The sequence below is a fragment of the Myroides sp. NP-2 genome (assembly GCF_014145665.1).
GTDB lineage: Bacteria > Bacteroidota > Bacteroidia > Flavobacteriales > Flavobacteriaceae > Flavobacterium.
In genome coordinates this window covers 1-57,671 of record NZ_JACHTD010000010.1, presented here as the reverse complement: position 1 = coordinate 57,671, position 57,671 = coordinate 1, and the positions used below count along the sequence as shown (strand labels likewise).

Annotated in this window: 46 protein-coding genes and 5 tRNA genes (1 of these 51 running past the window's edge); 37 read left to right on the top strand and 14 right to left on the bottom strand. The window is 38.4% G+C overall.

Annotated features, from left to right (window positions below; all coding sequences use genetic code 11):
• Nucleotides 1-2,393, bottom strand: partial view of a DNA polymerase I gene (gene polA / locus H4K35_RS10795; protein WP_182627838.1) — the 5' portion only. It extends 409 nt beyond the left edge of the window; 2,393 of the gene's 2,802 nt are visible here — the first part of the coding sequence; the start codon lies at nt 2,391-2,393; the stop codon falls past the left edge of the window.
• A 455-nt stretch (nt 2,394-2,848) separates the two neighbouring features.
• On the opposite strand from polA, the gene H4K35_RS10790 reads away from it, so the two are divergent.
• Nucleotides 2,849-4,084, top strand: coding sequence for a metallophosphoesterase (locus H4K35_RS10790; protein WP_182627836.1), 1,236 nt, complete (start codon nt 2,849-2,851; stop codon nt 4,082-4,084).
• Nucleotides 4,085-4,160: 76 nt separating this feature from the next.
• The gene (locus H4K35_RS10785) at nt 4,161-4,454 is read left to right on the top strand and encodes a co-chaperone YbbN (RefSeq protein ID WP_182627834.1); all 294 of its coding nucleotides are present in this window, start codon (nt 4,161-4,163) and stop codon (nt 4,452-4,454) included.
• Here the strand turns inward: H4K35_RS10785 and H4K35_RS10780 are convergent.
• The 5 genes from H4K35_RS10780 to H4K35_RS10760 all read right to left on the bottom strand — a co-directional run bounded on the left by H4K35_RS10780 (nt 4,449) and on the right by H4K35_RS10760 (nt 11,390).
• Nucleotides 4,449-5,063 (bottom strand): polysaccharide deacetylase family protein, encoded by a 615-nt coding sequence (locus tag H4K35_RS10780; RefSeq protein ID WP_182627832.1) that lies wholly within the window; start codon nt 5,061-5,063, stop codon nt 4,449-4,451. The two genes, H4K35_RS10785 and H4K35_RS10780, sit on opposite strands and share 6 nt — an antisense overlap.
• A 135-nt stretch (nt 5,064-5,198) precedes the next feature.
• Complete coding sequence (locus tag H4K35_RS10775) at nt 5,199-6,605, bottom strand: efflux transporter outer membrane subunit (RefSeq protein WP_182627830.1); 1,407 nt, start codon at nt 6,603-6,605, stop codon at nt 5,199-5,201.
• Between the two features lies 1 nt (nt 6,606).
• The gene (locus H4K35_RS10770; protein ID WP_182627828.1) at nt 6,607-9,750 is read right to left on the bottom strand and encodes an efflux RND transporter permease subunit; all 3,144 of its coding nucleotides are present in this window, start codon (nt 9,748-9,750) and stop codon (nt 6,607-6,609) included.
• A gap of 3 nt (nt 9,751-9,753) precedes the next feature.
• A complete protein-coding gene (locus H4K35_RS10765) occupies nt 9,754-10,908 on the bottom strand; it encodes an efflux RND transporter periplasmic adaptor subunit (RefSeq protein ID WP_182627826.1) in 1,155 nt (384 codons plus the stop codon).
• 5 nt (nt 10,909-10,913) lie between these two features.
• Nucleotides 10,914-11,390: a GbsR/MarR family transcriptional regulator gene (locus H4K35_RS10760; RefSeq protein ID WP_182627824.1), complete on the bottom strand. Its 477-nt coding sequence runs from the start codon at nt 11,388-11,390 to the stop codon at nt 10,914-10,916.
• Nucleotides 11,391-11,950: 560 nt separating this feature from the next.
• Between H4K35_RS10760 and H4K35_RS10755 the strand changes: the two genes are divergently transcribed.
• The 5 genes from H4K35_RS10755 to H4K35_RS10735 all read left to right on the top strand — a co-directional run bounded on the left by H4K35_RS10755 (nt 11,951) and on the right by H4K35_RS10735 (nt 12,463).
• Nucleotides 11,951-12,023: transfer RNA gene (locus H4K35_RS10755), tRNA-Gly, on the top strand.
• Nucleotides 12,024-12,060: 37 nt separating this feature from the next.
• A tRNA-Gly gene (locus H4K35_RS10750) sits at nt 12,061-12,136 on the top strand.
• Between the two features lie 34 nt (nt 12,137-12,170).
• Nucleotides 12,171-12,246, top strand: a tRNA-Gly gene (locus tag H4K35_RS10745).
• Nucleotides 12,247-12,280: 34 nt separating this feature from the next.
• Nucleotides 12,281-12,356 (top strand) — tRNA-Gly (locus H4K35_RS10740).
• Nucleotides 12,357-12,390: 34 nt separating this feature from the next.
• Nucleotides 12,391-12,463, top strand: a tRNA-Gly gene (locus H4K35_RS10735).
• Between the two features lie 98 nt (nt 12,464-12,561).
• Here the strand turns inward: H4K35_RS10735 and pepE are convergent.
• The gene (gene pepE / locus H4K35_RS10730; RefSeq protein ID WP_182627822.1) at nt 12,562-13,269 is read right to left on the bottom strand and encodes a dipeptidase PepE; all 708 of its coding nucleotides are present in this window, start codon (nt 13,267-13,269) and stop codon (nt 12,562-12,564) included.
• A gap of 159 nt (nt 13,270-13,428) precedes the next feature.
• On the opposite strand from pepE, the gene H4K35_RS10725 reads away from it, so the two are divergent.
• The 3 genes from H4K35_RS10725 (at nt 13,429) to H4K35_RS10715 (ending at nt 15,143) form a co-directional block, all read left to right on the top strand.
• Nucleotides 13,429-14,193, top strand: coding sequence for a hypothetical protein (locus H4K35_RS10725; RefSeq protein ID WP_182627820.1), 765 nt, complete (start codon nt 13,429-13,431; stop codon nt 14,191-14,193).
• Nucleotides 14,194-14,268: 75 nt separating this feature from the next.
• Nucleotides 14,269-14,574, top strand: coding sequence for a twin-arginine translocase TatA/TatE family subunit (locus tag H4K35_RS10720; RefSeq protein ID WP_182627818.1), 306 nt, complete (start codon nt 14,269-14,271; stop codon nt 14,572-14,574).
• Nucleotides 14,574-15,143, top strand: a complete 570-nt coding sequence (locus tag H4K35_RS10715) for a phosphatase PAP2 family protein (RefSeq protein ID WP_182627816.1) — start codon at nt 14,574-14,576, stop codon at nt 15,141-15,143. The genes H4K35_RS10720 and H4K35_RS10715 overlap by 1 nt, the downstream gene beginning before the upstream one ends.
• A 40-nt stretch (nt 15,144-15,183) precedes the next feature.
• Here the strand turns inward: H4K35_RS10715 and H4K35_RS10710 are convergent, their stop codons facing one another.
• Complete coding sequence (locus H4K35_RS10710; protein ID WP_182627814.1) at nt 15,184-15,825, bottom strand: O-methyltransferase; 642 nt, start codon at nt 15,823-15,825, stop codon at nt 15,184-15,186.
• Between the two features lie 156 nt (nt 15,826-15,981).
• Here H4K35_RS10710 and H4K35_RS10705 point away from each other — a divergent pair, with 156 nt between their 5' ends.
• The 5 genes from H4K35_RS10705 to H4K35_RS10685 all read left to right on the top strand — a co-directional run bounded on the left by H4K35_RS10705 (nt 15,982) and on the right by H4K35_RS10685 (nt 21,358).
• Nucleotides 15,982-17,142 carry a serine hydrolase gene (locus tag H4K35_RS10705; RefSeq protein WP_182627812.1) on the top strand — a complete coding sequence of 387 codons (1,161 nt, stop codon included), beginning with the start codon at nt 15,982-15,984 and terminating at the stop codon, nt 17,140-17,142.
• A 2-nt stretch (nt 17,143-17,144) separates the two neighbouring features.
• Complete coding sequence (locus H4K35_RS10700; RefSeq protein ID WP_182627810.1) at nt 17,145-17,858, top strand: 3'-5' exonuclease; 714 nt, start codon at nt 17,145-17,147, stop codon at nt 17,856-17,858.
• Nucleotides 17,859-18,323: 465 nt separating this feature from the next.
• Nucleotides 18,324-18,776 carry an OsmC family protein gene (locus H4K35_RS10695; RefSeq protein WP_182627808.1) on the top strand — a complete coding sequence of 151 codons (453 nt, stop codon included), beginning with the start codon at nt 18,324-18,326 and terminating at the stop codon, nt 18,774-18,776.
• A gap of 124 nt (nt 18,777-18,900) precedes the next feature.
• The gene (locus H4K35_RS10690) at nt 18,901-20,583 is read left to right on the top strand and encodes an ABC transporter ATP-binding protein (RefSeq protein ID WP_182627806.1); all 1,683 of its coding nucleotides are present in this window, start codon (nt 18,901-18,903) and stop codon (nt 20,581-20,583) included.
• Nucleotides 20,584-20,824: 241 nt separating this feature from the next.
• On the top strand, nt 20,825-21,358 hold the full coding sequence (locus H4K35_RS10685) for a hypothetical protein (RefSeq protein WP_182627804.1): 534 nt from the start codon (nt 20,825-20,827) through the stop codon (nt 21,356-21,358).
• 39 nt (nt 21,359-21,397) lie between these two features.
• Here H4K35_RS10685 and H4K35_RS10680 read toward each other — a convergent pair whose 3' ends face one another.
• A complete protein-coding gene (locus H4K35_RS10680; RefSeq protein WP_182627802.1) occupies nt 21,398-22,747 on the bottom strand; it encodes a saccharopine dehydrogenase family protein in 1,350 nt (449 codons plus the stop codon).
• A 453-nt stretch (nt 22,748-23,200) separates the two neighbouring features.
• On the opposite strand from H4K35_RS10680, the gene H4K35_RS10675 reads away from it, so the two are divergent.
• Nucleotides 23,201-23,599, top strand: a complete 399-nt coding sequence (locus H4K35_RS10675; RefSeq protein WP_182627800.1) for a DUF423 domain-containing protein — start codon at nt 23,201-23,203, stop codon at nt 23,597-23,599.
• Between the two features lie 73 nt (nt 23,600-23,672).
• Nucleotides 23,673-25,286 carry a phosphoenolpyruvate carboxykinase (ATP) gene (gene pckA, locus H4K35_RS10670; RefSeq protein ID WP_182627798.1) on the top strand — a complete coding sequence of 538 codons (1,614 nt, stop codon included), beginning with the start codon at nt 23,673-23,675 and terminating at the stop codon, nt 25,284-25,286.
• A gap of 228 nt (nt 25,287-25,514) precedes the next feature.
• Here pckA and H4K35_RS10665 read toward each other — a convergent pair whose 3' ends face one another.
• Both H4K35_RS10665 and H4K35_RS10660 read right to left on the bottom strand, forming a co-directional pair.
• A complete protein-coding gene (locus tag H4K35_RS10665) occupies nt 25,515-26,258 on the bottom strand; it encodes a uroporphyrinogen-III synthase (protein ID WP_182627796.1) in 744 nt (247 codons plus the stop codon).
• Between the two features lie 14 nt (nt 26,259-26,272).
• Entirely contained in the window at nt 26,273-26,944 is a 672-nt protein-coding gene (locus H4K35_RS10660; RefSeq protein ID WP_182627794.1) for a DUF4271 domain-containing protein, read from the bottom strand.
• A gap of 103 nt (nt 26,945-27,047) precedes the next feature.
• On the opposite strand from H4K35_RS10660, the gene H4K35_RS10655 reads away from it, so the two are divergent.
• From H4K35_RS10655 to H4K35_RS10645, 3 genes are read left to right on the top strand one after another with little or no spacing between them, the layout of a single operon-like run.
• A complete protein-coding gene (locus tag H4K35_RS10655) occupies nt 27,048-27,767 on the top strand; it encodes a polyprenol monophosphomannose synthase (protein WP_182627792.1) in 720 nt (239 codons plus the stop codon).
• Entirely contained in the window at nt 27,767-29,104 is a 1,338-nt protein-coding gene (locus tag H4K35_RS10650; protein ID WP_182627790.1) for a dihydroorotase, read from the top strand. Before H4K35_RS10655 ends, H4K35_RS10650 begins: the two co-directional genes overlap by 1 nt.
• 10 nt (nt 29,105-29,114) lie before the next feature.
• Nucleotides 29,115-29,651: a DUF4296 domain-containing protein gene (locus tag H4K35_RS10645; protein ID WP_182627789.1), complete on the top strand. Its 537-nt coding sequence runs from the start codon at nt 29,115-29,117 to the stop codon at nt 29,649-29,651.
• A 19-nt stretch (nt 29,652-29,670) separates the two neighbouring features.
• Here H4K35_RS10645 and H4K35_RS10640 read toward each other — a convergent pair whose 3' ends face one another.
• A complete protein-coding gene (locus H4K35_RS10640; protein ID WP_182627787.1) occupies nt 29,671-30,669 on the bottom strand; it encodes an NAD-dependent epimerase/dehydratase family protein in 999 nt (332 codons plus the stop codon).
• A 182-nt stretch (nt 30,670-30,851) separates the two neighbouring features.
• On the opposite strand from H4K35_RS10640, the gene tyrS reads away from it, so the two are divergent.
• The 4 genes from tyrS to H4K35_RS10620 all read left to right on the top strand — a co-directional run bounded on the left by tyrS (nt 30,852) and on the right by H4K35_RS10620 (nt 38,577).
• On the top strand, nt 30,852-32,144 hold the full coding sequence (gene tyrS, locus H4K35_RS10635) for a tyrosine--tRNA ligase (RefSeq protein WP_182627785.1): 1,293 nt from the start codon (nt 30,852-30,854) through the stop codon (nt 32,142-32,144).
• Nucleotides 32,145-32,565: 421 nt separating this feature from the next.
• Nucleotides 32,566-35,661 carry a TonB-dependent receptor gene (locus H4K35_RS10630; RefSeq protein ID WP_182627782.1) on the top strand — a complete coding sequence of 1,032 codons (3,096 nt, stop codon included), beginning with the start codon at nt 32,566-32,568 and terminating at the stop codon, nt 35,659-35,661.
• Nucleotides 35,662-35,665: 4 nt separating this feature from the next.
• On the top strand, nt 35,666-37,183 hold the full coding sequence (locus H4K35_RS10625; protein WP_182627780.1) for a RagB/SusD family nutrient uptake outer membrane protein: 1,518 nt from the start codon (nt 35,666-35,668) through the stop codon (nt 37,181-37,183).
• A gap of 734 nt (nt 37,184-37,917) precedes the next feature.
• Nucleotides 37,918-38,577: a response regulator transcription factor gene (locus H4K35_RS10620; protein ID WP_182627778.1), complete on the top strand. Its 660-nt coding sequence runs from the start codon at nt 37,918-37,920 to the stop codon at nt 38,575-38,577.
• A gap of 30 nt (nt 38,578-38,607) precedes the next feature.
• On the opposite strand, the gene yihA is transcribed toward H4K35_RS10620, so the two are convergent.
• Both yihA and H4K35_RS10610 read right to left on the bottom strand, forming a co-directional pair.
• Nucleotides 38,608-39,228, bottom strand: a complete 621-nt coding sequence (gene yihA, locus H4K35_RS10615; RefSeq protein ID WP_182627776.1) for a ribosome biogenesis GTP-binding protein YihA/YsxC — start codon at nt 39,226-39,228, stop codon at nt 38,608-38,610.
• Between the two features lie 4 nt (nt 39,229-39,232).
• Nucleotides 39,233-39,997, bottom strand: a complete 765-nt coding sequence (locus H4K35_RS10610; protein ID WP_182627774.1) for an alpha/beta fold hydrolase — start codon at nt 39,995-39,997, stop codon at nt 39,233-39,235.
• A gap of 1,569 nt (nt 39,998-41,566) precedes the next feature.
• Here H4K35_RS10610 and mraZ point away from each other — a divergent pair.
• Genes mraZ through ftsZ form a run of 13 tightly spaced genes read left to right on the top strand, consistent with a single transcriptional unit; the run spans nt 41,567 to nt 57,278 of the window.
• On the top strand, nt 41,567-42,025 hold the full coding sequence (mraZ, locus tag H4K35_RS10605; protein WP_182627772.1) for a division/cell wall cluster transcriptional repressor MraZ: 459 nt from the start codon (nt 41,567-41,569) through the stop codon (nt 42,023-42,025).
• Nucleotides 42,018-42,929 carry a 16S rRNA (cytosine(1402)-N(4))-methyltransferase RsmH gene (gene rsmH / locus H4K35_RS10600; RefSeq protein ID WP_182627770.1) on the top strand — a complete coding sequence of 304 codons (912 nt, stop codon included), beginning with the start codon at nt 42,018-42,020 and terminating at the stop codon, nt 42,927-42,929. The genes mraZ and rsmH overlap by 8 nt, the downstream gene beginning before the upstream one ends.
• On the top strand, nt 42,926-43,285 hold the full coding sequence (locus H4K35_RS10595) for an FtsL-like putative cell division protein (RefSeq protein ID WP_182627768.1): 360 nt from the start codon (nt 42,926-42,928) through the stop codon (nt 43,283-43,285). Before rsmH ends, H4K35_RS10595 begins: the two co-directional genes overlap by 4 nt.
• Nucleotides 43,276-45,288 (top strand): penicillin-binding protein, encoded by a 2,013-nt coding sequence (locus tag H4K35_RS10590; RefSeq protein ID WP_182627767.1) that lies wholly within the window; start codon nt 43,276-43,278, stop codon nt 45,286-45,288. Before H4K35_RS10595 ends, H4K35_RS10590 begins: the two co-directional genes overlap by 10 nt.
• Nucleotides 45,285-46,739, top strand: a complete 1,455-nt coding sequence (locus H4K35_RS10585; protein WP_182627765.1) for a UDP-N-acetylmuramoyl-L-alanyl-D-glutamate--2,6-diaminopimelate ligase — start codon at nt 45,285-45,287, stop codon at nt 46,737-46,739. The genes H4K35_RS10590 and H4K35_RS10585 overlap by 4 nt, the downstream gene beginning before the upstream one ends.
• A gap of 16 nt (nt 46,740-46,755) precedes the next feature.
• The gene (gene mraY, locus H4K35_RS10580; RefSeq protein ID WP_182627763.1) at nt 46,756-47,967 is read left to right on the top strand and encodes a phospho-N-acetylmuramoyl-pentapeptide-transferase; all 1,212 of its coding nucleotides are present in this window, start codon (nt 46,756-46,758) and stop codon (nt 47,965-47,967) included.
• 4 nt (nt 47,968-47,971) lie between these two features.
• On the top strand, nt 47,972-49,303 hold the full coding sequence (murD, locus tag H4K35_RS10575; RefSeq protein ID WP_182627761.1) for a UDP-N-acetylmuramoyl-L-alanine--D-glutamate ligase: 1,332 nt from the start codon (nt 47,972-47,974) through the stop codon (nt 49,301-49,303).
• A gap of 24 nt (nt 49,304-49,327) precedes the next feature.
• Nucleotides 49,328-50,569 carry an FtsW/RodA/SpoVE family cell cycle protein gene (locus tag H4K35_RS10570; protein ID WP_182628003.1) on the top strand — a complete coding sequence of 414 codons (1,242 nt, stop codon included), beginning with the start codon at nt 49,328-49,330 and terminating at the stop codon, nt 50,567-50,569.
• A 6-nt stretch (nt 50,570-50,575) separates the two neighbouring features.
• On the top strand, nt 50,576-51,670 hold the full coding sequence (gene murG, locus H4K35_RS10565) for an undecaprenyldiphospho-muramoylpentapeptide beta-N-acetylglucosaminyltransferase (RefSeq protein ID WP_182627759.1): 1,095 nt from the start codon (nt 50,576-50,578) through the stop codon (nt 51,668-51,670).
• A gap of 3 nt (nt 51,671-51,673) precedes the next feature.
• The gene (gene murC / locus H4K35_RS10560; RefSeq protein ID WP_182627757.1) at nt 51,674-53,023 is read left to right on the top strand and encodes a UDP-N-acetylmuramate--L-alanine ligase; all 1,350 of its coding nucleotides are present in this window, start codon (nt 51,674-51,676) and stop codon (nt 53,021-53,023) included.
• 3 nt (nt 53,024-53,026) lie between these two features.
• Nucleotides 53,027-53,764, top strand: coding sequence for a cell division protein FtsQ/DivIB (locus tag H4K35_RS10555; RefSeq protein ID WP_182627755.1), 738 nt, complete (start codon nt 53,027-53,029; stop codon nt 53,762-53,764).
• A gap of 7 nt (nt 53,765-53,771) precedes the next feature.
• Entirely contained in the window at nt 53,772-55,217 is a 1,446-nt protein-coding gene (gene ftsA / locus H4K35_RS10550) for a cell division protein FtsA (RefSeq protein ID WP_182627753.1), read from the top strand.
• 15 nt (nt 55,218-55,232) lie between these two features.
• Nucleotides 55,233-57,278 (top strand): cell division protein FtsZ, encoded by a 2,046-nt coding sequence (gene ftsZ / locus H4K35_RS10545; protein WP_182627751.1) that lies wholly within the window; start codon nt 55,233-55,235, stop codon nt 57,276-57,278.
• Nucleotides 57,279-57,671 lie beyond the last annotated feature (393 nt).

Genomic DNA, 57,671 nt, shown 5'->3' with positions numbered 1-57,671 from the left:
TCATAATAGGTGTCAATCAGCTCTTTGCTTTCCGCACGTGATAAATTCGTCTGATTGCTCAATCCAAAGGCAGACACACCATAGATAATACCAAAGTTTACTGTTTTGGCGTGACTTCTTTGTTCCTTTGTTACTTCTTCTAAAGGGACGTTGAAAACACGTGCCGCTGTAGAGCGGTGAATGTCTTCTCCTTTTTTGAAGGATTCAATCATGTTGGGTTCTTCACTCAGTGCTGCGATAATGCGCAATTCAATTTGAGAGTAATCCGCGGCCAGTAAGACGTAATTCTCATCACGAGCGACAAAGGCTTTGCGCACTAAACGGCCGCGTTCTGTGCGGATAGGGATATTCTGTAAGTTGGGGTTATTCGAACTCAGACGCCCTGTAGCAGCTACCGCTTGCATGTATTCGGTGTGAATGCGGTTAGTTGACGAATTGATTTGTTTCGGCAATGCATCTACATAGGTATTCTGAAGCTTAATCAATTGACGCCAATTTAAAATATCGGCTACAATCTGATGCTTAGGGGCTAATTCACTTAAAATTTCTTCTCCTGTAGCATATTGACCTGTTTTGGTCTTTTTGGGTTTAGCGCCTCCTATTTGCAATTTCTCAAATAAGATATCCCCTAACTGTTTGGGAGAAGCCAAATTAAAAGTCTCTCCCGCTGTTTCGTATATCGCTTGCTCTAATTGTTTGATATCGCTGTCTAAGGTGCTCGATAGTGACTGTAAGAATTCCACGTCTAAGCGAATTCCCTCATTTTCCATATCTGCAAGGACAGACACGAGGGGAATCTCGATGTTTTTAAATAAGTCAAGTGTAGCGGTTGCTTCTAGTTGTGGAAGAAACTCTTGTTTGAGTTGGAAGGTGATATCTGCATCTTCTCCTGCGTATTCCTTAACGAGTTCTACCTCAATTTCGCGCATGGTTTTTTGATTCTTCCCTTTTTTACCCAACAGGGCTTCAATAGGTTGTGGCGTGTATTTCAAATACGTTTCCGCCAATACATCCATGTTGTGACGCATATCAGGGTTGATCAAATAATGCGCAATCATAGTGTCAAACAACGGATGGTTGACTTGAATACCGTATTGTTTTAAAACTTTGATGTCGTATTTTAAATTCTGACCGATTTTCTCAATGGTTTCCGATTCAAAGAAAGGTTTGAAGTGAGCGAGTGTTTCTAGCACTTCGTCTTTATTGGCTGAAAGGGGAACGTAAAAAGCAGTACCTTTTTCAAAGGAGAAGGAAATACCTACTAATTCGGCAGTTAGCGGATCTAATCCTGTTGTTTCTGTATCAAAACACACGCTTTTTTGTTGCATTAATTGCTGAGCCAACAAGCGAATAGCCATAGGCGATTGTGCTAGTTGATACATGTGTTTCTTCGTTTCTAAGGTTTCAAAAGGCAAGGCTGTGGATGAACCGCCAGCAGTGCCAAATAAGTCCAACTGCTCTTCTGAATTGGCTGCTACTGTCGAAGTAGGAGCTTCTGAGGCGCTTTTTGAAGCGAAAATCTTATCGAATTGTTCTTTCATTCTTCTGAATTCCAACTCTATAAAAAGAGCATCCGTCTTTTCAACATCGGGTTGCTCTAAAATGTAGTTATCCGCGTTAAACTCAACCGGACAATCGAGTATAATTGTGGCTAATTGCTTCGAAAGAAGCCCTTTCTCTTTGTTCGCCTCAATGTTTTCTTTCATTTTTCCTTTTAGCTCATGGGTATTCGCCAAAAGATTTTCCATCGAACCGTATTCTTTGATGAATTTTTTTGCCGTTTTCTCACCTACTCCAGGTAATCCCGGAATATTGTCTACTGCATCTCCCATCATCCCCAAAAAGTCAATGACTTGTTCTGGGTGGTCCACTTCAAATTTCTCTTTTACCTTCTCAACATCCCAAATTTCAATACCATTGCCCATACGAGCAGGACGGTACATCACAATATTGTCGGAAACTAATTGGGCGTAGTCCTTATCAGGTGTTACCATGAATACTTTGAAGTCTTCCTTCTCCGCTTGTTTGGAAATGGTTCCAATTAGGTCATCAGCCTCAAATCCTGCTACCTCAATGATTGGGATATGCATAGCTTTTAGAATTTCCTTGATATAGGGAACCGCAATTTTAATCGCTTCGGGTGTTACATCTCGATTGGCTTTGTATTCAGGAAATATCGCCAAACGATCTTTACTTCCACCATTGTCAAAGGCAACTGCTAAATGATCGGGATTTTCTCTTTTAATGACATCTAAAAGTGAATTCATGAACCCCAATATCGCTGAAGTATCTAATCCTTTTGAGTTTACTCTTGGGTTTTTAATAAGTGCATAGTATCCCCTAAAGATTAAGGCATAGGCATCTAGTAAAAAAAGACGTTTTTGTTGAGCCATTGAATGATGGTTTTTATTTTAGTATTGAATTAATTTCAAAGATAGTGATTTTGTTTTTCTAAGCGAGAAGAACTCCAAATCCAACCAAATTTTCACAACAAGAGCAGCTTTTTTTCTTATGCTTTTTTTGTAGGTACGTTTATATGAGAAGAAAAAAGGTTTCATTTGAGTGGATGAATCAGAATAAGCCTAATAAACTAATATAACGTATACAGTAAAACAAGGACGATTGCCTATAAGGGGTACCGATAAAGTAGGTCGTGAAAATGTTGCGATATTATAGTTTTTTGCCAATAGTGATAGATAATGATCTAGGTGTTTATTTGTTGTTGCTCGTGTTTTGTTATCCTACACCACCTAAAATTGTCCATTTCACCTAGGAAGCTATTAATCTTTGTTAAAGATATTTTGATACGTTAGACAAAAAACTAACTTTGTTACTTATAGCTTTTACTATGTTGAATTTAGCCTTCTTATTACCTGTATTACTCCTTGTTGAATTTTATACCTTCCAAGCTGTAAAGCAGGTAACTGACCGTCGATTTTTTCGCTGGCTTTACCTTATTTGCTCTGCTTTAATTATTGCGTATATCGCGTATGGATTTTCTCGTTTTGATCGATCTTCGGGTCAAAATCATCAATCCATGTTGGCTGCCGCTATGGTTATCCTATTTTATCTTCCTAAAGTATTGATTTCGATTTTGTTGCTTTTGGAAGATTTTGTTCGCGTACTTCGCGGTATGGCTCACTATTTTAAAAGAGAAAAAATCAAACAAAAAGATAGATTCCTTCCAGAGAGGAGAAAGTTTGTTACGCAATTGGCGCTGGGTATTGCCGCTCTTCCATTCCTGTCTGTTCTGCACGGAATTACCTTAGGGCGATATAAATTTCAGGTGCACAAACACATTTTGACTTTTGAAGATTTGCCAGAGGCCTTTGATGGATTTACCATTACTCAACTTTCCGATATTCATTCGGGTAGTTTTGACAACCGAGAACAATTAGAATATGCCATTGATTTAGTGAATCAACAGCAATCGGATTTGTTGTTATTCACAGGAGATTTGGTCAATAGTTTGGCCAGCGAAATGATGCCTTGGTTGGATGTTTTCAAAAAGATTGAGCAGCATCCTTATGGCAATTTTTCTATTTTAGGGAATCACGATTATGGCGAGTATATCAAATGGGAGACAGACGAGGAGCGCATTCGCAATTTTGAAGCAATTTGCGATTTGAGTCCTGCCATTGGTTTTAAGCTGTTGCGCAATGAACATGTTCGCTTGCAAAAAGGAGAGGATAGTTTGGTTGTAGTTGGCGTAGAAAATTGGGGAGCACGTGCGCATTTTATGAAATATGGCGATTTGGATCTAGCGACGAAAGGGGTTCGTCCTGAAGATTTTAAAGTGTTGATGACGCATGATCCATCGCATTGGGAGGCAAAGGTGTTAGATCATCCACAGCAGTTTCAGCTAACCTTGTCTGGGCATACACATGGTAGTCAGTTCGGTATTGAAATACCGGGATTTATCAAATGGAGCCCCATCCAATACGTCTATAAGCAATGGGCAGGAGTATATGAAAAGTTAGGTAAAATGATTTACGTAAACCGCGGTTTTGGCTATCACGCCTATCAAGGACGTACTGGTATTTGGCCAGAAATTACCGTTCTTGAATTGAGGAAGAAAAAATAGTTTATTCTACTAAAATGTAATATTTTTGTAATAATAAGTTGTTAAAGAAGAAGTAAAATCATTAATTGAGAGGTTTATGTCAAAATTCGGAGATTTAGTAACAGCAGATGTGCCGGTATTAGTTTTTTTCTATGCGCAGTGGAATGATGCTTGTACAACCATGGATGCTGTTATCTATGAAATTGCAGCTGCTATGGGGGATAAGTTGCGTATTGTTAAGATTGATGTAGCTAAGAATAGTGAATTAATAGAAGCATTGCGTATCAAAAAGGTACCTACCATGTTGTTGTACAAAAATGGAGCAATGATTTGGAGACAAAGTGGACTAATGGAAGCCGAAGCTTTACTTAGTGTCACGACCACCTTATAAAAGAGCAAAAGAGTATCCCTTTTCTTTTAGGTGTTTAATCAATAAGGGAAGGGTGTACTTCATGTTTTTTTCTGCTTTTATACTATCGTGAAAGACAATAATACTACCTGGTTTAACTCGCTTAAGGGTGCGGTTTAGACAAGCTTGTGGACTTATTTTCGCTTCGTAATCTTTTGTGATAAGCGACCACATAATTACTTCATACCCTTGATCTACAATATATTTTCCTTGTTCTTTTTTGATTTTCCCATAGGGAGGACGGAATAACTGAGCCAATGGTTTTTGGTGCTTTTCGATTTCTTGTTGACATTGGTGAAAATTGGCAATATACTCCTTCAAAGGGGTTTTCCATCCCTTGAGGTGATTAAAGGTGTGATTGCCTACTTGATGTTTTTCTGCTAGAAGGCGCTGAAAAACATGAGGGTGTTTGCGTATATTATCCCCAATGCAGAAAAATGTTGCTTTGATCTGCTGTTCCTTCAATAGATCCAAGACCCATTCGGTTACACCGGGAATAGGCCCATCATCAAATGTCAGATAAACTACCTTTTCACTAGTAGTTCTCTTCCAAGTGTATTGTGGAAATAAAAAAGATAGGAATCGACTCATAATTCAAAGATAAGAAAAAAGGTCTAACCCCTGTCGAGGGGTTGCCGTTGACTAAAAAAATACGTTTTCGATAAAAGCAAAAGAGGATGTCCCTTTTAGGGACACCCTCTTTTTAACTATGGATGTGTTGGTGTACTATTCTATTCCACCACCTAGAGAACGGTACAACTGTACTAAAGTAGTAAGTTGAGTTAACTCGGTGTTGATGTAGCTTAATTCAGCGGCAAGAGCATTTTCTCTCGCTGTTAATACATCTAAGTACGTCGCCATCCCTTGCACCAATAATTCTTCAGAATAAGTGGTGGCTAATTGATAGGCTTCGTATTCTTTTTTCTTCAGGTCTAATTTTTCCGAAGCACTTTCATAGGTATACAAGGCGTCAGAAACCTCTTTAGAAGCCGTTAAGATTGCTTTTTTGTACCCAAGATACGCTTGTTCTTTTTTGGATTGAGCTACTTGGTGTTGCGTTCTGATCTGTCTACCATTTAACAAAGGCTGGGTTAAACCACCGATGAAGTTAGCAAACACAGAACTCGTATTGAATAACTCGTCAAAATCAAGACTTTGAAGACCGCCATTTGCAGTTAAACGCAAAGAAGGGTAGAAGTTTGCTCGCGCAACATTCGTCATCTCAAAAGCGTTTACTAAGCCGTATTCTGCTGCTCGAACATCTGGACGATTGGCCAAGAGTTGCATAGGAACACCAATGGTAAGATCAGCATTCACTTTTTGATCACTCAACTTCTCTCTTTTGATCTCCCCTGGATTTTGTCCGAGTAAAATACTGAAAGTATTCTCAGTTATTTTGATGTTGTTGTTTAAATCAACCAATAAAGCTTGCGCATTGTACAGTTGTGCTTGCGTTTGTTTTACTGCGATTTCGTCAACTTGTCCAGATTCTTTTAACGCGTTAATTGTCTCTAAACTGTTTTTTCTGTTCGCAATGGTTAGTTCTGTAATCTCCTTTTGTCTGTCTAATGCAACTAATTGAAAATACGTAGTTGCAATGGTAGAGATTAGCTGTGTTTTTACAGCTTGTTGTGCAGATACGGTTTGCAAATAACTTGCCACAAACGCTCTTTTGTTACTTCTGAGTTTACCCCAAACATCTAACTCCCAAGAAAACTGCCCTGTAACATCATACAAGTCTGTTTTTACGCGTTTGTCGCCATACATAATCCCTTGTGGACCATTTTTAGACTGAATGCTGTGGGTGTAATTTGCACCAACACTTAAAGTAGGAGCATAGCCCCATTTACCTTGTTGCATATACGCTTGGGCAGCATTGATATTCTCAATGGCAATTAGCATGTCCAAGTTGTTTTCTAACCCAGTCTCAATATACTGAATTAAGGTTTGGTCAGAAAATAACTCCTTCCATGACATTGTAGCCATGGAAAGAGAGTCTGAAGTACTACTACCTCTATATTGTTCCTCTTGAATAACATCAGGTCTATCGTATTTCTTTGCAACTATACAAGATTGCAAGGTAAGTCCTAATATAGCAACAGGAATCGCTCTGTATATAAATTGTTTTTTCATTTTATTCAGACTTAATTTCTTCAAATTTAATTGGTTTAATTTTCTCTTGAAGATATTGGAATATTGCATACAATACAGGAATTACAAATACCCCGATAATCGTACCAATCAATAAACCAAATGCAGCACCTGTACCGATTGAACGGTTTCCAATATATCCAACTCCACCTGCGAAAACTAATGGCATTAATCCTAAGATAAACGCAAATGACGTCATCAGAATCGGTCTTAAACGCGCTTTCGCTCCGTTGATTGCTGACTCTACAATTGATTCACCATGTCTTCTGCGTTGAACAGCGAACTCCACAATCAAAATGGCGTTTTTCGCGAGTAGTCCAACGAGCATGACCAGGGCAATCTGGAAGTAAATATTGTTTTCTAAACCTGCTATTTTTTGCGCAAGGAATGCTCCCATGATACCAGTTGGCAACGATAAAATTACCGCAAATGGCAACATATAACTTTCGTATTGTGCAGAGAGTAAGAAGTATACAAATACCACACATAAGAAGAAAATTAATACCGTTTGGTTTCCTGCATTAATCTCCTCACGAGATAGTCCGGTAAAGTCAACGCCATAACTCGCTGATAAGTTTTGTTGCGCAACTTCTTGTACTGCTTTAATTGCATCTCCCGAACTGAATCCAGGTTTTGGAGCTCCTGTAATATTCGATGAAGTAAATAAGTTGTAACGGTTGATCGACTGTGGTCCGTAAACTTTGGTCAAGTTTACAAACTGTGTGATTGGAGCCATCTCGCCTGAACCTGTTCTCACATAAATCTCATTTAAGCTATTTACATTTGAACGATATTCTGGTAAAGATTGAACCATTACACGGAATTGTTTACCAAAACGAGTAAAGTCAGCCGCATATATACCTCCAATATACCCTTGTAAAGCAGAGAAAATGTCGCTTACTAATACGCCTGATTCTTTGGCTCTTGGTATATTTAAGTCTAACTCATATTGTGCGTAGTTCGTGTTAAATGACGATTGCGCATACAAGATCTCAGGACGTGCCATTAATGCACCTAAGTACTCTTTTGATTTCGCGTCGAAATCAGTTAACGAACCTCCTGTTTTATCTAATAATTTTAGCTCAAAACCAGATGACATACCGAAACCAGGAATACTTGGCGGTTGGAAGAAAATCATCCTTGCATCTTGGAATTGTGTTGCTGCTAATCCGAATAATTTTCCAATTACCACATCAGTCGCTAATTCTGGCGCTTTTCTTTCTTTAAAGTCTTTCAACTTGATCATCGCCATACCGTAGTTTGACCCTTGACCGTTGATGAAAGAGAATCCGGATACTACAGTTACCCCATCAACCCCTGGAATTTGTTTTACGATTTTCGAGAATTCTCGCTGAATAGCTACCACACGGTCTTGAGAAGCACCTGCTGGTAACTCAATGTTACCCATGATGAATCCACGATCTTCGTTTGGTACGAATCCAGTAGGCATTGTTTTGGCCGAAAAATAAGTGATCCCTAAACACGCAATTAAAACTACAAAGGTGATCCATTTGTGCTTTAATAATAGCTTGAATGAGTTACCGTATTTTTCTGTAATGCTATTAAATGCGATGTTGAACGCTCTAAAGAAACGTTGAAGTAAATTCTTTCTCTTTCCGTGCTCTACCACATCGTGGTGTTTCAAGAATACCGCACATAGGGCAGGACTCAAGGTAAGAGCGTTTACTGCTGAAATTAAAATCGCAATAATAAGGGTAATACCGAACTGTTTATAGAATACTCCCGTAGGACCACTAATAAAGGTTACCGGAATAAATACTGCCGCCATTACTAGGGTAATCGAAATAATCGCACCTGAAATTTCATCCATGGTACTTTTACTCGCTTCCAGAGCATCTTCACCCGTGGCTTCCATCTTGGCATGGACGGCCTCCACCACAACGATGGCATCATCCACCACAATACCAATGGCAAGTACGAGGGCAAATAGGGTTAGTAAGTTCAACGAGAATCCAAAAACATTCAAGAAGAAGAACGTACCCACAATTGAAACCGGTACTGCAATCAACGGAATTAACGTTGATCTAAAGTCTTGTAAGAAGATATATACCACAAAGAACACTAAGATAAACGCTTCAATTAACGTAGTTACTACCTTACTGATTGAAGCATCCAAGAATTCATTGGTATCCATCAACACTTTGTAGTGAATTCCGTCAGGGAAGTTTTTCGATAGAGATTCTAACTCAGCATGTAAGTGCTTGTTAATTTCTTGTGCGTTTGAACCTGGCGTTTGGTAGATCGCCATCGCAACTGCCGGGTGTCCGTCTAGTTCCGAGTTACCTACATAGGACATCGCACCTAGCTCAATCTTAGCTACGTCTTTTAATAAAAGTATTTGTCCATTAGCTAATGACTTAATAACAATATTTTCATATTGTTCTTGTGTTTTATACTTTCCGCTGTATTTAATTACGTATTGGAAAGCTTCTGCATTGTTTTCACCCAACTGTCCTGCAGCAGCCTCCAAACTTTGTTCGTTTAATACGCGAACAACATCTGACGGTACTAGGCCATAGGCTTTCATTTTTGCAGGTTCAATCCAAATACGCATCGAGTAGTTACGCGAACCAAATGCCTGAGCATCCCCTACACCACTTACACGTTTTAACTCAGGAATAACGTTAATATTCATGTAGTTTTGGATGTAAATCGCATCGTAGTTTGGATTGTCCGAGTAGAATGACAAGAACATCAACGCACTGGTTTGTTGCTTTTGTGTCGTTACACCTGAACGCGTTACCTCTGCTGGTAAAAGCGGTGTAGCACGGGCCACACGGTTTTGTACGTTTACTGCTGCAATATCCGGGTCAACCCCTTGTTTAAAGATTACTTGAATACTCGCGCTACCGTCATTACTGGCAGTAGAGGTAATGTAATCCATGTTTTCTACCCCGTTTACTTGCTCTTCAATCGGGATGATCACACTTTGCATGACAGTTTCAGCATTCGCACCTGGATAACTGGCGTTAATTTGAACTGTAGCAGGCGCAATATCAGGATATTGCGTTACCGGAAGCGCGGTTAACCCTAACACCCCCAAGATTACTATTAGAATAGAAATAACTGTCGATAGAACAGGTCTTTCAATAAATGTCTTTAACATAGTTTAGAATGTTGGTTTGTAGTCGTTGATCTTCTCAATTGTCGTTGGCGTTGGTGTAATCGCTGTTCCATTGCGCAACGTACCCAATCCTGTACCTACAATTGTTTGTCCTTTTTCAAGACCCGATTTTACAACAGCTAGTTTGTTTACGCGATCTATTACTTCTACTTGAGTCGCTTTTACTGTGTCATTCTCTACTTTATACACATAGATTTGACCTTGCTGCTCGAAAGTTGAAGATTCTGGAATAACCATCGCATCAGTATACGTTTGTGGAATTAGTAAAGTTCCACTGTTCCCTGTGCTCAAAATGCGCTCTTTGTTCGGGAATGCCGCACGTACTTGTACTGTACCTGTTGCTGTGTTGATTTGTCCACTGATTGTTTCGATTTTTCCTTTGTATTGGTAAGTCGATCCATTAGCTAGCTGTAACTCAACTTCTGGTAAATGATTTAATTTTTCTTTTAATGTATTTCCTTCAATTTTCTCAACGAAGTTAAAGTACTCCTTCTCATTCATAGAGAAATAAGCAAACATCTCGCTGTCGTCAGAAACTGTGGTCAACGGTGTAGGATCGCTAGGTGAAATTAACGTTCCCTCACGGAAGGCGATAGCCCCTACAATACCATCTATTGGGCTTCTCACAATAGAGAAATCAATATTTGCAGCTACACTATTGTAGTTCGCTCTAGCCGAAGCTAGTTGGCTTTGTGCACTAGCTAGATTTGCTTTTGCCGTCTCCAATTGAATGTTACTGATAATTCCTTTTTGTACTAAAGGAACTAATTTGTCTACATTGACTTGTGCTACATTAACTTGAGCCTCGGCTGTTTTGATGGCTGCTTTGCTAGCATCCGCATTTTGTGTTAAAACATTGGTTTCTAAACGGAATAAAGGTTGTCCCTTTTTTACTAGTGAACCTTCGTCTACGTAAACTTCCTGTATGTATCCTGTTATTTTCGCGCGAACGCTACTAGTAACTTTTCCCTGTAGGGATGTTGGATACGAAGTATGACCAACAACATCTTGTGTTGGAACTTGAATTACTTGGTATGGCATTGGACCTTGCCCTCCTTGTGCTTGCTCTTTCTTTCCGCATGATATTACGGCAAGTGATGAAAGAGAACCAAGAACGATAGTATGCAAATAACGTTTCATATAAATTACTGGTTTGTACTTTTTAATTTTTCTATTGTGTTTGCTAACTGAACTTTGCTGTTTTCTAAGTGATCGATATAGAGTTTCATTTTCGCTTGACAGTTGTTGGTGTTGATTAAGCCTTCTTCGGCAAATCCTTTGAGTTTTAAGGTCAAGACTGACTCGCGATCTAACATATTTTTGATCAACTCTAATCGTGCGGTTATAAAATTGGAATTTAAACGGAAAAACCGCTTCCGTTCGTCTATTTTGTTGAAGTGCTCAATCTGGTTGTTGCTGATAAGTAAGTTCAAACTAGTGGATACGGAACTCTTACTCGCATTTAACCGGTCTACAAGTTCGTCGAAAGTCACTCCATCTCGATTGTTGTTGAACATAATGTAAGTGTAGATCTGCGCCGTTAATGGCGAGAAATGATATACCACTTCATGATGTGCACAAAAATCTTGGAATAAATCGACTAATCGTTGGTCGTATTGCATATTGAGAATGATTCTATAATAATTAAGTAGCGCAAAGATAGGGTTAGTTTTGTAATCACCAAACCAAACAAACTTAAAGTTCTCTTAAATTATGTAGACGACGTCTATATAAGGTGAAAATTCAATGTTAAAAGGGGTTAGAGGATGATTGAATGGTTTTTAATTCCCTGTATTCATAGCGAATTTCTCAAAATATGAATTGTTTTTTTGTTTATATGGATGGGGTTGTTAGAATAGTTTTGCGTATTTCACAAGGAAATAGTAAGAAAAAAAAAGAGGTATTTTCGCCTAATCATTCAGTTTAAACACCGTTCGTCATAAAAATGACCTTGTTTTGGGAGGAAGATGGATTTGGAAAGGTAGAAAACTCTTTTGGGAGAGGGGAACAGGATGTGAATTTGATTAGAATTGATGCGAAAAAAGATTTTTTTTAAGCAATTGTTTTGGGATATCTTATTGATATTCTGTGAGAAGAAAAAGAAATAAAAAGATTGATAAAAAAATATCTTTTTATTTCTTGCATAAAATTTGAAAAATGCCTTATATTTGCATCCACAAATGCGGAAGTAGCTCAGTTGGTAGAGCTCCAGCCTTCCAAGCTGGTTGTCGCGAGTTCGAGCCTCGTCTTCCGCTCTAAAAACTTGATGAAAGTTTCTAAAGATCATCACCTGCGGAAGTAGCTCAGTTGGTAGAGCTCCAGCCTTCCAAGCTGGTTGTCGCGAGTTCGAGCCTCGTCTTCCGCTCCAAAAACTTGATGAAAGTTTACAAAGATCATCACCTGCGGAAGTAGCTCAGTTGGTAGAGCTCCAGCCTTCCAAGCTGGTTGTCGCGAGTTCGAGCCTCGTCTTCCGCTCCAAAAACTTGATGAAAGTTTACAAAGATCATCACCTGCGGAAGTAGCTCAGTTGGTAGAGCTCCAGCCTTCCAAGCTGGTTGTCGCGAGTTCGAGCCTCGTCTTCCGCTCCAAAAACTTGATGAAAGTTTCTAAAGATCATCACCTGCGGAAGTAGCTCAGTTGGTAGAGCTCCAGCCTTCCAAGCTGGTTGTCGCGAGTTCGAGCCTCGTCTTCCGCTCAACAAAAAAGCCTGCACATCTGCAGGCTTTTTTTATTGTATAGGGTAAAGACTGCCTCTATGGGGGTATGTCCTGTTTTTTTACTCTTGTTCAATCTCTATTTTAACGTACTTAAGTCAGTATCGGGATCAACTTCATATGCTGCTTTGTTCTGTTCAAAAATACGGGCAGCTAATGTCCCTTGCAATAGAATGCGATCGCCATAAACGGTGAGCCAGCTTCCCTCACGCAAGCCTACAACTGGCTGAGAATTTAGCGTGTGAAATTCATTAATTCTCGTTTCTCTCGTTTCCCCCATATGCGTAGATCCTGCTAATGGATCTAAATAATGTGGGTTGATATTGAAAGGAACGAAACCAAAAGTTTTGAACGAAGGAGGATAGGTAATCGGCATGTCATTAGTCGTTTCCATGGTCAATCCACAGATATTACTTCCTGCACTACAACCCAAATACGGTGTTCCATTTAGGACAACTGAGGTAATGGTTTGTACCAAATCATGCGCATACAGCTGTTTCACTAGCAAAAAAGTGTTTCCCCCTCCAGTAAAGATTCCCGCTGCTTGTTGGATCGCCTCTTTGGGATCGTCAAATTCGTGTAACCCTTTCACCTCTACCTGGATCGGTTTAAGCGCTTCTCTTACTTTTGCTGTGTAGTCGTCATGACTAATTCCTCCTGGACGGGCATACGGTATAAAAACAATTGTCGATCCCGCCCTAAAGTGGTTCGATAAAGTTGGTAATAGGTACTCCAAGAAACCCTGATTGTGTAAGGTTGAAGTACTCGCTATGATTATATTTTTCATGGTTACTCATTTAGAAGTAACAAAAATAGACTTTATTCGTCAAATGAAAAAGAAGGATTGATTTCAGTTCTTTTTATATTTAACATAACTTTACACGATTATAATTTTGCTTTATGCGATTATAAGATATTTTTACAGACTTCATTAATATATTAGTAGATGAAATTAGTTTTAACCTTTTTGCTGTTGATACTAGGTGTGGGGGTATTTGCTCAAGATAGAGTCCCTTTACACGGGAAAATCGTTTCTCGAAGCAAAGATCTCAAGGGGATTTACGTGTCCAATATTAATACGGGTGATGCTTTGGTAACAGAACAAGGTGGATATTTTACTATTCAAGCACAGGAAAACGATACATTAATGTTCTCCGGACCTTTGTTTATCGGGTACCGCTATGTTTTGGATGACATTGACTTTAAACGTGATATTGTATTAATTCCCTTGGAGCCGAATGACTTGAATAGGCAATTGAATGAAATTGTCATTACCCATATGTCTTCTTCCTCTTTGGGACTCGTTCCATCAAATGTAAGACGGTATACTCCTGCGGAAAGACGACTCTATACGGCAACTTCCGGTAGTGGAATTATCCCAGTGAGTGCAATTGTCAATTGGATTAGTGGACGTACAGCTATGTTGAAAAAAGCCTTGAAGTACGAAAAACAAGAGATGAGAAAAGAGAAGTTTCTGAGTGTCATGGATGAATATGTGTTAATTAAAGAATACAGTATCCCCAAAGATTACGTGATTGGTTTTGCGTATTATGTTTCGGATGATGATTTGATGTCGGGCTTTTTAACTGCTAGTGTTGTGGAAAAAGAAAAAATAGCTTCTAGGACAGGAGTACTGGCAATGGAATTTCTCGATTTACTAGGCGATAAAATACATGCCACTGAGGTAAAGGATACTTTAACAATAGAATAGCGAAATTTAAGTCGATAGATTGTGAATAAAAAATAATAAACGTTGTAGATTTGTATCTTAACTAAAAATAGAGTTATGTTTGGAATAGGAGGCGGAGAACTTTTTTTTATCATATTAATCATTTTAATGCTTTTTGGTTCAGATAAAGTACCAGAAATGGCGCGAGCTTTTGGTAAATTCATGGCTCAAGTAAAAAATGCTACAAATGATATTAAACATGAAATCAACAAAAGTGCTGACGAATCAGGTATTAAAAAAGATATAGAAGAAGCTTTGAATTTGGAAGAGCATGTTAACCCGATTAAGGATATGCAACAAGAGCTCGAAAAGCAGAAAGAAGATATTGAAAATATTACAGGGCCAATTAAAAGAAGAAACTAATGTTAGATCGTCTTATTCAACTCGATAAAGAGTGGTTGATTTTTTTTAATGGATTAGGCAGTGAAGCCTATGATCCTTTTTGGTTGTTTATTACCAAACAGCTCAATTGGCTTCCATTTTTTGTGCTATTACTTTATTTAACCTATCGCAAAGTTTCCCTCAAAAAATTAGGAGTTATTTTGTTGCTATTAGCAGGACTTGTCGCTTTTACAGATCAAATGACTAACCTAGTAAAATATACTGTAGGACGACCTAGGCCGTGTAATACAGAAGATATACAAGCTATGATTCGCATTGTGAAATGTAGCCCTAGTCTGAGTTTCTTTTCTGGACATGCATCAAACTCCATGGCTAATATGCTATTTATGTTTTTGCTGCTAAGACGCTACTACAAACACGCGTATTTGGTGTTTATATTTCCACTGATTTTCGCTTATAGTAGAATCTATCTAACCATGCACTTTCCCTTTGATATTTTAGTGGGGTATTGCTTCGGGTTAGCCGCAGGTACACTCTTCTATCAGATCTTCTTGTGGATCGAAAGAAAATATGACGATAAATTGATCTAATACAAAAAGGGATTTGGTTGCTGCCAAATCCCTTTTTTATTTATCGTACGCGAGATACTGTTAATCCATCTCGAATCGGAAGTAAAACCGTTTCAACTCGAGGATCTTCTTTCAAAAGCTTATTGTATCGATCTAAGGCAAGTGTGCTTTTGTCATTGGCTTTGATTTCTTCAATCACTTTGCCTGACCACAATACATTGTCCGACAAAATAATTCCTCCAGGATTCATTTTATTAATGATCAATTCAAAGTAATTGCTGTAATTTTGTTTATCAGCATCAATAAAAACTAAATCGTATTTTTTGTCAAGTTGTGGAATGATGTCTAACGCACTTCCCAAGTGTTGAGTAATTTGTGAGGCATAGGGAGATAGGTCAAAATACTTGCGCTGAAAATCGTACAATTCTTCATTGACGTCAATGGTGTCTATCGTTCCTTCTGCTTTTAATCCTTCCGCTAAGCTCAAGGTTGCATAACCAGTAAATGTGCCTATTTCCAAAATGTGCATGGGGTGTACTAGTTTGGAGATCATACTTAAGAAACGGCCTTGAAAATGACCACTAAGCATACGTGGTTGCAATACTTTTTGGTGTGTCTCTTTGTCGAGTTGAGCCAGTAATTCAGGTTCGTTCTCACTGTGTTTTGCCGCGTAATCTTCTAATTCTTTGGATATAAAGTGCATATAAGAAGCAATTTTAAATTAAGGGAATTGAGTTGCAAAGATAAAAGGCTTTTGGCAATTCAGCCCTATTTTGACGATTTTATAAGATTGAAGGCAAAATCCTCAAATTCAGCGAAAAAAATTGGTACATTTAACTATCAACAAGAATAATTGATTATGAAAATACTATGGAAATTCCTAAAAGGATTGCTTATACTTATAGCTGGAATCGTCCTACTGGCTTATGTATTTAAGGTAGATTACTTATTTACCGCTGTACGCACGATTTATTTTAATGGTTATAAAACGGCGTTTTTAGATGATTATCACTATTTTCCAACACGAAATATTCCAGCAGGTGAGGCACAACCATGGCCTGTAGCGAAGGATTACAATACTGTTGCTCCTACAGCCGTTTTGGCAACCACCCACAAAGAGCTACAAACCATTGTTTTTTTGATTATCAAAAACGACAGCCTTTGGCATGAGGCCTACTATGATTCTTATACAGCAAATAGCAAAACGAATTCGTTTTCCATGGCAAAGAGTGTGGTATCTGCTGCTTTGGGAAAAGCAATTCAACGCGGGGAGATTAAAAGTTTAGAGGATAAAGTCATTCAATACTTACCCGAGTTAAAGGGAAAATACAGCCAAGAGGTTACGGTGGGAGATTTGTCTTCGATGGCTTCTGGTTTGGATTGGGACGAAGGCTATTACAGCCCTTTTTCTATTGTAACGCGTGCCTATTTTGACAAAGATCTCAGAGGGGTGATGATGGGATTAGAGATAAAAGATCAACCAGGACAAGCATTTATCTACAAAAGTGGGGATACTCAATTATTGACCATGGTCTTGGAAAAAGCAACAGGTAAAACGCTAGCGGATTATGTTTCTACTTATTTTTGGAAACCAATGGGCGCCGAAAATGATGCTTTATGGCAAATCGACCACAAGGGCGATGGAATTGAGAAATCATATTGTTGCTTTACGAGTGGAGCTAGAGATTTTGCTCGATTCGGCAAATTATATAAAGACTATGGCAAGTGGAATGGTGAGCAAATTCTCGACAGTGCTTTTGTAGCTAAATCAATTGTCCCTCGATTTCAAGCAAGTCCAGAGTATGGCTATGGATGGTGGTTGAAGCACTACAAAGGACAAGATTTCTTCTATATGCGTGGCCATCTCGGTCAATTTACCATCGTATCGCCTAAAGACAATGTAATTATTGTGCGTTTAGGTCATGTCAAAGGAGTGCAAACGGAAGAAGATCCGCATAGCAACGACCTGTACACCTATATTGATGAAGCTTATCAAATGTTAGCCCAACGAAATGAATAACCATGTTAGACCGAATTAATTTAGCACATATTCTCTTTTTAGATATTGAAACAGTTCCTCAAGAGCGCGCATTTAGCATGTTGGATCCAGCTGTACAGGAGTTGTATGAAGAGAAAACGCGCTACCAACGCAAAGGCGAAATTCCTGCAGAGGAGTTTTATGCACAGGCAGGAATTTGGGCGGAATTTGGTCGTATCGTCTGCCTGTCTGTCGGGTATTTTACCTACAAAATGGGAGACCGCCAATTTAGAACAACTTCTTTTGTTGGAGAAGAAGTAGAGATTCTACAAGCATTTGCCAACTTGTTGAACGCACATTTTAATCGGGCAGAACACCTTTTGTGTGGTCATAATGCAAAGGAATTTGATTTCCCCTATATTGCCCGACGCATGATTATTCACGGACTGAAAGTGCCAGCCAAACTAAATCTAATGGGAAAAAAACCGTGGGAAGTTCCGCATTTAGATACCATGGAAATGTGGAAATTCGGTGATTATAAGCACTATACCTCCCTCAAATTATTGGCGCATATTTTGCAGATTCCCTCCCCTAAAGATGATATTCACGGAGCTGATGTCGCCCGTGTATACTATGAGGATCAAGATCTAGATCGCATTATGCGCTATTGTGAAAAAGATGTTATTACAGTGGCACAAATCGTATTGCGTTTAAGAGGTGAAGCTATTTTAGAACCGGATGAATTGCTGTCAGTCTAAAAAAAATAGTTAAAAATATTCGTAAATTTGCTTTTTAATAAAAAATAATTTCTAGCTTTGTAGGCAGTAAAAAACAGAGAAAAATATACAATGTTAACAATTCAATCTTATTTTCATAAATCAATGTGGTGTTCAGCTCCAGAGGTGAATGGATTGGGATTGTTATTTTAATGAAGTAAAATAATAAAACAATATACAAAAAGCCTCTGTTGATTCAACAGAGGCTTTTTTTTTAAATTTTATATGATGAGCACGCGAATTCAGTATGTATCCAACCCAGTATGCTATATGTGGATGTTTAGAAAACATTCGCCTATGCGCTCGTTGCCAGAACTGAAGCAAACATCATCGTGTATTTTTTGATAAAAATAATTCAATGTAATATTTCAAGTCCTTTTGGTAACGTACGACGACCAAAAGGGCTTTTTTTTTGAGGTAAAGTGTCGTAGTAAAAAATTAGAAAAAATGAGTAATAAAGTAGTAAAAGTATTGGGATTTTCAGTACGAGAAAGTCAGTTGGCAATCAAAACAGCAAACTTTTCCTTCACTGTAAAAGATGGAAAAGAATTGGTCAAAGAAGCCCAAGTGAATTCAGAAGAATTAATCTTAGCCAAATTAGCGGGAAGTATCCATGCAATTGGAAACTTAATCGGTTTGACTTTAAACGTCGATTTAAAATCAATTCAAATTGAAGTAAGTGGCGTAGTAGATGAAGCTTTGCAACAGCAACATTTGGATGCAGGGGTATTTAAAAAAATAGAGGTGGTTGTTAAACCGACGTCAACGGCTTCTATTGTTCTATTGAAAGAATGGATTGATGCGGTGAAATTAGCTTGTCCGGTGTTCGCAAATTTTAAACAACAAACACCAACTATCGTAACGTTGGTTAAGGAATACGATCATGTAAATGTAGCTTAATATGTCTGACTTTTGTTTTTTAATTGTGATTTGGTGTTCGTGCTAGAGCGAATCGCTTGTTGCTGCGACATTAAATCACAATTAATTATCTTATTTTTGTTTTGGACACCGTTAACTCATTTTTATGTCAGAACAAACACCGCTACTTCAGGTAAAGGATCTTCAAATTAGTTTTCAACAGAACAAAGATTGGAAACCGATTGTACACCAAGTGTCCTTTGATTTGTACCCCAACCAAATATTGGGGATTGTAGGCGAATCCGGATCGGGGAAATCGGTCAGTTCATTGGCTATTCTGCGGTTGTTACCTGAAAATCAAAGTAAAATTGTTGGGGATATCGTGTTTAATGGACAAGATTTGACTGCTTTTACTGAAGAAGAATACCGACAAATTAGAGGTAATAAAATCGCAATGATTTTTCAAGAACCTATGAGTGCACTCAACCCTTCGATGCGCTGTGGATCTCAAGTGGAAGAAATGCTTCGCTTGCATACTAATTTAAAGGGAACTGCCTTAAAGAATAGAGTCATTGAATTGTTTGCGCAAGTAAAATTGCCTGAACCTGTAGAGGCGTATCGAAAATATCCACATCAATTATCAGGTGGGCAAAAGCAACGGGTAGTGATTGCTATGGCAATTGCGTGTAAACCGACCTTGTTGATTGCCGATGAACCCACCACAGCACTAGATGTGACAGTTCAAAAAGAAATTATACAGTTGTTAAAAGCTTTACAAGCCGAAACCCAAATGGCGATGATTTTCATTTCCCATGATTTAGGTTTGGTATCGAGTATTGCTGATGAGGTGATGGTGATGTATCGCGGTCAAGTGGTTGAAAAGGGATCGACCTCGTCGGTTTTTAATGCGCCTAAAGAACGTTATACTCAAGCGCTATTGGCAGCACGTCCTTCGAGTCAGGTGCGTTTACAGCGCTTGCCTACGATTCAAGATTTTGTTGACAATCAAGTGCCAACAGAAGTAATTAGCCCAGCAGAACGACAAGCCGCTCATGTTCAACTATATGCCCAATCGCCACTTTTAGTGGTCAAAGATGTGGCCAAAGACTATATTTCAAGTGTAGGCCTATGGAGCAAGAAAACCTTTCGCGCCCTAGATCAAATTAACTTCGAAGTATACGAAGGAGAAACATTAGGGCTAGTAGGCGAAAGTGGCTGTGGAAAATCAACCTTAGGCAATGCTATCTTGCAATTGGATCCCGCCTCTTCTGGCGCTATTTTTTATCAAGGAAAAGATATTACACAATTAAAAGGCAAAGCACTTCGTGCATTGCGCAAGGATATTCAAATTATTTTTCAAGATCCTTTTTCTTCTTTAAACCCCAAGCTAACAGTGGGACAGGCAATTATGGAACCCATGATCGTTCATCGATTATTCGGCAATAAAAAAGAGAAGAAACAAAAAGTGCTGCAACTTCTACAACAAGTAGGTTTAACGGAAGAAGCCTTTGATCGTTATCCCCATGAATTTTCAGGCGGACAACGCCAGCGTATCGGGATCGCACGCACCATTGCTGTACATCCCAAATTAATTATCTGCGATGAGTCTGTATCAGCCTTAGATATTTCGGTTCAAGCCCAGGTGCTCAACTTGTTGAATGAACTCAAAGAACAATATAAATTTACCTATATCTTTATTTCACATGACTTAGCTGTTGTCAAGTATATGTCAGACCAAGTGATGGTGATGAACAAAGGACAAATTGAGGAAAAAGGAGAAGCGGATGCTTTGTATGCTCATCCTCAAAAAACGTACACAAAAAAGTTGATTGCTTCTATTTTGGAGTAGGTTTGTGTACGAGGAAAATTATTAGTTGTTTGTTAATTTCAAAAAAAAATCAACACATACCCTTTGTAAGGTTGCAATGAGAATACACAGCAAAGCTTGTGGTAGATTACTGAAATGAAGGATCTAAAAGCATAGGGTGTTTCGATATATTATCATTTTTGTCTAACGGTCGATTGGCAATCGAAAGTGTTTCGTCAAAGTTGCTTTTTTTACTACTGTCTTACAGTGGTAGACGGATTCTTTGGATTCCTACATAGAATTAGACGGTGAAAAAGAAAGAAACGGAGAGAAGCTAGATTTTTTAACTCCCGGTTTTATTTTCGATATGAAAGTTACTCAAGAAAAATTAGTCTTGACTAAGTACAGTGGAGAAACCTTACAGTTTAAGCGTTCAACAAAAATGCTTGATGAGGTTGAATATCCTGCAATTTCAGTATCGGATAAAAAAGCATTAAATTCAACTAGCTGGAGATTGGAAAAGATTCAAGCATTTACTGGAGAACACCGATCTTTTGACCAAGGTGAACACGTGATTTATTCCTTTGGCAGCGATGGAGTGTTTGTGATTAAAAATGCTACTGCTGTGGAAGATAACACATTTGAACGGTTTCTAAAACCTAGAACATTGTCTTATTCGTATCGTTACGATTTTGCATTAGAAAATAGGGAGATACTCTATATAAATGATTTAGGCGGATATAGGATATTATTCACAAATGATGAGCTGAGGCTGGTACAAAATGATGGCTATCTACTTACATTCACGAAGGCATAAAAACGAAAAGGTCAAAAGCATTGCTTTTGACCTTTCTGATTAGAATCCTTGATATTCTACTTCTTTTTCGTCGAAAACGATGCCGTTTTCTTCTAGTTCTTTTAGAATCGGAGCATATACTTCCTCTTCAATTGGCATTTGTACCCCTGGTGTACTAATAATGCCTTTTACTATTTTTAAAGCGGCGATGGCTAACGGTAAACCTACAGTTTTAGCCATAGCTGTATAGGTTTGGTCATCTCCGATACAAATCATTGTCGAGTCAATTTGTTTCTTCTCTCCGTTTAATTCGTATCCAATTTTGTGATACATCACAATCATATCTTTGTCCTCTGGATCTAATGTCCAGCTATCGGCTAAGATTTTTTCCAAAATCTGTGCTGGAGTAGCATTTTTTAAACCAATGATTTTATCTGGATTAAACAGATCTAGTTCCAATAATTTTTCCCAAACAATATCATCTTGATCAATGTTTAAAGCGAGGCGCAGTTTCGTTTCTACAGTATCCGAAGGGTGGTATGGAAGATATAGGTTGATAAACTCGCGGTAAGACATCGTTTCAGAGTTGTCAATTACGTATGTATCATCCGTAATCCCTAATTCTACAAACAAGTTCCACGCTCTAGAATAGCCTACGCGGCGAATGGTACCTCTAAAGATGGTTTTCGCATCGTCTAAGCCGTAAACGCTTTGGTATTTTAAAGAATCGCGGTTGGCATAGGCTTCAAATTTCCCATAGCCTTTTACGTCTAAGAATTCAGTTCTTCTGAATACTTTGTTGTAGGGAATGTATTTATATTGTCCTTCTTGGATGAATTTAGCAGCACCACCTTGTCCCGCTAAAACTACATTACGCGGATTCCAAGTGAATTTGTAGTTCCATAGGTTGTTGTCAGATTCTGGAGCCATTAATCCTCCACAAAAAGACTCAAAAGAAATTACTTTTCCTCCTTTTGCTTTTACCTCGTGAATAATTTTCATGGCACTCATGTGATCGATACCTGGATCTAATCCAATTTCATTCATGAACACCAAGTTGTTGGCTTTTACTTCTTCGTCTAAAGCCGCCATAGCTGGGCTAATATAGGAAGCAGTTGCTAGGTGCTTTTTAAAGCGAATACAATCTTTAGCCAATTCAATATGCAAGGCTGCAGGAAGCATTGAAATGACAATATCGGATTGTTGTACCAATTCTTGTCTTTGTTCGGTATTAAATAAATCAAATTCCTTTGCCGTAGCATTTGGATGTCCCATTGCTTTTTTCTCTGCTAATGCTAAAGACAAGTCGCAAATGGTTAAATGAAGGTTTTCTGTCGTAGATTTTTCAAGTAAATACTTAATAAGTGAAGAGGCAGAACGGCCAGCGCCTACGATTAATATTTCTTTCATTATTTTGTTTTTGGTTGTTTTACGAGTTACGAAAGTAAGGAATTATATAACAAAGGGATATACTATTTGCTAAAAAAAGTTTTGATTGAAAATTGCTGTTACCGAAGAAGTAAAGCAAATTTTGCTTGACTAGTAGCGCATAGGAAGAGCTACATCTGTGTTCAATTGTTCCGGTTTGATTCTACTACAAAAGAAAATATATCTTCTCATTTTTGTACTTGCGATAGGGAGAGAGGCCCCTTTTTTTGATTTTATGGCGTTGAACTCCAGTAGGCTAGTTAAGTTGTGGTTGTTGATGGTTGTGTATAAAGTAAGAGGAAGTCACTATTTAAAAGGGTTTAGTTTCATTATGCGAAGGTTTTATCACGGGTAAAGCATGTTTTGTGTAGATTTATTTTCGGTCTTTCTCTCCTTGTGTTTAAAGGATAATTTGTATCTTCGATCTAAAAATAAATGGGACGAAAAATTATTATAACAGCAACATTATTAGGGGCACTAGGGATCATACTAGGAGCTTTTGGTGCACATGGTTTGAAAAAGATCGTTAGCGAATCCGCTGTAGCTTCCTATGAAGTAGGGGTGCGTTATCAAATGTATCACGTCTTTTTCCTTTTGTTTGTTGGACTATCTACTTTCTTTTCTGACAAGGTAAAAAAGAGAATTTTTACCTTAACATTGATAGGGGTATTGTTGTTTTCAGGATCAATCTACCTATTAACATTCAACGGTTTACCCGGATTTAACGTTAAGTTTTTAGGACCAGTGACGCCAATTGGAGGTGTCTTTATGATTGGAGCATGGATTTATGCTGCAGTTCAGACCCTTAAAACAGGAAAAAGTACGAAAAACTAGTTTTGTGTATCGTTATATTAAATTTATTTCTAAGTTTGCATATTAATTAAAAAGACAACATAACATAATGAAAATGGCTAATACGCAATCAATTTCACTTGAAAAATATGGTATTAAAGATGTTGTAGAGATTGTATATAATCCTTCCTACGATCTTTTATATAATGAAGAAATTAAGTCTGACCTCCAGGGTTTTGAAAAAGGACAAGTAACTGAATTAGGAGCTGTAAATGTTATGACAGGTGAGTTCACTGGTCGTTCTCCAAAAGATAAATACATCGTAAAAGACTCAGTTACTGAGAATACGGTTTGGTGGAACTCTCCAGAATCGCCAAATGACAATAAGCCAATTGACCAAAAAACGTGGGAAGCTTTAAAAGCAACTACTGCCACTGAGTTGTCAGGAAAAAAACTTTATGTTGTTGACGCTTTCTGTGGTGCGAATGAAAATACGCGCTTGAAAGTGAGATTCATTATGGAGGTAGCATGGCAAGCACATTTCGTGAAAAACATGTTCATCCGTCCAACAGAAGAGGAATTGGCAAACTTTGGTGAGCCCGATTTCGTTGTAATGAATGGTTCTAAAGCGACTTTTAAAGACTACAAAGCATACGGATTAAATTCAGAAGTATATATCGCATTCAACTTGACTGAAAAAGTACAAGTGATTGGTGGTACTTGGTATGGTGGTGAGATGAAAAAAGGATTGTTCTCTATGATGAACTATTACTTACCATTGAAAGGAATGGCTTCGATGCACTGTTCAGCAAATAAAGGAAAAGACGGAGATGTTGCTGTGTTTTTCGGCTTGTCTGGAACAGGTAAAACAACCTTATCTACAGATCCAAAACGCGAATTAATCGGAGATGATGAGCATGGATGGGATGATGAAGGGGTGTTTAACTTTGAAGGAGGTTGTTATGCAAAAACAATCAACTTGAGCAAAGAAAACGAACCGGACATCTTCAATGCAATCCGCAAAGATGCTTTGTTGGAAAACGTTACGGTAGACGCTAACGGAATCATCGATTTTAACGATGGATCAGTAACGCAAAACACGCGTGTTTCTTATCCAATTGATCACATTGAAAATATCGTAAAACCTGTGTCAAAAGCTGGTCACGCAACAAAAGTTATCTTCTTAACAGCAGATGCATTTGGCGTTATGCCTCCAGTTTCTAAATTGACACCGGAACAAACTAAATACTATTTCTTGTCTGGATTTACTGCTAAATTAGCGGGTACGGAAAGAGGAGTAACTCAGCCTGAACCTACTTTCTCTGCTTGTTTTGGTAAAGCATTCTTGTCTTTACATCCAACAAAATACGGTGAAGAGTTGGTAAAGAAAATGGAAGAGCACAACGCTACGGCTTATATGGTTAACACCGGATGGAATGGAACTGGAAAGCGTATCTCAATTAAGGATACACGTGCGATTATCGATCGTATCTTAGATGGTTCTATCGAAACTGCCGAAACGAAGATTATTCCTATCTACAACTTCGCAGTGCCAACTGCTTTAGAAGGTGTAGATACTAATATCCTAGATCCTCGTAACACCTATGCTGAAGCTAAAGAGTGGGAAGACAAAGCTAAAAATTTAGCAGAGTTGTTCATCAAAAACTTCAACTTATACACAAATAACGATGCAGGGAAAGCGCTTGTAGAAGCAGGACCTCAATTGTAATATAGTACAAAAAAGGAAGCCAGTAGGTTTCCTTTTTTTTTTTTAGAAAAGGGAAAACGGAAACGGGAGATAAGTCATGTCTTTACTGACTATGACGATCGTTAGTTGTTTGTTGGGAAGGCTAACATGAAAGAGGGTTTAGGTTCTACTTGAGATTATGCCCTCTTTTATTCTCCTATATCAATCACTAATAATAAAAAAAGGCTTCCGCAAGGAAGCCTTTTTTTATTATTTATTTACCTTTTGAATGTATTTTTCAAGAGCCATAGTCATCGATGGTGCTTCAGGTGAAGGCGCCATAATATCTACGCGTAATTCGTGATCTAAGGCTTCTTTTTGTGTTGTTGTACCAAAAACAGCAATTCTGGTGTTGTCTTGGGTAAAATCAGGGAAGTTCATGAATAATGATTTGATTCCCGTTGGACTAAAGAAGGCTAATACATCGTATTTTACATCAGCTAAATCCGATAAATCACTCATAACAGTGCGATAAAACGTTCCTGCCGTCCAATCCACTTTTAACTCACCTAAAATTGTAGGTACTTCTGCATTTAATTGATCTGAAGCGGATAATAAGAATTTCTCGTCTTTGTATTTTTTAATCAAAGGAGCCAAATCAGCAAAGTCTTTTTGTCCTACATAAATTTTTCTTTTGCGATACACCACATATTTTTGTAGGTAAAAGGCAATCGCTTCTGATTGACAAAAGTACTTAAGCGTTTCAGGTACTTTATAGCGCATTTCTTCAGCAACACGAAAGAAATGATCAACTGAGTTCCTACTCGTCAAAATTACAGCTGTAAAGTTGTTTAAATCGATCTTTTGTTGTCTTACGTCCTTAGCTGGTACACCTTCAACGTGTATAAAAGGCCTAAAGTCAATTTTTACTTTATATTTTTGTTCGATTTCAAAGTATGGAGAGTTTTCTACTTTAGGTTCTGGCTGAGAAACCAAAATTGTTTTCACTTTCATAGTTTAATTCTTATTTAGGCTCTAAAGTTTTTAAATGCAAAGTATATTATAAAATAAGGAGCTATTTCAAGGGTGCAAAGATACAAAATAAAATAGAACAACTTATTTAATATCGTTTTTCGATTGTTTTTTATAAAAATAACGTATAAACTAAGATTTGTTAAGATTAACGTAATTCCAATTAGGCTAATGATCATTTGATTGACTATATCGTTGTAAAACAAGATCAAGTCAAGGCCCAATAGATACATGCCAATGTAATTTCTATAGGTTGCTTTTTGTAAATTAAAATGATCTACAAAGTCCTCTATCCCGAAGGTAATTCCGATAATTTTATCGATGAGGTATTTGCCAATAACAAAAAAACAGGTAAAATTCAAAATCTGAATAAAGGACAGCAAGCTATATTGCTCAATAAACCCAAACGACTTAGCAACAATTTGCAAAAAGAAGGTAATGGACAATAGTTGAATAGTCAGAAAAGAAAGGGTAAAACTATTTCGTAGGTTCGTATTGTCTTTGTAGATTTTGAGGTACTTGTCTGAAATAGCCAAGCGTGTAAATTCAGCAAAGCGGATGCTAAAAATAGTTCGGTTTATAGCAATGATGGAAAAGCCCACAAAAAATAGTAGGGTAGCCCAATCCTTGTTGGTTACAATTCTTTCAGTTAATAGTAGATTGTCCATATCATTTGCAAAATTAGCAAAAAAATGTATTTGTCTGACTTTGGTAATTATTTAAGGGTTAACTTTCTATAAAAAGGTTATTTTTGTATCCAAAGTAAAGACAATGAATGCAGGACTAGTTATTATTCCTACCTATAATGAGATTGAAAATATAGCGCAAATAATTGAGGCAGTACTTGAATTGCCCGAGTGTTTTCACGTGCTTATTGTGGATGATAACTCACCTGATGGTACAGCGGCTGTGGTAGAACAACTACAAGCGGAGTACGCAGGCTTACACTTGTTGAAACGAGAGGGGAAAAATGGACTTGGCACAGCCTATGTAGATGGTTTTAAATGGGCCTTGGCTCGAAATTACGCCTATATTTTTGAAATGGACGCTGATTTCTCTCATAATCCAAAGGATTTAAGTCGACTGTTAGCTAGCTGTCAAGCCAAAGGAGGGATGGCTGTGGGGTCGAGATATGTGACAGGCGTGAATGTAGTCAATTGGCCTTTGAATCGCGTATTGTTATCGTATGGCGCCTCCATTTACGTGCGTTGGATCACGGGTATGCCCATTAAAGACACCACGGCGGGCTTTGTGTGTTACACCAAAGAAGTCTTGGAAAGCATGGATCTCGATCGCATACGATTTGTGGGCTATGCCTTCCAAATTGAGATGAAGTACCGCGTCTACGTCAAAAAATTTCCGATCACTGAAGTCCCTATCATTTTTACTGATCGCACAAGAGGGGAGTCTAAAATGTCCAAAGGCATTATCAAAGAGGCCATTTTTGGGGTGATGAGCTTGAAAATTAGAAAACTACTAAACAAACTATAATGAACAACTACTTAATTAAAAACGGAAACTTAGTCAACGAAGGAATCGTCAAGAAAGGAGATATCCTGATTCAAGAGGGGAAAATCGCACGTATAGCCGATTCAATTGAAGCGACGGAAGGGATGCAGTGTATTGATGCAACGGGAAAATACGTCATTCCTGGGATGATTGATGACCAAGTGCATTTTCGCGAACCGGGATTGACGCATAAAGGCGATATCGAATCCGAATCAAGAGCAGCTGTTGCTGGGGGGATTACCTCTTTCATTGAGCAACCCAATACGGTTCCTAATGCAGTAACCCAAGAATTGTTAGAACAAAAATATGATATTGCTGCCTCTAAATCTTATGCGAATTACTCGTTTATGATGGGGGGAACAAACGATAACTTAGCCGAATTATTGAAAACTAATCCGCGCAATGTAGCGGGGATTAAACTATTTTTAGGGTCTTCTACTGGAAATATGTTAGTGGATCGTCAAGATGTTTTGGAAAAAATATTTTCTAGTACGTCTATGTTAATTGCCGTACACGCAGAAGATGAAGGCACGATTCAGGCTAATCTGCAGCAACACAAAGCCCAATATGGCGAAGATATTCCCGTGCAATGCCACCCGATTATTCGCAGCGAAGAAGCGTGCTACTTGTCTTCTTCTAAAGCGATAGAATTGGCGAAGAAAACGGGCGCTCGCCTACACGTATTTCACCTGTCTACAGGGAGAGAAACGGCTTTGTTTCGCAATGACATTCCGCTAAAAGACAAAAAGATTACAGCGGAGGTTTGTGTGCACCACTTGTGGTTTACTGATAAAGATTACGATTCAAAAGGGAATTTTATCAAGTGGAACCCTGCCGTTAAGACGGAAAAGGACAGAGAAATGCTTTGGGAAGCGTTGTTGGATGATCGTATTGACGTTATTGCAACGGATCACGCTCCACATACCAAAGAGGAAAAATCAAAGGCATACGGACAAGCCCCCTCTGGTGGTCCCTTGGTTCAACATGCATTAGTTTCACTTTTTGAAGCCAAAAAACAAGGTCGAATTACTGTGGAAAAAATTGTCGAAAAAACAGCGCATAATCCAGCCATTCTCTTTCAAGTAGAAAAAAGAGGATTTTTAAAAGAAGGATATCACGCTGATATTGTGTTGATTGATCCAACGAATAGTTGGGAAGTGAACAGCTCGAATATATTGTATAAATGCGGATGGTCGCCATTTGAAGGTGAAACATTCTCTTCTAAAATAACCCATACGTTTGTCAATGGTTGCTTGGTTTATGAAAATGAACAAGTAAAAGATATTCGTTGCGGACAAAGATTGCTTTTTGAACGTTAGTAGTACAAAAATGAAAAATATACTAGTTGCCTTTTTTGCGGTTCTTTTGTTGTCGGCCTGTCAGGACAAGATAACAAAGCCCAATCCATTTATTGAGGAGTCGAAAATGGAAAATATCTTATATGATGTAACGCTATTATACGGTACGCAAAATACCAACTCCTTTTTTGCTGATACTGTACAGCCTATACGCATGGGGGATATTTTTAAAAAATACGATATTGATAGCTTGACCTTTGTCGAGAATAACCGCTATTATATCGCCTTAAAAAAGAATGTGTATTTCGATATGCAGACACGGGTGATGAATCGATTGAAAAAAGAAGAGCAACGCCTTGACACGCTTTCAAGTAAACCAGAACTAGAAAAAGTAAATGTATTGAAGCAAGCTAAAGAGCTTTACGATCCAACGTCGGATTCTTTAACTAGTACTACAGGAAGCAAAGCTGCGAAAGGCGATACACCTACTGCAGTGAAACAAATAAACAAAAGTTTGCTTAAATCTGCACTAATAAGTCGAAAAGTACAAGGAGTCGAGGAGGAGTAAATTAAGCATAAAAATGAAACTACTTAAAATCTTTGCTAGTAGCTGCTAAAAATTCGGTATAAGGCGAAAAAGTAAACGACAGCGTTTGTTTAATTTTCGAAGAGTCATAACAATACTTACTAAGAGAAGCTTTCGCGATTGCACGTGTAAAGCTTCTTTTTTTTGGGGTGACTAAAGAAACAAAGCCATCCAATCGCCAGGCAATTGATAGTCCAAGGCGGTTGACTTTAAAACGCGCGGGCTTTTTATGCAATAAATCGGCGATTTCACTTAGCAATTCTCGATTGGATACATTGGCGGCAACGAGCAGATAACGTTCGTTTTTACGAGGGCTGTGCATCAATTGACGCATAGCTGAAACCACATCTTCTACGGCTACGATTGCAGTAGTTCCCGCGGTATAAAACGGAAATCCGCGCCCTACTTTAGAAAATAACGCACCACTGCCTTCGCTTTCAAACCCACGCCCAAAGATAACGCCAGGGTTGACAATTACAACGGATAAACCTTCTTGAGTACCTCGCCATACTTCCATTTCTGCACCAAACTTACTCAAGGCATAATCGCTGTGGTAAAGCTCAGGATTCCATTCTGTTTCTTCTGTAATGGGAATTTTTGGGTCCAATGATTCGCCTACTGCGGCGATGGAACTGACATGACACAACTTTTTGACTTCATAAGCCAAACATAAATTAACAATATTAGCCGTACCTTCAATATTGGTTTTGCGCAATTTTTTTTCGTCTTTTGGATCAAAAGACACAAGAGCCGCACAGTGATACACATGGGTAACTGAAACAAAAGCTTCTTCTAGGGCAGGTAGATCTAGGATATCAGCTTTTTGCCAAGCGATGTGCTCAAATAATTCAAGGGCTTGATGTAAAGCAAAGACGTTTTTCGTTTTTGCTATACGCTTTTCATCTCGATAGATTGCACGAACATCTTGCTCCCCCTGTTGAAGAAGATGTAAAAGAAGGTAACTCCCTACTAAACCTGTGGCACCTGTAACCAATATCATAATAAACAAATGTAAAGGTTATGTTTTAGATTGTGAAAGAATAGGAGTAAAAGTTTTAAAGTAACGCCCGTATTTTCAGTGGATTGTTTTGAAGAGTTTGAAAGCAATAAAAATGCAGATGTATCAAAAAAAAGTTCTAATCACGCAAGGAATTGAACTATCTTTGCATAAAATATAATTAAATGAAAAATTTTATTGAAGAAGTGACTTGGAGAGGAATGCTCCACGACGTTATGCCAGGCACTGAAGAACATTTGTTGGAGCAGATGCGTGCAGCGTATGTGGGAATTGACCCAACAGCGGATTCATTGCATATTGGACATTTAGTAGGTGTAATGCTTTTAAAGCATTTTCAGATGGCAGGGCACAAACCAATTGCCTTAATTGGTGGGGCTACTGGAATGGTAGGAGATCCTTCTGGAAAATCTAATGAACGCAATTTATTGTCTGAAGAAGCTTTGCGTCACAATCAGCAGGCAATCAAAGCCCAATTAGAACGTTTCTTAGATTTTAACTCTGGTGCAGCTAACGCAGCAGAACTAGTGAATAACTACGATTGGATGAAAGATTTTTCGTTCCTAGAATTCATTAGAACCGTTGGAAAACACATTACAGTAAACTATATGATGGCGAAAGATTCTGTAAAGAAACGCCTAAATGGTGAATTCCAAGATGGAATGTCTTTTACTGAATTCTGTTATCAATTGTTGCAAGGGTACGATTTCTTGCACTTGTTCCAAGCCAAAAACGTAACCTTGCAAATGGGAGGTTCGGATCAATGGGGAAATATTACGACGGGAACGGAGTTAATTCGCCGTACGATAAGCGAAAAAGCTTATGCGTTGACTTGTCCACTCATCACAAAAGCAGATGGAACAAAGTTTGGTAAATCAGAAGGTGGAAATATTTGGCTGTCAGCTGAGTATACATCTCCGTATAAATTCTACCAATATTGGGTAAATGTGTCAGATGCCGATGCTGAAAAATACATCAAGATCTTTACTTTTATCGGTCGTGAAGAAATTGAAGCTTTGGTAAAAGAACATCTCGAGGCTCCTCATTTACGCGTATTGCAAAAGCGATTAGCTGAAGAGGTAACAACGATGGTACACGGCACAGAACAATTGGAAAATGCAATTAAAGCATCGGGGATCTTATTCGGAAATTCATCTGCAGATGACTTGAAACAATTAGATGCTAAGACATTTTTAGAGGTTTTTGACGGAGTTCCTCAAGCCGAAGTAACCAAAGCTGATGTAGAAGCAGGAATGCCAATCATCGAAGTCCTAGCCGCTAAAAGTGGTTTTATGCCATCAAATGGTGAAGCTCGTCGATCACTTCAAGCTAACGCTATTGCTGTAAATAGAGAAAAAGTAACCGAAGACTATGTGGTTACTACAGCAGATTTGATCAACGATCAATTCATCCTTCTACAAAAAGGGAAAAAGAACTACTTTGTTTTACATGTAAAGTAATCAAAATAAACACAATAGAACAAAAAAAGGCTATCTCTATACAACAGAGATAGCCTTTTTTGTATAAATCTACCATATACATGGTATTTACTCCATTGATCTGAGCTCTTATCTTTGCCCTATCAAAACAAAATGATAGTTTCTTGAGACGACCAAGTTGGTCCGTCGATGGGATCAACATCTAAAAAAGTAGTATTATGCAGTCAATCGTTTTTTTACCTACAATGACTTCTTCTTTTTCTTATGGTCAACATGGAGTGTCTTCTTCAGTGTCGATGAAGTGCTGCATGAATTTGTGTTGCATTTAGCACGCCTTCATTTCTAGGGTTTCCCGAGGGGGAATAAACCCATATCTTTTTAATTATAACATTTTTTTTATTAATGTATTGATGGAATTATTCGTCAATCAAAGGGATAATTTATGCAAAAAATTTTACAAATTGTTTTTGTTCTGATTGGAGTATATCAGATGCAAGCACAAGAAATTACGCTAAAAGGTACAGTTTCTGATGTTGGAGGAAGTTTACCAGGAGTAAGTGTAATCGTGGAAGAAACAGGTAAGGGAGTGGCAACAGATTTCGATGGAAATTACGCCATCAGAGTAGAGCCAAACCAAACCGTTGCCTTCTCGTTTATAGGGTATGTAACGAAAAAAGTAAAAGTTTCCAATCAAACGGAACTCAATATTTATTTAGAGGCGGCGGCCGAAAACTTGGAAGAAGTTGTTATTCATATACCGTATGGTACAGCGAATAAGAAAACGTATACAGGATCAGTTGGATTAGTTAGCGCTAAAACGATTGGACAGTCTCAAGTGAGCAATGTGTCAAGAGTTTTAGAAGGTTCGGTAGCAGGGGTTCAATCGTTTGCAGCAAGTGGACAACCCGGTTCGGAAGCGGAAATACGCATTCGTGGGATAGGTTCAGTCAATGCAGGTAGTAGACCTTTATATGTAGTAGATGGAGTGCCTTATGAAGGGGGTCTATCTACTATTGCACCGGCAGATATTGAATCTATTTCCGTTTTAAAGGATGCTACATCCGCAACTTTATATGGATCTAGAGCGGCAAATGGTGTGGTGATGATTACCACCAAAAGAGGGGTGAAAAATCAAGATCCTCAAATCGAAATATCGGCCAAGTACGGAACCTCTAGTAGAGCGCGAAGTGATTATAAAACCATGGGAACCAATCAATACATGGAAATGTATTGGGAAGCAATGCGAAATGGACGCATGGACACCGCGGGAGAAGATTGGGCAACTGCTTCTCAATATGCAACCGCAAACTTAATAAATGCTATAGGAATCAATCCCTATGGTTTAGATAACCCTGAACCTGTTGGAACAGACGGGAAGTTACGTACTGGCTTACGTCCGTTGTGGAATGACGATTGGACAGATGCCTTGTCTCAAAATGCCAATTATACGGATTTGAATATTCGTGTATCGGGTGGAGGAGAACGTACAAGGTATTTTGTGTCGGGAGGATTCTTAAACAACCAAGGATATGTAAAAGAATCGGGCTTTAAGCGATTTAATTTCCGATCTAATATTGTGATGGACGCCAAAAGTTGGTTGGAGTTAGGACTGAATGCTTCGGCTTCACATTCCATTCAAGATTATCCTAAACAAGATGATAGTGCAATCTCAAACGTAATCGGATTTGGACGAAATATGCCTTCTTTTTATCCGATTTATGAACGAGACCTAACAACAGGAGCTTATATTATAGATCCTGAAACGGGAAGTCGAGTATTTGATTTCGGTAACTACAGAGCGAGTTCTTATGCACGTCACAATTTAGTAGCTACGCTTCCGCTAGACAAAGCAGAAAACAAAACGGACTTTGCATCTGTTCGCACCTACGCCCAAGTGAAGTTCTTAGATAATTTGAAATTTAAAACTTCATTAAACGTCGATTACAACAGTGTGTATAATCACAATGTAACCAACCCAGAAGTAGGACCATCAAGTTCTACCGGAGGTGGAGTAAGTATGAGAAATACTCGTACCACAAGTATGACCTATAACAACGTATTGAATTACGACCTCGACCTCGATGATAAAAATAGTATAGGTGTTATGGCTGGACAAGAGTTCTACCAATACAAATCCAACTATTTTGGCGGAATGAGAGAACAGTTAATTATGTTGGGCTATGAACAACCAGATGCGGCTTCTCGATTAGCTGATTTCTACGGAAAAGCAGATGAGTATAGCATCTTTAGTTTGTTCGGAAATCTGCAGTATTCATACGATAAGAAATACTATGTATCGGGATCTTTCCGCCGAGATGAATCTTCTCGTTTCGCTCCGGGACATCGTGCTGCCTCATTCTGGTCCTTAGGTGCTTCTTGGCGACTGATAGACGAAGACTTTATGCAAAAGTATAGAGATTCGTGGTTGAATGAATTAATGGTTCGCGCTAGCTATGGAGCTCAAGGGAATGACAATGTGGAATACTATGCATATCAGGCATTATTCGCCATTAATAATAATTTAGGTGATCCAGGTTTGGTTGCTTCTCGTTTAGGATCGTCCTCTGTAAGCTGGGAGACCAATATGAATCTAAACGTAGGTTTCGATTTCGGCATGTTCAATAACCGATTAACTGGTACACTAGAGTATTTCGAACGCGCATCTAAAGACTTGCTGTTTAATAAAGAATTATCACCTTCCCTTGGCTACAACTCTGTCCTGCAAAATATTGGGAAAATGAAAAACTATGGATGGGAATTGTCGTTAGAAGGAACTCCGATTCTGACAGATGATTGGAAATGGAGCGTTGGAATGAATATCACTACCTATAAAAATAAAATTCAAGCACTTCCAACAGCGGAGATGTTTAGCGGTACAAAAAAATGGGTAGAAGGAGGTTCGCTATATGATTTTTACTTGATTGAATGGGCAGGTCTTAACCCGGAGACAGGAAGACCTAGATGGTATGGAACAGATGCTAATGGCGAGCGTTTTATCACAGAAAATTACAGCGATTTAAAAGATAAAGACAAAGTGAAAAGTGGAAATTCTCTACCCAAGTTTTCAGGGGGATTCCAAACGGATCTTTCCTATAAAAATTGGCAGTTAATCGCAAACTTTTCCTATGCTGTTGGAGGGAAAATTTACAATAGCGATAAGTTGAGTTTGATGAGGCAAAACGCTGGAGGTACTTCGTGGAGTGTGGATATGTTAGATCGATGGACTCCAGAAAATACAGGTGCTGATGTAGCGCGATTGACAACGTCATCGGCTAATAGCTGGACCAATACCTCCACTCGATTTTTAGTAGATCGCTCGTTCTTAAAGTTGAAAAACTTGTCCGTAGCCTATAATTTTCCAAAAGAGTGGTTGCAGAAAGTAAACATAGGACAAGCTTCTGTTTATTTACAAGCTGAAAATCTACTTACCTGGACCAAACAACAAGGGTTAGACCCGGAACAAACGTATGATGGAACAACCTATTTCCGCTATCCTGCGATGAAAACAATTTCAGTGGGAGTAAACTTAAAATTATAAAAAGATGAAAAATTATAGCCTATATACTAAAACCTTATTCCTGCTATTTTCTTTTGTACTTATTTCTTGTGATTTAGATACTTCTCCTACTGATGCAGTAGAAGAAAAAGAAGTGTTCAAAACCGTTTCAGGAAGCGAAAAAGTACTAAATGGTAGTTGGGGGCAACTAATGGAAACATTTTCAACTTATGCAAACCCTGGTTTCGGATCTTTCTTGCGTACCAGTGATGCTATGGGGAACGACGTTGTATTGCAAACCAATAAGTATGGTTTCGGAAATCATTATCAATTTAGTGCCTTATATGGAAAAGGAGGAACTAATTCCCATAGCTGGAATTTGTCTTATAAGACCATTAATAATATGAACAATATTTTGGCTTATATTGACGATTCTAAGGGGGACGCAGGTGAAAAAAGAAGAATTAAAGGACAAGCCTATGCCTTGAGAGGGTTTATGTATTTGCATTTGGCCTCTTCCTATGCCTTTGCCATAGACAAAGATCCCAATGCATTAGCGGTGCCTATTTACTTAAAACCAACTACGGCTAATACTCAGCCAGGCAAACGCGCAACGGTAACAGAAGTGTATAACCAAGCCCTTGCTGATTTAGAGGAAGCCTTAGTACTAATCCCCGAAGGATATGTTCGCAAACAAAAATTTCAAATCGATCATACCGTCGTTTTAGGGTTGTTGTCAAGAGCTAATTTATATGCTCGAAATTGGCAGAAAGCTAAAGATTATTCTGATCGTCTATTGGTAAAGAACGATTATTTAATGACCGAAAATGAATATAAAACTGGATTCAATGACGTCAATAATCGCGAATGGATTTGGGGACATCCTCAAACGCCAGATCAAAGTGGGGCTTCCTATCAATTTCATTATTTAGATGTAACATCAACCGATAGTTTTTACTATAGTTTTAATGCTGATCCGCATTTTAAAGATCTATTTGATGACGGTGATTATAGAAAATCAATGATCAATTGGGCCCCTGATCCAGGTGCTAAAATAGAAAATGCCTCAGTGGTTTGGATGCGTTATGCAAAATTTAAATTTAAAGCAGGACAACTTGCCGATATCGTGTTGATGCGTACTTCAGAGATCTACTTGATCAATGCAGAAGCAAAAGCCAGACTAAACGATGGTGATGCGATCAATAAATTAAACGAAGTAAAACGAGCGCGTCATGCAGCCTTGGCTTCGAACCTGTCTGGAAATGATTTAGTAGAAGCGATCTTGCTTGAGCGAAGAAAAGAATTATTTGGCGAGGGATTTAGCTTAGTTGATATCGTAAGAAATCAAAAAAGCGTGGTTCGAAAAAAATACGAACTCGACAAGGTAGACTATACCTATGTGGTAAAGGATGAACAAGGCAAGGAGGAAGTAAAGACAAAAGTAATGACCGCTAATGGGCATTATGCGTTAAATCTACCTGATCAATCGCCTTTCGTGGCTAATAGTCCGTATTACCTCTATCAAATACCTGCAGTAGAAGAAAGAGAAAATCCGAACCTATAAAATAGTGAGTGGTTCATTAGTTGTTTATTTTATTCAATCAGTAATGGTGGAAAGAGGGTGTCTCAAAAGGCACCCTCTTTATTTTGTCTTAAAATGTCCCGTGTTGTATGTTGAATAAAATCAACAAGGTCAGTTTAAAAAATCCAAATACATGGATGGCTACAAGGTATTTTGGTTAGTATTAGAAGCAGATTCGCCAAAAAAGCTGTACAGTTATAGTAGGACGAGACAGGATGAGTCCATACTGTGTCCATAGTGAGTCCATAGTGAGTCCATTAAAAACCACATTTCTAATAGACTCACTATGGATGCACAACGCAGGTATCCTAGTAGCAATAGTACGATACCCTCTAGAAAAAAGTTTACAACTAAATATCGCGGCTTTCGTGTATGTAGAAAAACAAGAGCCAATCATAGTGAAGGAGAGCTGATTGAATTGTCGTTTACTGTACGCTATAAATAAACCACTTATTTTTAGGCCGCCTCTTTTCTATTTAATTTAGACTGCCTTTCTTTTGGACGTCTTAATTAGTCCTATAGAGCCGTCGAAATAGCAGGGCAAATAGAAAATAGCAACCTATCACAGGAACAATTTAAGTTTGCCTTTGTTTTCAGTGTGGTGCCAAAGAAAAGAAATGCCCAAATTGAAAAAGAAGAAAAGCGATTGTTTAGGAAAGTATTTTTCCGTTTATTCCTGAGATTATTTCCTTAATTTTGTAAGAGAAAGGTATGTTATGATGCACATTGCTATTTTAGAAGAAAAAGAATTGGTTCGTTTGGGCATCAAAACGATAGCAGAACAGGTGTGTCAAGAAGAAATTGTCTGGCATGATTTGCAAACAGTGCAAGAAATCCACTTGTTTTTGAAAAAGAACAGCACTGGCTATGTCTTTTTTAATCCGACTACTTACCACTTATTACAAGAAGTAGAGGCTATCTATGAATTGAAGACAGACTATGAACGCAGTACTTGGATTATGTGGTTGGAGGAATTGCCAGAGGCTTGGTTAAAAAAAATACTTCAAGTGAAATCGGTGATTGGATTTAATATGGTTCAACAAAGAAGCACGGTTCACGACCTCAAACAGGCGCTAACTGTAGTTTGTAAGAAAGAACACTATATAGCACCTTGTGTACAAGAGGTGCTCAATTCATACAGAACAACAGCCTTTAAGGTCGATCAAGTATTGACGAATGCGGAAAGGGAAATTTTAAAGGAAATTGCCACGGGAAAAATGACCAAGGAAATTGCTGCAGACCGCAACATCAGTATTCACACGGTGATTACCCATCGAAAGAATATCTTTAAGAAACTCGAAGTGAATAGCGTACACGATGCTACGCGTTATGCAATTCGAGCCGGAATTATTACAGTGAATGATTACTATATTTAAAAACAAAAAAAACTGCCTAGGCAGTTTTTTTTATATCGGTAGTGGATTTTTGAAGATGTCTTGGTTTATTTCGTCAATATAGGCCAATACTTCGTCTCGTCCTGTTTTATCTTCTGATGAGGTTACAAAGTAAGGAGGCATCTCTTCCCAAACACTATTCAGTAATTGCTTCTCGTAATCAGCTACTAATTGGTGTACTTTGGTTTTTCCTACCTTATCTGCTTTAGTGAAGATAATGGCAAAGGGTATGCCTGACTCTCCTAAATACTCCATGAATTCCAAATCAATTTTTTGTGCTTCGTGTCGTATGTCAATTAAGACAAAGGCAGAAACCAATTGTCTGCGTTTTTCGAAATATTCTGTAATGAATTTTTGGAAAACACTTTTGGTCTTTTTTGATACCTTAGCGTACCCATATCCAGGTAAATCGACCAAGAACCAATTCGAATTAATCTTGAAGTGATTGATCAATTGTGTTTTTCCTGGTCTAGAGGAAGTCTTAGCTAAGTTTTTCGAATTAGTAAGCATGTTGATAAGGGAAGATTTTCCAACGTTGGATCTCCCGATAAAGGCATACTCTGGTAAAGGCTCATTTGGGCATTTACTAACTTCAGAGTTGCTCATTACAAATGCTGCGGTATTTACTTTCATTGTTTTATATGTTGCGTTCGTTGAACCACTTGATCAATAGTTCATTGAATTCATCTGGGTGCTCCATCATGGCTGCATGCCCGCATTTATCAATCCAATATAGATCTGAGTCCGGTAGTAATTCGTGAAATTCAACAGCAACCTCTGGTGGAGTTACTTTGTCGTTCTTTCCCCAAATTAAACAAGTAGGAACATTTATTTTTGGTAAGTCTTTGGACATATTGTGTCGAATTGCACTTTTTGCAATTGTCAAAGTCTTAATCAACTTCATGCGATCATTTACTGTGGCAAAAACGTCGTCTACAATTTCTTTGGTTGCTACGGCAGGATCGTAAAATACGTCTTCCGCTTTTTTTCGGATGTATTCGTAGTCTCCACGCTTTGGATAACTATCCCCCATAGCACTCTCGTATAGTCCTGAACTTCCAGTCAAAACCATAGCTTTTAAATGTTTCGGATACATTTTAGCAAAGTACAAAGCAATATGTCCCCCTAAGGAATTACCTAATATAATAGCGTCTTCATAACCAATGCGTTCAATAAAGTCTTTGACAAATTTAGCAAAGGCTTTTACATTCGTTTTTAAAATGCTATTGGTGTATAAAGGCAATTCAGGGATAACAACTTTGTAGCCTTTTTGAGGAAAGAAATTTGTAACTCCATCGAAATTACTAAGACCTCCCATTAATCCATGTAAGATGATAATTGGTGTTCCTTCACCAACTTCCACATATCGGAATTTACCGTCTTCTTTTAAAGTTCGCTCCATTAGCTCTTACTTGCGATTTTTAAATTCTTACAAATATACATTTTTAATAGAGACATTTATTGTAATAAAAGGATAAAATCGAGTAAGGTGTGAAATAATTCAGAATATATAAGCTCTCGGCTATTCCTTTGTTTCAATTGCATAGGGCAAGTGTCAAACAACCCATTGATACCGCTGTGTCATGGAGTAGTTCTACCGAGTACAAATACTGTCAGCTGTAAGTGTACTTGGGTAAACGATAAGAAAGAAACTCGAAGCGAAGTGAGTTAATTTTAGAGTTTCTCTAACATAATTTCTCTTTTTCTCTTTCTTAAGCGAGGCGATAAGTGAGGGCGAAAAGAAAAACTGATTCAAATGTTTATGGCGGTTATCGACTATAGCACGGGTGAAAAATATAGCAGCATCAAGTAAGTTTTACCGCGGGAGTACAAAGGGGAGTTAGGATTAAAAGCGAGTAAATGAAGGCTTGTTTTTGTATGAGTAGGCGTTTGGTCGACAGTTGTTAAAAATATGAAAAAGCTGTATAGATAACAGAAGCACGGCATAATTTATGAGTATAAATCGCGCGAAACCAGCAAGTACGAACCATTGGTTCAGCTGATTGATTCTAGATAAAAACGAATCGTGAAAAAGGGGAAAAGCAACGGCTAGTAAAATGGATTAGATTGAAGTTTTTCTCTGAACATTTAGGCTGATTTAGGTTCGCATCCCGCAAAGCAAGTGCTGCATATTTGAATCTTTCAGCGGTTTATTCTTTGCTATCTCGTGGACGAATACGGCTTTTGGGTTGTGGAGCATAGGGTTAGATTTCAGAAAAAATAATATGTTTTGCGATTAGTCGCCAATAAGATAGCCTATTTGGTTTTAAAAAAAAGACATCTCCAAATGAAACACTATTTAACACAAAGGGTGTTCTATTATTTTGTATTCCTTTTTTGTCTCCATGCTTCCGTAGTATAAAAGTAACGATTCCCTCAAAAGTGCCAGTGCGCTCGGGTGAAGTGAAGGAGCGTATTTTTTTTGTTTGCCAAGAGATTGAGCACCATGTTAAATCAGGTATCAAAAATCAAGACAACCAAAATAAGGTGTTTTGTCATCAAGAGCAATGAATTATAGGATTGTTTTTACGTATGCGGATGCTGTATCCTATAGTTTTGTGGTAGGCGGTGTGAAAATCGTTAATAGCAGGCTTTTTTTAGACAAAGGCGGGTGGTGAAATACAATATTCAAAGGTGTTTTTCTAAAGTGAAATTCACTTCTGTTTTGTGCGTTACGTTTATTTTAAAAAAAAGGTAAAATATTGGTTTTTGTGCGTTAAATATGTTTTTTAAGTTAAAAGTGTGGTAATTAATAAAAAGGGGTAGGTAGAGGAAATGAAACATCACTTTTGGTGATAAGTGAGTTCAAATCAATTAGTTTGATCGTAAAATGCGAGGATTTTGGTGGTAGAATCGCTGATTGAGGTCAGTAAATACGGTATATTTAGAAAACTTATCAACAAAGTGGGTAAAAGTGGGTAAAAGTGGTAAAAAAATAATTACATTTGCTAAGTATACATAAAATTAAATTTTGACGTCAATTATCGGTACATATGAATGTAAGGTCGATACCAAAGGTAGGGTATTGGTGCCTGCTTCTTTGAAGAAGCAGTTGCCTGCTATGGCCGATGGTTTCGTGCTGAAGAGATCGGTATTTGAAACGTGTTTAGAATTGTGGCCAATGGCTGAGTGGGAGAAGATGATGGTGAAGATCAATAAATTGAATCCCTTTGATAAAAAAGTAGATACGTTTATCCGTGCTTTTATGGCGGGGGTTAAGTTAGTTGATATTGATGATGCAGGTCGTTTGCTAATAGCAAAGGATCTGTTGCAGTTTGGTAACATTACAAAAGAGATTGTAATGGCATCAAAAGTGAATATCGTAGAGATATGGGATAAAGACCTGTATGAAGCTACTTTAGAACCGGATGATTTTGATTTTGGTGCATTGGCGCAAGAAGTAATGAGTAATATAAGTTTTGATGACTAACGATTTATACGCATATCATAGACCTGTTTTGTTGACAGAAACTGTAGATGGACTTAATATTCGTCCAGACGGTGTTTATGTTGATGTGACTTTTGGAGGAGGAGGGCACTCACGTGAAATTTTGAGCCGCCTGGGGGAAAACGGAAAATTATTTGCCTTTGATCAGGACGATGATGCCGTAAAAAATGCAATTGATGATCCACGATTTGTTCTGATAAATCAAAATTTCAGATACTTAAAACGTTACTTGAGATTTTACGGTGTGCGTGAGGTGGATGGAATACTGGGAGACTTAGGTGTTTCTTCCCATCAATTTGATGTAGCAGAGCGCGGATTTTCCACTCGTTTTGACGGAGAGCTTGACATGCGAATGAATCAAAATGGAGAGTTGTCTGCTTATCACGTGGTAAACGATTACGAAGAAAAAGATTTGAGATATGTGCTTAGCGTATACGGAGAATTGAAAAATGCAGGCTCAATGGCGTTCGCTATTGTAAAAGCAAGACAAGAGGGAGAAATAAAAAACACAGATCAGCTCAAACAAGTTTTATCGCGTTTTTTACCCGCACATAAAAGTGCAAAAATATTAGCACAAGTGTATCAAGCTATTCGAATTGAAGTCAATCAAGAAATTGAAGTCCTAAAAGAATTACTTGAGCAAAGTGTTGAAGTGCTAAAACCAGAGGGACGATTAAGTATAATATCCTATCACTCACTGGAAGACCGCTTAGTGAAGCGCTTTATGAAAAACGGTATGTTTGAAGGAGAGCCAGAGCGCGACATGTTTGGACGATTTGAAGTGCCATTGAAACAATTAGGTAAATTGATTGTGCCAACGGATGAAGAAATAGCAGTAAATAACCGAGCTCGATCAGCGAAGTTGAGAGTTGCAGAGAAAAAATGAAAAAAAATATAGCAAGTCCTGTAGATATAATAAAAGCAAAGATTCTTGTGAACGAGAATTCAGCAAAAACCTGGGGCTTTATTATATATGTGATTGTGTTGGGGATGATTTTGATTGGAAATACACAGCGATATGAATCCAAAGTATTTAAAATCGGGAAACTAACACATGAGGTGAAAATGCTACGTGCTGAGTTTGTGGCAACGCGTTCAGAACTAATGGAACTGAAAATGGAGTCGACAATCACGCGAAAATTAGAAGAAGAAGGAATATACCCTTCGGAAACACCCCCACAAAAGATAAAGGTGTTGAAGGAGGAAGAAAATAAAACAGTGTGGAGTAAGCTATGGCCTTAGGTAACAAAAATATTTATATCAATATTTATGTCGTCACTGCGATAGTATTGCTGTTAGCAGGAGGGGTGGTTTATCGGTTGCTATTAATTCAGGGAGTAGAAGGGAGTGAGCTTCGACAAAAAGCGCGAAGTGAAAACCGAGTGAAAGAAGAAATAATAGAAGCCAATAGAGGAAATGTTTATTCTGCTGATGGAAGCTTATTAGCGACATCAGTACCGGTCTTTGAAATACGTTTTGACGGGGTTGCTCCCAAACAAGAAGTTTTTGAGAAGGAAGTAAAGCCTTTGGCTGATTCCTTAGCTGCGATGTTTACGAAGACTAGTGCTCATTATGAAAATTTGTTGCGCAAGGGAAGGGCATCGAAAAGCAGGTATATTCTAATCGCTCGAAATTTGAGCTATGTAGACTATGTGCGAATCAAAAATTTCCCCCTTTTTAAACGAGGAGGAAATGGCGGTGGATTTATATCTTCTCAGAAAACAGTTCGCCAGCATCCCATCGGAAGGATTGCGAAACGCACCATTGGGTATGAGCGCAAAAATGAAGATGGAACATTCGGAAGAGTGGGAATTGAGGGAGCCTTTACGGATTACCTCAGTGGTTTTGATGGCAAGCGAAAAATGCAAAGTTTGGCGAAGAATCAATGGAAACCCATTAATGATGAAAATGAAATTGAACCTATCGATGGAAAAGATGTTATCTCGACTATTGATGTGTACATTCAAGATATTGCCCATCACGCCTTGTTACAGTCGTTGGACAAATACAGTGCTGACCACGGTTGTGTGATTGTGATGGAAACAAAAACAGGGGCAATTCGCGCGATTTCAAACTTAGGGCGAGATCCACAAACAGGGGCTTATTACGAAACGGTTAACTATGCCGTTGGGGAAAAGCACGAACCAGGATCGACCTTTAAAATTGCATCGCTCTTGGCGCTCTTAGAAAAAAAACAAGTAGATACGGCCCGTGTTTACGATACGAATAACGGGATGGTTCGCTTTTACAACGCAAGAGTTCGCGATTCCAAACACGGAGGGTATGGACAAATTTCGTTGGCAAGGGGAATCGAAGTCTCTTCGAATACTGTGATTACACAAGCGGTTGATGAGGCTTTTAAAAACGATCCCAAAGTGTTTACAGATTATTTGGGCTCATTGTGGATGGATAAGCCACTCGGAGTGAAAATAAAAGGAGAAGCAACACCTTACGTACCTAAACCGGGACAAAAAGGTTGGAGTGGACTAGCGTTGCCCTGGATGGCTTTTGGATATGGATTGTCTGTAACGCCTCTGCAAACGCTTACCTTATATAATGCTGTGGCAAATGATGGAGAAATGGTGAAGCCTTATTTTGTATCTGAGATCAAAGAATTTGATCAAACGATAGAGAAATTTGATAAGGTGGTACTGAATCCGCAGATTGCCTCGCCCGATGTAATCGCCCAAGTACAAGCTATTTTGGCGAATACAGTAAAGAAAGGAACCGGGAGAAAATTGTATTCCCCTAACTTTTCGATGGCGGGAAAAACAGGAACGGCACAGGTTAATTACGGCAAGGGAAAAGGATATGATTCAGATATGTATTACTCCTCTTCATTTGCAGGGTATTTTCCAGCAGAAAATCCAAAGTATTCTTGTATCGTGGTGATTCACAAGCCAGATCGATCCAAGAGTTATTACGGAGCAGATGTAGCAGGACCCGTGTTCAAGCGTATTGCACAAAAGATTTATACCGATGTGCCTACGACAAAAGAGCTAAGAGAATCAAATGATGTACCCGAGCGTATTGCCTCAAGTTATCAGTCTTTTACGCTTCAAAATCAGTTAGGTGATTCGGTAATGCCAGATGTGAGAGGAATGCAAGCGATGGATGCCTTGCCTTTATTGGAAAACTTGGGGTTGAAAGTCCAAGTAAAAGGAGTGGGAAAAGTGAAAACACAGTCCATTATAGCAGGACAGAAAATAAATAAGAATCAAAAAATAGTTTTAGAACTATCGTGAAAAAGATAAAAGACATCTTATACAAAGTAGAGATAGCGTCTATTGTTGGATCAACAGATTCCACAATAGACCATTTGGCTTTTGACTCGCGTCAAGTTAAGCCAAATACTCTGTTTATAGCCATTGTAGGAGAAGTAGCCGACGGACATGCCTATATCCAACAAGCTATAGAAAAAGGTGCAACGGCTGTTGTATGTCAAGAATTGCCAAGTGAATTGGCGTCAGACGTGGTTTATGTTGTGGTGGAGGATAGCAATCGAGCTTTAGCAGTTCTTGCAGCGAATTTCTATGAAAATCCCTCTCATAAACTAAAGCTAGTAGGAGTAACAGGAACCAATGGTAAAACGACTATTGCAACTTTGTTGTATACGATGTTTACCAATTTGGGATATAAGGTAGGGTTGTTGTCAACGGTAAATATCCGCATAGGCGAAACAGTATACGATACTTCGCATACCACTCCGGATTCAATTACGATCAATGCGTATTTGAATCAAATGGCAGAAGAGGGATGTGAGTTCTGTTTCATGGAAGTGAGTTCACATGGGGTGATTCAACACCGTACGTTCGGTCTGCAATTCGCAGGGGGAATATTTACCAATTTGACCCATGACCATTTAGATTACCACAAAACGTTTGCGGCCTACCGCGATGCAAAAAAAATGTTCTTTGATCAATTGAAAAAAGCAAGTTTTGCTTTAACCAATATCGATGATAAAAATGGACCGATTATGGTTCAAAACACCCAAGCCAAAGTATGTGCCTATGCCCTGAAAAATATGGCAGATTACAAAGGACAAATTTTGGAAAGCCAATTCTCGGGTATGTTGATGAAAATCAACCAACAAGAATTGTGGGTACAACTAATTGGCGCATTTAATGCCTACAATTTATTGGCCGTATTAGGTGCAACAGTAGAGCTGGGCATTCCGATGGAAGAGGCTTTAGTACAATTGAGTAAATTGACTAGTGTGGAAGGGCGTTTTCAATACATAGTTTCGTCTAAAAACGTGACGGCAATTGTAGATTACGCACACACGCCTGACGCCTTGGCCAATGTTATTGACACGATTAACAGCATCCGCACCAACAATGAACAGTTGATTACAGTTGTAGGTTGTGGCGGGAACAGAGATAAAACGAAACGCCCAGAAATGGGAAAAATAGCATCTGATTTAAGTAATAAAGTGATTTTTACATCAGATAACCCTCGATTTGAAGAGCCTGCAGCTATATTAAACGATATTGAAGCAGGTGTTGAACCCCAACACAAGATGAAAACGGTGGTGGTAGAAGATCGAAAACAAGCCATTAAACTGGCTTGCCAACAAGCTTCCGCAGGGGATATTATATTGATCGCCGGAAAGGGACATGAAACGTATCAAGAAATAAAAGGAGTACGAAGTCATTTTAGTGACTTAGAAATAGTAAAGGAGTTTTTAGAACTATAGAAAAAGAAAAACAATTATGTTGTATTACGTATTTCAATACTTAGATGGATTATTCAAGATACCTGGAGCAGGGGTGTTTCAGTATATCACGTTTCGTTCGGGCATGGCGATGATCTTCTCTTTGTTGATCTCGATTATTTATGGAAAACGCATTATTATGCGCTTGAGAACTATGCAAATCGGAGAAACGGTTAGAGAACTAGGTTTAGAAGGACAAAAAGAAAAATCGGGAACTCCGACAATGGGGGGAATCATTATCATCATAGCAACCTTAATCCCAGTGTTATTGTTTGCTAAGCTAGATAATATCTATGTTCTATTGCTTATTTTAACAACAATATGGATGGGAATCATCGGATTCTTAGACGACTATATTAAAGTATTTAAAAAAGATAAAGAAGGATTGAAAGGCCGATTCAAAGTAATTGGTCAAGTGGGATTAGGCCTTATCGTGGGGGCTGTTTTGTATTTTAATCCAGCTGTAACAGTTCGCGAAGTGCCAGCCAAGCATATGTTGAGTGAAGTGGCTGTAAGTCAATACGATGTAAAGTCTACTGCTACAACAATACCTTTCTTTAAGAATAACGAATTTGATTACAGCATGTTAATCAGTTGGATGGGAGAAGGAGCGGCAGATTATGCGTGGTTAGTTTTTATTCCCATTGTGATTTTTATCGTAACAGCCGTGTCAAATGGCGCAAATCTTACAGATGGAATCGACGGTTTAGCCGCAGGAACTTCCGCGATATCCACATTTGTGCTGGGTATTTTTGCCTTTATATCGGGTAACGTTGTATTTGCGAATTACTTGGATATAATGTATATCCCCCATTCGGGAGAAATGACGGTCTTTGTCTCCGCATTTATTGGAGCACTGATCGGATTTTTGTGGTATAATACCTATCCTGCACAAGTTTTCATGGGAGATACAGGTAGTTTAACCATAGGGGGAATTATCGCTGTATTGGCTATTGCTGTGCGAAAAGAATTGTTAATACCCGTATTGTGTGCCGTGTTTTTCGCCGAAACACTATCCGTGGTATTGCAAGTAAGTTATTTCAAATACACCAAGAAGAAATTTGGAGAGGGGAGACGTATATTTTTAATGGCGCCTTTACATCACCACTTCCAAAAGAAAGGGTATCACGAGAGTAAAATCGTTACTCGTTTTTGGATTATAGCCATTCTATTGGGTGTTTTTTGTGTGATATCATTAAAACTGAGATAAGAAAATGAGGGTTGTTATTTTAGGAGGAGGAGAAAGTGGAGTTGGTACAGCCTTATTGGCTGTAGAAAAAGGATATGACGCCTTTGTTTCAGATTATGGAGTAATTCAAGAAAAGTATAAAGAAGTTCTTATACATAACGAAATCGATTGGGAAGAAAAACAGCATACCGAAGCGAAGATTTTAAACGCAGACGTAGTGGTGAAAAGCCCTGGAATACCAGATAAGGCGCCCATCGTACAAAAAATTGTAGCAAAGGGAATTAAAGTAATCTCAGAAATTGAGTTTGCTTACCCTTTTAATGAGGCGTTGTCGGTAGGAATTACGGGTAGTAATGGAAAAACGACAACTACGATGTTAACTTACCATGTATTACACCAAGGCGGCCTAGATGTTGGCGTTGGGGGCAATATTGGTCAAAGTTATGCGGAGCAAGTAAAGGTGGATCCTGCAAAATGTTATGTTTTGGAGTTGAGTAGTTTTCAGTTAGACGGAATAGAAACTTACAGACCCCATATTGCAGTAATCACTAATATTAGTCCAGATCATTTAGATCGATACGACTATAAATATGAGAATTATATCGCTTCAAAGTTTCGAATTACGATGAATCAAACAGCAGAAGACTACTTGATTTATGACTATGACGATGTGGAAATTCAGAAATGGCTGAGCGAGCATGAGGTAAAAGCACAAAAGTTGCCTTTTTCTATCAAACATAAGTTAGAACGAGGCGCCTATGTGGAGGACGATAAAATTATAGTGAATATGAGTGATGAAAAATTTATATTACCTATTAAGGACGTGGCACTAGAAGGGATGCACAACGTAAAAAATGTTATGGCAGCAACAACAATAGCGCAGTTAAAGCGAATTAGAAAGAATGTAATACGAGAAAGTCTGTCTGATTTTCAGGGTGTGGAGCATCGTTTGGAAAAAGTATTGAAAATTGAAAATGTTCAATACATCAACGATTCAAAAGCAACCAATGTCAATGCTACATTTTTTGCATTAGAAAGCATGAAAACGCCAACCGTTTGGATCGTTGGTGGAGTGGATAAAGGGAATGATTATGATGAGTTAATGCCCTTGGTGCGCGAAAAAGTAAAAGCGATTGTTTGTTTGGGGATCGACAACCAAAAAATAAAAGCTGCTTACGAAAAGGTGGTAGATGATTTGGTTGAAGTACAATCCATGCATGATGCCGTTATTCAGGCAAAAGCATTAGCCGAAGGGGGGGACACCGTGTTGCTTTCACCCGCTTGTGCGAGTTTTGACTTGTTTACTAGCTATGAAGATAGAGGTAGACAGTTCAAAGAAGAAGTATTGAAATTATAAAATAAAATAAAGTAAAGGTAAATGATGAAAAAACTACTTTCATTGTTGTACGGAGATAAAATTATATGGGCATTAGCAATTTTATTGGCCATGCTCTCTTTTTTACCCGTGTATAGTGCGAGTACGAATCTAGTTTACACCATCGGAACAGGAAAGGCTACAACCGATTATTTGTTTCGACATTTCGTTCATTTATTTATTGGAATTTGCATCATGTGGTATTTTCACAAAAGAGACTATGCACTCTTTCGGAAAATCGCCATCATAGGTATGCCTATTATTGCTTTGCTCCTGTTGTATACTTTGTTAAAAGGAAATACTATTGGAGGAGCCAATGCAAGTAGATGGTTGAAAATCCCCTTGTTAGGACAATTTCAGCCTTCTTCTACCGCAGCGATTATTTTGCTGATGTATGTAGCGCAATACCTTACAGGTATTAAGGATGAGGTAGTTACGTTTAAATCGTCTTTTTGGCAATTATGGGTTCCTGTATTAGTCATTATTGGTTTGATTTTACCGGCAAACTTCTCCACAGCAGCCTTGATTTTTTGTATGGTCTGTGTACTGGTATTTATCGGAAAATATCCCTTTAAATACTTGATGACCATCATCGGAATTGGCGCCTGTTGTATGCTTGTATTTGTCTTAGTAGCCAAAGCTTTTCCCGGAGCATTTCCCCATCGTGTGGATACCTGGATTAGTCGTATTGATCGCTTTACTGGACCAGATGATGGAACGCGAGATTTGTATCAAGTAGAAAATGCTAAAATGGCCATCGCCAATGGCGGATTGTTCGGAGTAGGCCCCGGTAAAAGTGTGTTGAAAAACTTTTTACCTCAATCTTCTTCCGATTTTATCTTCGCTATAATTGTTGAAGAATGGGGATTATTTGGAGGACTATCTATTTTGGGTATATACCTCTTGCTGTTTTATCGCTTTCTCATTGCGGTGCATAAAGCGCCAACACTCTTTGGGAAACTCTTGGTAGCAGGATTGGGTTTTTATCTCATCTTCCAAGCCTTGATCAATATGGGTGTCGCTGTTTCACTTTTACCAACCACAGGTCAGGCCTTGCCCTTGGTTAGTAGTGGAGGAACCGCCATCTGGATGACTTGTTTTGCAATTGCGGTTATTCTCAGCGTGACCAAAAAAGAAGCAGAAATCCAAGCAGAAGAACAAAAAAGACAAGCAGAAGAGCAACTGGAACAAGAGATGTTACACGATTTGCACTTAGAACGATTAGAAAAAAATAGTAAAGAAGAATAAAAGCAAATGGAACGCAAACCGAAGTTTATACTAAGTGGAGGAGGAACAGGAGGACATATCTTTCCTGCATTGGCAATTGCCGATGAATTAAAGGTGAGATTTCCCGAAGCAGATATTCTTTTTGTAGGTGCAGAAGGAAAGATGGAAATGCAACGCATACCTCAAGCAGGTTATCCTATTGAGGGATTGTGGATCTCAGGTATTCAACGCAAATTGACCTTCGATAATTTAATGTTCCCGTTTAAGTTGTTGAGCAGCTTAAACCGTTCGAGAAAAATTATCAAGCGTTTTGCCCCCGATGTAGTAATCGGTACAGGTGGATTTGCAAGTGGAGCTGTGGTGAAAGTCGCAGCAGGAAAAGGAATTCCGACCTTGATACAAGAACAAAATTCCTTTCCAGGAATTACCAATAAACTGTTGGGAAAAGAAGTAGATAAAGTCTGTGTAGCTTATGATGGATTAGAACATTTCTTTCCGGCACACAAAATAATAAAAACGGGAAACCCAGTTCGTCAGGGGTTACTCGATATAGCAACAAAAAGAGACGAGGCCATCAGTTATTTTGGATTGGATCAATCAAAAAATACGCTGTTGGTGATTGGTGGAAGTTTAGGTGCTCGTAGAATCAATCAGCTCATCGAAGAACAATTGCCTTTGTTTAAAGCAATGGGGATTCAATTGATCTGGCAGTGTGGGAAGTTCTACTATGAGGAATATAAACAATACGACTCAGCCGATGTGCGTGTATGCGCATTTTTAGATCGCATGGATCTAGCTTATGCTGCTGCTGATAGTATTATTTCTCGTGCAGGAGCTTCATCAGTATCGGAACTTGCCTTAGTGGGTAAAGCCGTACTGTTTATTCCTTCGCCCAATGTAGCGGAAGATCACCAAACCAAAAATGCAAAAAGCATCGTAGAACAAGATGCCGCACTTTTGATTAAAGAAAGCGAGTTGAATGAAAAGTTTGTTTCGACTTTTACAGACTTGTTTAACGATAAAGAGAAACAAAATAGCTTGGGACAAAATTTTAGAAGATTAGCCTTGCCTCAAGCAACAAAAGATATAGTAGATCAGATCGTAGAATTAATGAAGAAGTAAAAAATGGATATAAATAGCATTAAGAGCGTATATTTTATTGGAATTGGAGGCATTGGGATGAGTGCTTTGGCTCGTTATTTTAAGTTCATTGGAAAAGAAGTCGCTGGATATGATAAAGTATCTACGCAATTGACACAAGAATTAGAAGCCGCTGGCATTGAGATTCACTATGAAGATCAGGTGGACTTAATCCGTGCGAATTATAAAGAGGTAGCCTCAACTTTGGTTGTTGTTACCCCAGCAGTGCCACAAGAACATGCTGAGTGGAGATATTTTAAAGACAATCACTTTGAAATAAAGAAGCGTTCAGAAGTACTCGGCATCATCACCAAAGATACCTACTGCTTTGCCGTAGCAGGTACACATGGTAAAACAACGACAACGAGTATCCTAGGGCATTTGTTGTTTCAAGCGGGATTAGATGTTACCGCTTTTGTTGGCGGAGTAGTTGAAAACTACCAAACCAATCTGATCGGAAGTGGTAAAACCATTACCGTTGTAGAGGCAGATGAATTTGATCGTTCTTTTTTGCGCTTGTTTCCCAACGTTGCTTGTATCACTTCAACAGAAGCGGATCACTTGGATATCTTTGGAACAGCACAGGAAATGGTAGTGGCGTTTGAGGATTTTGCACAGCGATTGCCAGATGCAAATAAACTCTTCGTTACCGAAGCAGTGAATTTAGAGGGCATTCAAGTCGGATTTGGGACTGCTTGTAGCTATCGTGCAACGAATATAAAAGTTGTAGACGGGTGGTATGTGTTTGATCTAGTTACGCCAAGAGAAACCCTAGAGGAGGTTTATTTTGGATTACCAGGAAGACACAACCTATCCAATGCGCTAATGGCTTTTGCTATGGCAAGTGATTATGGCGTGGATACGCAGAAATTAATCGAAGGCTTGAAGAGCTTTCGCGGGGTACGCAGAAGATTCTCTTATAAAATAAGAACAGAGAAATTAATCTATATCGACGATTATGCACATCACCCCACAGAGATTAAAGCGGCTAGCCAAGGCGTACACGAAATGCACGGAGACAAAAAAATTGTTGCCGTATTTCAACCGCACTTGTACAGTCGAACAAGAGATTTTATGGATGAATTTGCCACAGCACTTTCGACATTTGACAATGTGATCTTACTGGATATATATCCCGCACGCGAATTGCCAATCGAAGGAGTTACTTCTGCGAAGTTGCTTGAACAGCTAAGCTCAAAAAACAAACAGTTGGTGGCAAAAGAAGATTTAATCGAACATTTAAAAGCATCAGATGCGGAGATTATCTTAACCATTGGAGCAGGAGATATTGGAGAAATGGTACAAGAGATTAAAGTAGCTTTAGAAGGAAAATAAAAAATGAAAAAATTGTTGAAGAAAATAAAATGGTCTGATCTGCGCATTTTGATAATGCTAGGAGCCGTCATGTTTTTATATTCTTTTAGCAATGACAGAAACACACATCGAAACTTAAAAGGAGTAGAGATTGTTTTTAAGGGAGAAGAAACCCATTTTGTAACCTCTGGCGATGTAAGCGATATTGTAAGGCACCAAAGTGGAACTGTTACAGCACAAGACAGAACTACGATTGACTTGAATACGCTAGAAAAAAGCGTATTGCAGAACAAGTTAATCAAAGCGGCTGAGGTGTACCTAACTATTGACGGAGTTATGAAAGTCGAAGTCAATCAAAAAAAAGCAATTGGCCGAGTAGTAGGAGAGCAGGAATCGTATTATTTGGATGAGAATGGCACTAAAATGCCTTTGTCAACTAACTATGCAGAACGCGTTATTTTAGTCGAAGGTCGCATCAAAAGCGAAACACAAGAGCAATTGAAACAAATGTTAGAATTTATCAATGCAGATGAGTTTTTGAAACAAGAGATTACGGGGATTAGTATTCAACCTGGAGAGGTAATTTACTTGAAAAGTCGAGTAAATAAGTTTCAGATTCTATTTGGAAGTTTTAATGAAATGGAGCGAAAACTCCTAAATTATAAAGCTTTTATACAATATGCAATCGAAGAGAAAATAGAAATAGATAGTTATAAAAAGATCAATCTGAAATTTACCCAACAAGTGGTGTGTTCAAAATAAATTGAGTATGGAAAAAGAAAATATAGCTGTTGGTTTAGACATTGGGACAACGAAGATTGTCGCAATGATTGGTAAAAAAAATGAATATGGAAAGCTCGAGATTTTAGGTTTAGGAAAAGCTAAGAGTTTGGGCGTTAAGCGAGGGGTGGTGAATAATATTACACAAACCATCCAATCGATTCAACATGCTGTGGCAGATGCAGAGACTCAGGCAGGTTACAAGATTAAAAATGTTGTAGTAGGTATTGCAGGTCAACACATTCGAAGCATTCAGCACAGTGATTATATTAGTCGTCCAAATCCCGATGAGGTAATTGGAGATAAAGATATTGAACAGTTGATTAATCAGGTTCAGAAATTAAGTATGTTACCTGGGGAAGAGATTATTCACGTTTTACCACAAGAATTTAAAATAGATGGAGAACCGGGAATCAAAGAACCGGTTGGAATGTACGGTAGCCGATTAGAAGCTACGTTTCACGTCGTAGTAGGTCAGGCAGCTTTGATAAAAAATGCAGGACGTTGTATCAAAGACGCAGGACTGGAACTAGCGGGTATCACATTAGAACCACTTGCTTCAGCAGAGGCAGTATTGAGCCAAGAGGAAAAAGAAGCAGGTGTGGCTTTAATCGATATTGGAGGTGGTACAACTGATTTAGCCATTTTTAAAGATGGAATTATCCGTCATACGGCAGTTGTTCCTTTCGGTGGTAATGTCATCACAGAAGATATTAAAGAGGGATGTTCTATTATTGAACGTCAAGCGGAGATCTTAAAGGTAAAATTTGGTTCAGCTTGGCCTGGCGAAAATAAAGACAATGAGATTGTTTCTATCCCAGGATTAAGAGGAAAAGAACCCAAAGAAATTTCTTTAAAAAATCTTTCTAAAATAATAAATGCAAGGGTAGAGGAGATTGTGCAACTCGTTTTTTCTGAAATTAAGAGTTATGGATATGAAAATCCACAGAAAAAATTAATTGCGGGAATTGTTTTAACAGGAGGAGGATCAGAACTCAAACACATTAAACAATTAGTCGAATATATCACGGGTATAGATACGCGTATAGGGTATCCAAATGAGCATTTAGCTGGGGATTCGAGTTTAGAAGTTTCAAGTCCATTGTATGCAACGGGAGTTGGATTAGTTATGGAAAGTGAAAAGCACCGCAAAAAAGGAGCTGTTTCAGTAGAAGAACTCAAAGCAGTAGAGACGAAAGTCGAAGCAAAACCAGAAGAGAGAAAAGTTGTTTATCCAACGCCACAAACAGAGGCAGCGATAAACACACCAAAAGAGCCAGTTGAAGCGGTAAGCCAATCTCATGTGGATGCGCGCCCTTCACAACCTAAGGAAGAACCAAGAGAAGCGCAACCTAGTACAGCAGACCGCTTCGAAAGTAGTTTCATAGGAAACTTTTTTAGAAAAATTAAAGAATTTATTGAAAAGCAAGAATAATAAAACGATACGTATATGGAGAATACAGATTTCGGAGGAATAAAGTTTGATATGCCTAAAAACCAGTCAAACGTTATTAAGGTAATTGGTGTAGGTGGCGGAGGAAGTAACGCGATCAATCACATGTTTAAGCAAGGAATTAAAGGAGTGGATTTCATCGTTTGTAATACGGATTCACAAGCTTTAGAAAATAGTTCAGTGCCCAATAAAATTCAGTTAGGGGTTAACCTAACCGAAGGACTTGGTGCAGGTGCAAATCCTGAAGTAGGACAACAATCTGCTTTAGAAAGTATAGAAGAAATTGAGAAAATGCTCGATACCAATACCAAAATGGTGTTTATCACCGCAGGTATGGGTGGAGGAACAGGAACAGGTGCAGCTCCTGTGATCGCACAATTATCAAAAGAAAGAGATATATTAACGGTTGGGATTGTAACGATTCCTTTCCAATTTGAAGGAAAAGTTCGTCAAGAACAAGCGTTAAAAGGAGTTGATCGATTGAGAAAACAAGTGGATTCTCTTATCGTGATCAACAACAATAAGTTACGTGAAGTATATGGAAACTTAGGCTTTAAGGCTGGCTTCTCCAAAGCAGATGAGGTATTATCAACTGCTGCCCGTGGTATCGCTGAAGTTATTACGCACCACTATACGCAAAATATTGACTTAAAAGATGCAAAAACAGTATTGTCCGATAGTGGTACCGCTATTATGGGATCAGGAACTGCATCTGGTGACAATAGAGCAAAAGATGCGATCATCGATGCGTTAGATTCTCCATTGCTTAACGATAACAAAATTTCAGGAGCTAAAAATGTATTGTTATTAATCGTTTCAGGTACCAATGAAATCACAATTGATGAAATCGGTGAAATTAACGATCACATCCAAACCGAAGCAGGCCATAATGCTAATATTATTATGGGGGTTGGTGAAGATGAATCATTAGGGGAAGCTATTTCTGTAACAATCATTGCCACGGGATTTAACTACGAGCAACAAAAGAGTATCGTTAATTCATCAGAACCTAAGGTTATTATCCACACCCTAGAAGAAGAACAAAAAGTAGTGCGCGATTTAACGCAAACCGCTGCAACCCCTTCTTTTGGATTTACAACACCAGATCAACCCTTGCGCGTTTCTACTCCAGAGAGTGCGCAGGAAATTGAAACAGAAGAAGTAAATCCTCCGGTGGAAACACGTAAGGTGTTTACTTTAGAGGACGATTACGAAGAGGATGATCAACAGGACGATTTTGGTGGATCTGCTTTTCCTACTCAACCAACAGGAGAGATAGAGGAGCTAGCTTTTGAACGTAAAGCTACTGAAGCGTCTAATCTAGACGTGTTTTTCGAAATCGTAACACCAAAAACGGAAGCGCGCACAAGCGATCAGGTAAATAACGATCCTACTGCGTTTAAACAAAAGGATATCCGCGATATCCAGGTGTTTGACCCAGAGTTTGTCATCGTAACACCTAAAGTACAAGAATCAGCAGCGCCAATTGTACACCATTTTACAGATGAACTAGAAGAGATGGAAATGGCTTCTGCAGAAGCTAGTAGTCATGCTAATGAAGCGATGGCTCAAGCATCAGCGAAAAAAGAAGAAATTATTCGCTTCTCTTTGGAAGACTATATGGACAAAGAAGAAGAACTATCTTTAGCTAAACCTGTAAGCACACACAAAGAAGAAATCGCAGAAGAGTTTAAGTTTTCTGTACGCGCTGAGGATGCTCCCGTAGTAAATAAAGTAGAAGTAGAAGCTTCAGCTGATGATTATGACGAGATGAATCCAACAGAAATGAGTATTGAAGAATTCACGTTGAGAAGTCGTGCCGCAGAACGCAGAAGAAAGATGAAGGATTTTAACTATAAGTTCAACAACTCAACCGCGCATTATTCAGACTTAGAAAAAGAACCTGCTTATAAGCGTTTAGGCGTGGATTTAGATGAAGTAAACGAGGAGAACAACAAATCGAGAATTTCATTCGGAGTGGACGGAAATAACGATCCAAAATTGAGATCAAACAATTCGTTTTTACACGATAATGTAGACTAAATTAGCTATATCATAATAGCGTTTCAATATCAAACAGTAGTAAGCTTCCGTTTACTACTGTTTTTTTTTGCGCATAAGGGAAGCTGTTCATATTTTATCCTGTTTTTTTTAAAATTGTTGTAATTTTTCAATTATTGTTGATTATTTGTTAAATAATTCGTTTAAAGTGTTCGTTATGTGATTTTTGAGGTATGTTTTTTGGGTTGAATATATTTTATTTAACTCAATTGTATATGCGGAAATTATATTTTTTGATGGCAACCCTATGTACATCCCTAAATATGGTTGACCGTTTTTAAACATTAACTTCATTATTAAATATAGTAATAAATGGTTTGGAAAAAGTACTTTTTCCAAACCATTTATTTTCAAACTCAACAGGTGTCATTTTAT

Bases quoted from the DNA above. Each gene is read 5' to 3' on its own strand.
- H4K35_RS10790 (WP_182627836.1), top strand. From the start codon at position 2,849: ATGTTGAATTTAGCCTTCTTATTACCTGTATTACTCCTTGTTGAATTT.
- H4K35_RS10785 (WP_182627834.1), top strand. From the start codon at position 4,161: ATGTCAAAATTCGGAGATTTAGTAACAGCAGATGTGCCGGTATTAGTT.
- H4K35_RS10780 (WP_182627832.1), bottom strand. From the start codon at position 5,063: ATGAGTCGATTCCTATCTTTTTTATTTCCACAATACACTTGGAAGAGA.
- H4K35_RS10775 (WP_182627830.1), bottom strand. From the start codon at position 6,605: ATGAAAAAACAATTTATATACAGAGCGATTCCTGTTGCTATATTAGGA.
- H4K35_RS10770 (WP_182627828.1), bottom strand. From the start codon at position 9,750: ATGTTAAAGACATTTATTGAAAGACCTGTTCTATCGACAGTTATTTCT.
- H4K35_RS10765 (WP_182627826.1), bottom strand. From the start codon at position 10,908: ATGAAACGTTATTTGCATACTATCGTTCTTGGTTCTCTTTCATCACTT.
- H4K35_RS10760 (WP_182627824.1), bottom strand. From the start codon at position 11,390: ATGCAATACGACCAACGATTAGTCGATTTATTCCAAGATTTTTGTGCA.
- pepE (WP_182627822.1), bottom strand. From the start codon at position 13,269: ATGAAAAATATAATCATAGCGAGTACTTCAACCTTACACAATCAGGGT.
- H4K35_RS10725 (WP_182627820.1), top strand. From the start codon at position 13,429: ATGAAATTAGTTTTAACCTTTTTGCTGTTGATACTAGGTGTGGGGGTA.
- H4K35_RS10720 (WP_182627818.1), top strand. From the start codon at position 14,269: ATGTTTGGAATAGGAGGCGGAGAACTTTTTTTTATCATATTAATCATT.
- H4K35_RS10715 (WP_182627816.1), top strand. From the start codon at position 14,574: ATGTTAGATCGTCTTATTCAACTCGATAAAGAGTGGTTGATTTTTTTT.
- H4K35_RS10710 (WP_182627814.1), bottom strand. From the start codon at position 15,825: ATGCACTTTATATCCAAAGAATTAGAAGATTACGCGGCAAAACACAGT.
- H4K35_RS10705 (WP_182627812.1), top strand. From the start codon at position 15,982: ATGAAAATACTATGGAAATTCCTAAAAGGATTGCTTATACTTATAGCT.
- H4K35_RS10700 (WP_182627810.1), top strand. From the start codon at position 17,145: ATGTTAGACCGAATTAATTTAGCACATATTCTCTTTTTAGATATTGAA.
- H4K35_RS10695 (WP_182627808.1), top strand. From the start codon at position 18,324: ATGAGTAATAAAGTAGTAAAAGTATTGGGATTTTCAGTACGAGAAAGT.
- H4K35_RS10690 (WP_182627806.1), top strand. From the start codon at position 18,901: ATGTCAGAACAAACACCGCTACTTCAGGTAAAGGATCTTCAAATTAGT.
- H4K35_RS10680 (WP_182627802.1), bottom strand. From the start codon at position 22,747: ATGAAAGAAATATTAATCGTAGGCGCTGGCCGTTCTGCCTCTTCACTT.
- H4K35_RS10675 (WP_182627800.1), top strand. From the start codon at position 23,201: ATGGGACGAAAAATTATTATAACAGCAACATTATTAGGGGCACTAGGG.
- pckA (WP_182627798.1), top strand. From the start codon at position 23,673: ATGGCTAATACGCAATCAATTTCACTTGAAAAATATGGTATTAAAGAT.
- H4K35_RS10665 (WP_182627796.1), bottom strand. From the start codon at position 26,258: ATGAAAGTGAAAACAATTTTGGTTTCTCAGCCAGAACCTAAAGTAGAA.
- H4K35_RS10660 (WP_182627794.1), bottom strand. From the start codon at position 26,944: ATGGACAATCTACTATTAACTGAAAGAATTGTAACCAACAAGGATTGG.
- H4K35_RS10655 (WP_182627792.1), top strand. From the start codon at position 27,048: ATGAATGCAGGACTAGTTATTATTCCTACCTATAATGAGATTGAAAAT.
- H4K35_RS10650 (WP_182627790.1), top strand. From the start codon at position 27,767: ATGAACAACTACTTAATTAAAAACGGAAACTTAGTCAACGAAGGAATC.
- H4K35_RS10645 (WP_182627789.1), top strand. From the start codon at position 29,115: ATGAAAAATATACTAGTTGCCTTTTTTGCGGTTCTTTTGTTGTCGGCC.
- H4K35_RS10640 (WP_182627787.1), bottom strand. From the start codon at position 30,669: ATGATATTGGTTACAGGTGCCACAGGTTTAGTAGGGAGTTACCTTCTT.
- tyrS (WP_182627785.1), top strand. From the start codon at position 30,852: ATGAAAAATTTTATTGAAGAAGTGACTTGGAGAGGAATGCTCCACGAC.
- H4K35_RS10630 (WP_182627782.1), top strand. From the start codon at position 32,566: ATGCAAAAAATTTTACAAATTGTTTTTGTTCTGATTGGAGTATATCAG.
- H4K35_RS10625 (WP_182627780.1), top strand. From the start codon at position 35,666: ATGAAAAATTATAGCCTATATACTAAAACCTTATTCCTGCTATTTTCT.
- H4K35_RS10620 (WP_182627778.1), top strand. From the start codon at position 37,918: ATGATGCACATTGCTATTTTAGAAGAAAAAGAATTGGTTCGTTTGGGC.
- yihA (WP_182627776.1), bottom strand. From the start codon at position 39,228: ATGAAAGTAAATACCGCAGCATTTGTAATGAGCAACTCTGAAGTTAGT.
- H4K35_RS10610 (WP_182627774.1), bottom strand. From the start codon at position 39,997: ATGGAGCGAACTTTAAAAGAAGACGGTAAATTCCGATATGTGGAAGTT.
- rsmH (WP_182627770.1), top strand. From the start codon at position 42,018: ATGACTAACGATTTATACGCATATCATAGACCTGTTTTGTTGACAGAA.
- H4K35_RS10595 (WP_182627768.1), top strand. From the start codon at position 42,926: ATGAAAAAAAATATAGCAAGTCCTGTAGATATAATAAAAGCAAAGATT.
- H4K35_RS10590 (WP_182627767.1), top strand. From the start codon at position 43,276: ATGGCCTTAGGTAACAAAAATATTTATATCAATATTTATGTCGTCACT.
- mraY (WP_182627763.1), top strand. From the start codon at position 46,756: ATGTTGTATTACGTATTTCAATACTTAGATGGATTATTCAAGATACCT.
- murD (WP_182627761.1), top strand. From the start codon at position 47,972: ATGAGGGTTGTTATTTTAGGAGGAGGAGAAAGTGGAGTTGGTACAGCC.
- H4K35_RS10570 (WP_182628003.1), top strand. From the start codon at position 49,328: ATGAAAAAACTACTTTCATTGTTGTACGGAGATAAAATTATATGGGCA.
- murG (WP_182627759.1), top strand. From the start codon at position 50,576: ATGGAACGCAAACCGAAGTTTATACTAAGTGGAGGAGGAACAGGAGGA.
- murC (WP_182627757.1), top strand. From the start codon at position 51,674: ATGGATATAAATAGCATTAAGAGCGTATATTTTATTGGAATTGGAGGC.
- H4K35_RS10555 (WP_182627755.1), top strand. From the start codon at position 53,027: ATGAAAAAATTGTTGAAGAAAATAAAATGGTCTGATCTGCGCATTTTG.
- ftsA (WP_182627753.1), top strand. From the start codon at position 53,772: ATGGAAAAAGAAAATATAGCTGTTGGTTTAGACATTGGGACAACGAAG.
- ftsZ (WP_182627751.1), top strand. From the start codon at position 55,233: ATGGAGAATACAGATTTCGGAGGAATAAAGTTTGATATGCCTAAAAAC.